The sequence below is a fragment of the Clostridium sp. SM-530-WT-3G genome (assembly GCF_012843905.1).
Taxonomy (GTDB): domain Bacteria; phylum Bacillota; class Clostridia; order Clostridiales; family Clostridiaceae; genus Clostridium.
Genome location: NZ_JABAGC010000002.1, coordinates 57,672 through 115,342, shown reverse-complemented (window position 1 = coordinate 115,342; position 57,671 = coordinate 57,672). Strand labels below are relative to the sequence as shown.

Annotated in this window: 59 protein-coding genes and 1 riboswitch (2 of these 60 cut by a window edge); of the genes, 7 read left to right on the top strand and 52 right to left on the bottom strand. The window is 29.2% G+C overall.

Going from position 1 to position 57,671, the window contains the following annotated elements:
- Positions 1-404: the 3' portion of an ATP-binding protein gene (locus tag HF850_RS01510; protein ID WP_169103720.1), read on the top strand. Its footprint begins 322 nt before the window's first position; only the last 404 of its 726 coding nucleotides appear in the window; the start codon falls outside the window, past its left edge; its stop codon occupies positions 402-404.
- 48 nt (positions 405-452) lie between these two features.
- On the opposite strand, the gene lepB is transcribed toward HF850_RS01510, so the two are convergent.
- A complete protein-coding gene (gene lepB / locus HF850_RS01505) occupies positions 453-1,016 on the bottom strand; it encodes a signal peptidase I (protein WP_169103719.1) in 564 nt (187 codons plus the stop codon).
- Between the two features lie 191 nt (positions 1,017-1,207).
- On the opposite strand from lepB, the gene HF850_RS01500 reads away from it, so the two are divergent.
- On the top strand, positions 1,208-2,275 hold the full coding sequence (locus tag HF850_RS01500) for an SGNH/GDSL hydrolase family protein (protein WP_169103718.1): 1,068 nt from the start codon (positions 1,208-1,210) through the stop codon (positions 2,273-2,275).
- Positions 2,276-2,412: 137 nt separating this feature from the next.
- Here HF850_RS01500 and HF850_RS01495 read toward each other — a convergent pair whose 3' ends face one another.
- From HF850_RS01495 to HF850_RS01480, 5 genes are all read right to left on the bottom strand, one after another.
- A complete protein-coding gene (locus HF850_RS01495) occupies positions 2,413-3,030 on the bottom strand; it encodes a phosphate-starvation-inducible PsiE family protein (protein ID WP_169103717.1) in 618 nt (205 codons plus the stop codon).
- A gap of 215 nt (positions 3,031-3,245) precedes the next feature.
- Positions 3,246-3,569: a rhodanese-like domain-containing protein gene (locus tag HF850_RS01490; protein ID WP_169103716.1), complete on the bottom strand. Its 324-nt coding sequence runs from the start codon at positions 3,567-3,569 to the stop codon at positions 3,246-3,248.
- Positions 3,570-3,814: 245 nt separating this feature from the next.
- Positions 3,815-4,468: an HAD family hydrolase gene (locus HF850_RS01485; RefSeq protein ID WP_169103715.1), complete on the bottom strand. Its 654-nt coding sequence runs from the start codon at positions 4,466-4,468 to the stop codon at positions 3,815-3,817.
- Positions 4,469-4,565: 97 nt separating this feature from the next.
- Positions 4,566-4,850, bottom strand: coding sequence for a hypothetical protein (locus HF850_RS16080; protein ID WP_347564372.1), 285 nt, complete (start codon positions 4,848-4,850; stop codon positions 4,566-4,568).
- Positions 4,851-4,870: 20 nt separating this feature from the next.
- Positions 4,871-5,140, bottom strand: a complete 270-nt coding sequence (locus HF850_RS01480) for a GNAT family N-acetyltransferase (protein WP_347564371.1) — start codon at positions 5,138-5,140, stop codon at positions 4,871-4,873.
- A gap of 206 nt (positions 5,141-5,346) precedes the next feature.
- Here HF850_RS01480 and HF850_RS01475 point away from each other — a divergent pair, with 206 nt between their 5' ends.
- A complete protein-coding gene (locus tag HF850_RS01475) occupies positions 5,347-6,222 on the top strand; it encodes a radical SAM protein (RefSeq protein ID WP_169103714.1) in 876 nt (291 codons plus the stop codon).
- A gap of 514 nt (positions 6,223-6,736) precedes the next feature.
- On the opposite strand, the gene HF850_RS01470 is transcribed toward HF850_RS01475, so the two are convergent.
- Entirely contained in the window at positions 6,737-7,357 is a 621-nt protein-coding gene (locus HF850_RS01470) for a PLP-dependent aminotransferase family protein (protein WP_243159358.1), read from the bottom strand.
- 40 nt (positions 7,358-7,397) lie between these two features.
- Entirely contained in the window at positions 7,398-8,501 is a 1,104-nt protein-coding gene (locus HF850_RS01465) for a DUF3810 domain-containing protein (protein ID WP_169103713.1), read from the bottom strand.
- Between the two features lie 198 nt (positions 8,502-8,699).
- Between HF850_RS01465 and HF850_RS01460 the strand changes: the two genes are divergently transcribed.
- Entirely contained in the window at positions 8,700-9,245 is a 546-nt protein-coding gene (locus HF850_RS01460; protein WP_169103712.1) for an NADH peroxidase, read from the top strand.
- Between the two features lie 54 nt (positions 9,246-9,299).
- Positions 9,300-9,623, top strand: a complete 324-nt coding sequence (locus HF850_RS01455; protein ID WP_169103711.1) for a DUF1540 domain-containing protein — start codon at positions 9,300-9,302, stop codon at positions 9,621-9,623.
- A 180-nt stretch (positions 9,624-9,803) separates the two neighbouring features.
- On the opposite strand, the gene ribE is transcribed toward HF850_RS01455, so the two are convergent.
- The 5 genes from ribE to HF850_RS01430 form a co-directional block, all read right to left on the bottom strand.
- Complete coding sequence (gene ribE / locus HF850_RS01450; protein WP_169103710.1) at positions 9,804-10,268, bottom strand: 6,7-dimethyl-8-ribityllumazine synthase; 465 nt, start codon at positions 10,266-10,268, stop codon at positions 9,804-9,806.
- A gap of 67 nt (positions 10,269-10,335) precedes the next feature.
- Positions 10,336-11,532, bottom strand: a complete 1,197-nt coding sequence (locus HF850_RS01445) for a bifunctional 3,4-dihydroxy-2-butanone-4-phosphate synthase/GTP cyclohydrolase II (RefSeq protein ID WP_169103709.1) — start codon at positions 11,530-11,532, stop codon at positions 10,336-10,338.
- 19 nt (positions 11,533-11,551) lie between these two features.
- Entirely contained in the window at positions 11,552-12,208 is a 657-nt protein-coding gene (locus HF850_RS01440) for a riboflavin synthase (RefSeq protein WP_169103708.1), read from the bottom strand.
- 40 nt (positions 12,209-12,248) lie between these two features.
- Positions 12,249-13,424: a bifunctional diaminohydroxyphosphoribosylaminopyrimidine deaminase/5-amino-6-(5-phosphoribosylamino)uracil reductase RibD gene (gene ribD / locus HF850_RS01435; RefSeq protein ID WP_169103707.1), complete on the bottom strand. Its 1,176-nt coding sequence runs from the start codon at positions 13,422-13,424 to the stop codon at positions 12,249-12,251.
- Between the two features lie 305 nt (positions 13,425-13,729).
- Positions 13,730-13,855, bottom strand: a riboswitch (FMN riboswitch).
- A 49-nt stretch (positions 13,856-13,904) separates the two neighbouring features.
- Positions 13,905-15,113: a DUF6398 domain-containing protein gene (locus HF850_RS01430; RefSeq protein WP_169103706.1), complete on the bottom strand. Its 1,209-nt coding sequence runs from the start codon at positions 15,111-15,113 to the stop codon at positions 13,905-13,907.
- Between the two features lie 446 nt (positions 15,114-15,559).
- Here HF850_RS01430 and HF850_RS01425 point away from each other — a divergent pair, with 446 nt between their 5' ends.
- Positions 15,560-16,456: an amidase domain-containing protein gene (locus tag HF850_RS01425; protein WP_169103705.1), complete on the top strand. Its 897-nt coding sequence runs from the start codon at positions 15,560-15,562 to the stop codon at positions 16,454-16,456.
- 80 nt (positions 16,457-16,536) lie between these two features.
- On the opposite strand, the gene purB is transcribed toward HF850_RS01425, so the two are convergent.
- The gene (gene purB, locus HF850_RS01420) at positions 16,537-17,967 is read right to left on the bottom strand and encodes an adenylosuccinate lyase (protein WP_169103704.1); all 1,431 of its coding nucleotides are present in this window, start codon (positions 17,965-17,967) and stop codon (positions 16,537-16,539) included.
- A 305-nt stretch (positions 17,968-18,272) separates the two neighbouring features.
- On the opposite strand from purB, the gene HF850_RS01415 reads away from it, so the two are divergent.
- A complete protein-coding gene (locus tag HF850_RS01415; RefSeq protein WP_169103703.1) occupies positions 18,273-18,497 on the top strand; it encodes a DUF378 domain-containing protein in 225 nt (74 codons plus the stop codon).
- 91 nt (positions 18,498-18,588) lie between these two features.
- Here HF850_RS01415 and HF850_RS01410 read toward each other — a convergent pair whose 3' ends face one another.
- The 38 genes from HF850_RS01410 to HF850_RS01225 all read right to left on the bottom strand — a co-directional run.
- On the bottom strand, positions 18,589-18,849 hold the full coding sequence (locus tag HF850_RS01410) for an HPr family phosphocarrier protein (RefSeq protein WP_169103702.1): 261 nt from the start codon (positions 18,847-18,849) through the stop codon (positions 18,589-18,591).
- A gap of 110 nt (positions 18,850-18,959) precedes the next feature.
- The gene (locus tag HF850_RS01405; protein ID WP_169103701.1) at positions 18,960-19,220 is read right to left on the bottom strand and encodes a stage V sporulation protein S; all 261 of its coding nucleotides are present in this window, start codon (positions 19,218-19,220) and stop codon (positions 18,960-18,962) included.
- Between the two features lie 184 nt (positions 19,221-19,404).
- Positions 19,405-20,946 (bottom strand): ribonuclease Y, encoded by a 1,542-nt coding sequence (rny, locus tag HF850_RS01400; RefSeq protein WP_169103700.1) that lies wholly within the window; start codon positions 20,944-20,946, stop codon positions 19,405-19,407.
- A 307-nt stretch (positions 20,947-21,253) separates the two neighbouring features.
- Positions 21,254-22,321: a recombinase RecA gene (gene recA / locus HF850_RS01395; protein ID WP_169103699.1), complete on the bottom strand. Its 1,068-nt coding sequence runs from the start codon at positions 22,319-22,321 to the stop codon at positions 21,254-21,256.
- 169 nt (positions 22,322-22,490) lie between these two features.
- Positions 22,491-23,081: a CDP-diacylglycerol--glycerol-3-phosphate 3-phosphatidyltransferase gene (gene pgsA / locus HF850_RS01390; RefSeq protein ID WP_169103698.1), complete on the bottom strand. Its 591-nt coding sequence runs from the start codon at positions 23,079-23,081 to the stop codon at positions 22,491-22,493.
- Complete coding sequence (gene rimO, locus HF850_RS01385; RefSeq protein WP_169103777.1) at positions 23,065-24,384, bottom strand: 30S ribosomal protein S12 methylthiotransferase RimO; 1,320 nt, start codon at positions 24,382-24,384, stop codon at positions 23,065-23,067. The genes pgsA and rimO overlap by 17 nt, the downstream gene beginning before the upstream one ends.
- Before the next feature lie 241 nt (positions 24,385-24,625).
- Positions 24,626-27,097: a DNA translocase FtsK gene (locus tag HF850_RS01380; RefSeq protein WP_169103697.1), complete on the bottom strand. Its 2,472-nt coding sequence runs from the start codon at positions 27,095-27,097 to the stop codon at positions 24,626-24,628.
- A gap of 116 nt (positions 27,098-27,213) precedes the next feature.
- Positions 27,214-27,945, bottom strand: coding sequence for an ATP-dependent Clp protease proteolytic subunit (locus HF850_RS01375; protein ID WP_169103696.1), 732 nt, complete (start codon positions 27,943-27,945; stop codon positions 27,214-27,216).
- Between the two features lie 201 nt (positions 27,946-28,146).
- Positions 28,147-29,046, bottom strand: coding sequence for a DMT family transporter (locus HF850_RS01370; RefSeq protein ID WP_169103695.1), 900 nt, complete (start codon positions 29,044-29,046; stop codon positions 28,147-28,149).
- 8 nt (positions 29,047-29,054) lie between these two features.
- On the bottom strand, positions 29,055-29,246 hold the full coding sequence (locus HF850_RS16075) for a hypothetical protein (protein ID WP_206151554.1): 192 nt from the start codon (positions 29,244-29,246) through the stop codon (positions 29,055-29,057).
- Positions 29,247-29,394: 148 nt separating this feature from the next.
- Entirely contained in the window at positions 29,395-30,600 is a 1,206-nt protein-coding gene (gene dapG / locus HF850_RS01360) for an aspartate kinase (protein WP_169103694.1), read from the bottom strand.
- A 16-nt stretch (positions 30,601-30,616) separates the two neighbouring features.
- Complete coding sequence (locus HF850_RS01355) at positions 30,617-30,898, bottom strand: YlmC/YmxH family sporulation protein (protein ID WP_169103693.1); 282 nt, start codon at positions 30,896-30,898, stop codon at positions 30,617-30,619.
- A gap of 67 nt (positions 30,899-30,965) precedes the next feature.
- The gene (locus HF850_RS01350) at positions 30,966-32,273 is read right to left on the bottom strand and encodes a pitrilysin family protein (RefSeq protein ID WP_169103692.1); all 1,308 of its coding nucleotides are present in this window, start codon (positions 32,271-32,273) and stop codon (positions 30,966-30,968) included.
- Positions 32,274-32,319: 46 nt separating this feature from the next.
- Entirely contained in the window at positions 32,320-34,422 is a 2,103-nt protein-coding gene (locus tag HF850_RS01345) for a polyribonucleotide nucleotidyltransferase (RefSeq protein WP_169103691.1), read from the bottom strand.
- Positions 34,423-34,521: 99 nt separating this feature from the next.
- Positions 34,522-34,785 carry a 30S ribosomal protein S15 gene (gene rpsO, locus HF850_RS01340; protein ID WP_169103690.1) on the bottom strand — a complete coding sequence of 88 codons (264 nt, stop codon included), beginning with the start codon at positions 34,783-34,785 and terminating at the stop codon, positions 34,522-34,524.
- A 120-nt stretch (positions 34,786-34,905) separates the two neighbouring features.
- Positions 34,906-35,841 (bottom strand): bifunctional riboflavin kinase/FAD synthetase, encoded by a 936-nt coding sequence (locus HF850_RS01335; protein ID WP_169103689.1) that lies wholly within the window; start codon positions 35,839-35,841, stop codon positions 34,906-34,908.
- 22 nt (positions 35,842-35,863) lie between these two features.
- Positions 35,864-36,739: a tRNA pseudouridine(55) synthase TruB gene (gene truB, locus HF850_RS01330; protein ID WP_169103688.1), complete on the bottom strand. Its 876-nt coding sequence runs from the start codon at positions 36,737-36,739 to the stop codon at positions 35,864-35,866.
- Positions 36,736-37,713 (bottom strand): bifunctional oligoribonuclease/PAP phosphatase NrnA, encoded by a 978-nt coding sequence (locus HF850_RS01325; protein ID WP_169103687.1) that lies wholly within the window; start codon positions 37,711-37,713, stop codon positions 36,736-36,738. Before HF850_RS01325 ends, truB begins: the two co-directional genes overlap by 4 nt.
- Positions 37,713-38,066 (bottom strand): 30S ribosome-binding factor RbfA, encoded by a 354-nt coding sequence (gene rbfA / locus HF850_RS01320; protein WP_169103686.1) that lies wholly within the window; start codon positions 38,064-38,066, stop codon positions 37,713-37,715. Before rbfA ends, HF850_RS01325 begins: the two co-directional genes overlap by 1 nt.
- Positions 38,067-38,079: 13 nt before the next feature.
- Entirely contained in the window at positions 38,080-40,182 is a 2,103-nt protein-coding gene (infB, locus tag HF850_RS01315; protein WP_169103685.1) for a translation initiation factor IF-2, read from the bottom strand.
- Positions 40,183-40,200: 18 nt separating this feature from the next.
- The gene (locus HF850_RS01310; RefSeq protein WP_169103684.1) at positions 40,201-40,518 is read right to left on the bottom strand and encodes a ribosomal L7Ae/L30e/S12e/Gadd45 family protein; all 318 of its coding nucleotides are present in this window, start codon (positions 40,516-40,518) and stop codon (positions 40,201-40,203) included.
- The gene (locus HF850_RS01305) at positions 40,511-40,777 is read right to left on the bottom strand and encodes a YlxR family protein (RefSeq protein WP_169103683.1); all 267 of its coding nucleotides are present in this window, start codon (positions 40,775-40,777) and stop codon (positions 40,511-40,513) included. Before HF850_RS01305 ends, HF850_RS01310 begins: the two co-directional genes overlap by 8 nt.
- Positions 40,778-40,789: 12 nt before the next feature.
- A complete protein-coding gene (nusA, locus tag HF850_RS01300; RefSeq protein WP_169103682.1) occupies positions 40,790-41,944 on the bottom strand; it encodes a transcription termination factor NusA in 1,155 nt (384 codons plus the stop codon).
- Between the two features lie 18 nt (positions 41,945-41,962).
- Complete coding sequence (rimP, locus tag HF850_RS01295) at positions 41,963-42,424, bottom strand: ribosome maturation factor RimP (RefSeq protein WP_169103681.1); 462 nt, start codon at positions 42,422-42,424, stop codon at positions 41,963-41,965.
- Between the two features lie 328 nt (positions 42,425-42,752).
- On the bottom strand, positions 42,753-43,802 hold the full coding sequence (ispG, locus tag HF850_RS01290) for a flavodoxin-dependent (E)-4-hydroxy-3-methylbut-2-enyl-diphosphate synthase (RefSeq protein ID WP_169103680.1): 1,050 nt from the start codon (positions 43,800-43,802) through the stop codon (positions 42,753-42,755).
- Positions 43,803-44,183: 381 nt separating this feature from the next.
- A complete protein-coding gene (locus tag HF850_RS01285) occupies positions 44,184-45,194 on the bottom strand; it encodes a M50 family metallopeptidase (protein WP_169103679.1) in 1,011 nt (336 codons plus the stop codon).
- A gap of 17 nt (positions 45,195-45,211) precedes the next feature.
- The gene (locus HF850_RS01280; protein WP_169103678.1) at positions 45,212-46,372 is read right to left on the bottom strand and encodes a 1-deoxy-D-xylulose-5-phosphate reductoisomerase; all 1,161 of its coding nucleotides are present in this window, start codon (positions 46,370-46,372) and stop codon (positions 45,212-45,214) included.
- 32 nt (positions 46,373-46,404) lie between these two features.
- Entirely contained in the window at positions 46,405-47,373 is a 969-nt protein-coding gene (locus HF850_RS01275; RefSeq protein ID WP_169103677.1) for an AI-2E family transporter, read from the bottom strand.
- A 136-nt stretch (positions 47,374-47,509) separates the two neighbouring features.
- Positions 47,510-48,304: a phosphatidate cytidylyltransferase gene (locus tag HF850_RS01270; protein WP_169103676.1), complete on the bottom strand. Its 795-nt coding sequence runs from the start codon at positions 48,302-48,304 to the stop codon at positions 47,510-47,512.
- Positions 48,305-48,319: 15 nt separating this feature from the next.
- A complete protein-coding gene (locus HF850_RS01265; RefSeq protein WP_169103675.1) occupies positions 48,320-49,078 on the bottom strand; it encodes an isoprenyl transferase in 759 nt (252 codons plus the stop codon).
- 80 nt (positions 49,079-49,158) lie between these two features.
- A complete protein-coding gene (frr, locus tag HF850_RS01260; protein WP_169103674.1) occupies positions 49,159-49,716 on the bottom strand; it encodes a ribosome recycling factor in 558 nt (185 codons plus the stop codon).
- A 10-nt stretch (positions 49,717-49,726) separates the two neighbouring features.
- Positions 49,727-50,440 carry a UMP kinase gene (gene pyrH / locus HF850_RS01255; protein ID WP_169103673.1) on the bottom strand — a complete coding sequence of 238 codons (714 nt, stop codon included), beginning with the start codon at positions 50,438-50,440 and terminating at the stop codon, positions 49,727-49,729.
- 96 nt (positions 50,441-50,536) lie between these two features.
- A complete protein-coding gene (gene tsf / locus HF850_RS01250) occupies positions 50,537-51,454 on the bottom strand; it encodes a translation elongation factor Ts (RefSeq protein ID WP_169103672.1) in 918 nt (305 codons plus the stop codon).
- A 92-nt stretch (positions 51,455-51,546) separates the two neighbouring features.
- Complete coding sequence (gene rpsB, locus HF850_RS01245) at positions 51,547-52,248, bottom strand: 30S ribosomal protein S2 (RefSeq protein WP_169103671.1); 702 nt, start codon at positions 52,246-52,248, stop codon at positions 51,547-51,549.
- Positions 52,249-52,599: 351 nt separating this feature from the next.
- Positions 52,600-53,376, bottom strand: coding sequence for a GTP-sensing pleiotropic transcriptional regulator CodY (codY, locus tag HF850_RS01240; RefSeq protein WP_169103670.1), 777 nt, complete (start codon positions 53,374-53,376; stop codon positions 52,600-52,602).
- Between the two features lie 191 nt (positions 53,377-53,567).
- The gene (topA, locus tag HF850_RS01235) at positions 53,568-55,661 is read right to left on the bottom strand and encodes a type I DNA topoisomerase (protein WP_169103776.1); all 2,094 of its coding nucleotides are present in this window, start codon (positions 55,659-55,661) and stop codon (positions 53,568-53,570) included.
- Between the two features lie 43 nt (positions 55,662-55,704).
- On the bottom strand, positions 55,705-56,763 hold the full coding sequence (gene dprA / locus HF850_RS01230; protein WP_169103669.1) for a DNA-processing protein DprA: 1,059 nt from the start codon (positions 56,761-56,763) through the stop codon (positions 55,705-55,707).
- A 14-nt stretch (positions 56,764-56,777) separates the two neighbouring features.
- Positions 56,778-57,671: the 3' portion of a YifB family Mg chelatase-like AAA ATPase gene (locus HF850_RS01225; RefSeq protein ID WP_169103668.1), read on the bottom strand. The gene runs 630 nt beyond the window's last position; 894 of the gene's 1,524 nt are visible here — the last part of the coding sequence; the start codon falls outside the window, past its right edge — the gene reads right to left on this strand; the stop codon is at positions 56,778-56,780.

Sequence of the window (57,671 nt, the reverse complement as noted above, 5' to 3'; positions counted from 1 at the left end):
GACGTGGAACTTTAAATTCAACTGCTCAACAGCTTGGCTGTAATAAGGTAGCACTTGGTCACCATAAAGATGATGCCATAGAAACCCTTATGCTTTCTATTTCTTATGAAGGACGTATAAATTGTTTCTCTCCTAAAAGCTATATGGATAAAGAAAATATCACTTTAATCCGACCTATGGTATATATTACAGAAAAATCAATAAAAAATGTTGTTAAAAAATACAATTTTCCTGTAATTGAAAATCCATGCCCTGCTGATAAAAAAACAAAGCGTGAAGATATGAAAAATCTTATCTATGAGCTTGATAGCAGAATACCCGGCTTTAAAGATAATCTTTTTGGTTCTCTTACTAACTCTGAACAATTCTTCATATGGGATAAAGAAAAAATACGTGAACAATAAAAATAAATGCTGTATCAACTTTTCAAAACGTTAATACAGCATTTATTTTTATTTTATAACTCCAAAATCTTTAATAGGATAACATTTAATTTTTGCTTTTCCTACAATATCTTTTTTATCTATATAAGGTTCTTTCCAATACCTAGAATCATATGATACAGGCCTGTTATCACCTAAAAAAAAGAATTTACCACTAGGAACTTGAAATGTTCCATTATAGATTTTATTTTCTTTAACATAATCTTCTTCTAATTCTTTTCCATTTACTTTTACTACACCATCAGTTATTTCAATATTATCTCCTGGAACACCAATCAACCTTTTTATAAGCCTTTCATTAAGTTCTTTTGAGTAAAATACTATAACATCTCCACGTTTTATATTGTCTGTATTAAATACTCTTGTCACAATAATTCTATCATTAACATTTAATGTTGGTACCATAGATTCACTTGGTATTTGTGTATTTATTATTATGAATCTATTTATCATTATAGAAAGAAAAATTGCAGCAAAAACTGGAATTATCCACTCCATAAAAAACTTTCTTCTTTGTATTTTAATTGATTTTCTAGACTTCTTTTTATTTTTTACTGCTAAAGACTGCCCCATTGGTTTCTCCTTATTTACAAACTTTACCACATAAAAAATTATATCACATTTTAAAAATTATATTAATAATATTGATTAAATATTTAATATTATATTTACTTTATTTTACATTTTGCATTTACTTTTCATAAATCAAATTTTAAAATTTATTTATATATTAATATTTAAATGTGAATTTAAAGGTGTTTTATATGATCAAAACTTTTAAACCAACAGAAGATAATTTTAAAATTTTAGGAAGAACAGAAACTATAGATGATATTTTATATATAGATTATTCGTGCAGTGGTATAGAATTCGAATTTACTGGCTCTAGATTAGACATTACATTATGTTCAAATTGTGATGCTTATGAAGATACTTTCAAAGCTTGTGTTGCTATATTTATAAATGATAACGAAATTCCTCACAAAAGATTTATAATCAATATTAAAGAAAATAAATATACCTTATTTGAATCCAAAGATATTCAAACTGTAAAAGTAAAGTTTATAAAAATGTCCGAAGTAGCATTTGCTAAGCTCGGTATAAAAAGCATACAAATCTATGATTTTAAAGAAATAAAAAAAGTTGCAAATAGTAAAAGAAGAATTGAATTTATAGGTGATTCTATAACATGCGGATATGGAAATGAAGGAAAATTAGATGTTGATGAATTTAATACTGCTCAAGAAAATCCTTGGATGGCCTATGCTTCAAAAACTGCAAGAAAACTTTCTGCTGACTATAATCTTGTAAGTTGGAGTGGAATTGGAGTAATTTCATCTTACACCGAAGAAAATGTCCCAAATGACGAACTACTCATACCCAAACTTTATAAATATACAGATATGGATTTAGATAAAATATTAGGAATTCCTGAAAATCAATATAACATATGGAATAATTCAAAATTCATTCCTGACTTAGTTGTAATAAATCTAGGCACTAATGATTTTAGTTATACTAAAGATATTAAAGAACGAATTAACTACTTTGAAAAAGGATATTTAAGCTTCTTAAAGCAAGTAAGACAAGCTAATCCTTCATCGACAATATTATGTATTTTAGGGGTTATGGGAGATGATTTATACCCTTCTGTAGAAAAATGTGTTTCATGCTTCTCAAAGGAATTTCATGATAATAATATTTTTTCAATGCATTTAACTCCACAAAATGAAGCTGATGGTATAGGTACAGATTCTCATCCAAGCCTTATTACTCATGATAAACTATCAATAGCTCTTGTAAATAAAATAAAAGAAATAATGAACTGGTAAGAACTATGACACTATTATCCAATCCTAATGTTCAAATATAAGCAACTTTTGTTAACCTATAAATATCAGCTAAATTAACATATAAATAAAAATTGAACTGATGTATTTAGTTATTCATCAGTTCAATTGATATAAAGCTAGTCTAGTGATTTAATAACTTCTACTCTAGTTACTTCATGATTTTTCATTTTTGCAATTTTAAGTGCAAAGTCTGAATAATAAATACACACTCCTGTTCCTAGCTTAATATTTCTCTTTTCTACTTCTTTTAATATAACTTCTTCAAGAGTTTCGTGACCTTCAAAAGGAATATCTACATGTTCAAGAAGATTAATTCTCTTAACTCTTTCACTTCCTCTATATACAGCCTTTTCAGTTACATTCTCAAAATTATGGAATAGATATTTTCTTGTAGCAAATAATATTCCTATAGATATTATACCTATTAAATTTTCTATAGTTGAAGTATGCTCTACTATAAGCTTTCTTGCTATCGCAAACAATAATACTTCAATTACAGTATCAGGACTATGCTTACAAAGCATTTTTATAAACTCTATTCCTATTACAAGATTAAATGCAGAAGCTAATAATGTATTAAATAGCTCTGTATTTGTAGGATTTAATACTAAAATCTTTAAATCTGCAAATAAAAATATAACTAATACAGCTATGCTGAAAGCAAGCAATACTCCAATAACAGTTTCTAATATATCAGCAAAACCCAATATATACCTTTTTATTCTACCACTCATCTTTTGCACCCCTTTACTTAATAGTCATTTAATTGTACACTAATATCTGCTATTTTTACAATATATAATCTCAATAATGTAATTTAAGATATAATAAATATTGCCCATTCCATAATCACAGTTTTTCCTATAATTATAGAATGGGCAATAAATTTATTAATTTATCTATGTATTTATACTAACTACTATATTAAAACACTTATGCATACAAAAAGCTATTTATTTATCATATTACTTCCAGTATACCCCATTATACCTCCAGAAACATTTACAACATCATACCCTTCTTCTCTAAGCTGCATACATGCCATTGCACTTCTAGATCCAGAACGACATAATAAGTAATACTGTTTATCCATATCCATATAATCTTCTGGATTCATTAATAATTCTCTCATAGGAATATTCTTTGCAGTTTTTATACTGCCTTCATTATATTCATTCTCCTCTCTTATATCTATTAGTTCAATATTGCCTAATAATTTATCAATATCATTTACATTTATACTCTCTTTATTTGTTTTATATAATCCGTTCATAATCTTTCCTCCTAATGTTTAAAAAGCATTAAGAAAAAATACTCACAATTCTATTCTATTAATATTTTTTCTCAATATATTCATACTAATTATATAGGAATTCTAGATTTTTTTCTACAATAAAAATGAACCTATGAATTCTCATTATCCATAAGTTCATCTTATCTTAACAACATAGCTGCATATTGCACTTATCTTAATAATTAATTTTAAATTTTCATGATATTAATTTTTCACTAATAATATTATAGTAATATATCTAAAATATCCTTTGGTTCTTTAGCAATATAATCTGCTCTAGCTTGAGTTAGTTCAACTACATCTCCAAATCCATAAAGAACTCCTATGGTTTTTAAATTATTCTCTTTTCCTCCAATTATATCGTGTTCTCTGTCACCAACCATAATTACTTTAGAAAAATCATCAATGCCAGCTTCCTTTAAAGCATATTTTATTACATCAGCTTTTTTTACTCTTGTCTCTTCTAAATCAGCTCCACCTATAAAATTAAAATATTTAGCTAATCCAAAATGTTCAAGTATTATCTTTGCATGAACTTCTGGCTTTGAAGTAGCCACTATAAGCTCCTTGCCATTCTCTTTAAGAGTTTTTAGTACTTCTTCAATTCCATCGTAAACTTTATTCTCAAACAATCCTTTATCTTCATAATATTCTCTAAACTTAATTAATCCTTCTTGGGCCTTATCGTCATCAAATCCATAAAATCTTTTATAAGAATCTTTTAATGGTGGACCTATAAACTTATTTAAATCTGTAATATTAGGAACATCTATTCCAAAATATTTTAATGCGTATTGTACTGCTTTTGTTATTCCCTCTCCTGAATCTGTAAGTGTTCCATCTAAATCAAATAAAATGTACTGAAAATCTTTATTCAATCCTAGTACCTCCATGTATAAAATTTCTGTAGTTTAATATTTTTTATTATACCATGACTTTCATATTCAATACATAAATTTAACCTTAATGTAAAGCTTACAATATCAGTTCAAATTCTAATTCATGCTTTATAGGTATATTAAAATCACCATACAAAGGTATCTCTGGTTTTATAGCTCTTGCTGACTCAACTGCATTTTTATATACTTTTACAAGCTCAAAACCTCTTTTTTGAATGAATTTATTTACCTCTTCCCTGTTGTCTTCAGATATTTCTTTAATAATAGTTATTGATTTTTCCTTTGAATTAATTAAATATTCCTGTCGAGTAATACCATAAAAGCATATATCACATATTCCACTTTTATTGATATCTGCCATATGCTGCATTCCCTCATATTTTAGTCCACTTTTTTCATTACTTTGCCTGAAGAAACATTATTACTATCATACTTTGCATATACTCTATTTACCTTCACTTTATTAAAGAAAAAGTCTAATACCGATACTTTTTTACTTGTTTCCAATTTTTTATGTGTAGGCCATATAAGATATCTTGTAACATCTTTATCGCTAGCCCAATTTTTATACATATTTTCAGCATCACTAACTTTAAACTTTCTCAATATAAGCCTCTCTGTTTCAATGGTTACAGCTCCCAAACTATTCATATCCATCCTCCACACTACCTACTTTTATCAACTAATATTCTACATTCCAGCTACTTTTATTACAATTAATCCCATATCATTCATTCCAAAAGTACATATAAGCCCACATAAAATGCTTTAATATTTCTTACAATAAACTTAACATGACACTCACATGTCATATTATTTATAGTAAAATTAAACATATATATTAAGGAGGTATTAAAATGTCAAAAGAAATTGAAGGCAAGATTCTTCTTTCAAAAAATAAATCCCCTTCAAGTTGGTTCGGATGCAAATATTTATTTAACATTTACAGAGGATGTGAACATAAATGTATCTACTGCGATTCCAGAGGTTTATGCTATAGAATAGAAAATTTTGATGATTTAAATATAAAAATTAATGCGCCTTTCTTACTTGAAAAAGAATTAAAGAGCAGACGAAAAAAAGGAACTATAGGTACAGGTTCCATGAGTGATCCTTACACTTTATCAGAAAAAAAATATATGCTTACAAGAAAATGTCTTGAGATTATTTCAAAATATAATAATCCTGTTCACATAACTACCAAAAGCAATCTAATATTAAGAGATATAGATATTTTATCAGAAATAAACAAAATATATGCCTCTGTTGCTATGACCATAACAACATATGATGATAAACTTGCAAAAATAATTGAACCAGCTGCACCATCATCTTCCTATAGATTTAAAGCTCTTGGAATATTATCTTCAGCTGGAATCTGTACCTGCATTACACTAATGCCAGTTCTTCCTTTCATTGAAGATAATGAAAAAAATATATTAGAAATAGTAGATAGAGCTAACTATTACGGCGTAAAATATATAGTTCCATTTTTAGGAATAACTATGCGTGATAGGCAAAAAGCATATTTTTATAAAAAACTTGATGAAAACTTTCCTGGAATAAGATTCAAATATGAAATGAAATTTAAAGATAAATATAAATGTTATGACAATAATATAAAAAAATTAGCGAATACTCTTTTAGAAGCAAGTAATAAATATAATATTTCTTTAAAAATACCATCCTACGATGAAAAACTCACTAATGCTCAACTGAGCTTTTTGCAATAATAAATAAGCTTTTTTATCTTTAATACAGTACTTTATGCCTGTAAAATATAAGTTATTTTTTCTATATAATACGAATAATATTAATTGACAAGTATATTATCAGGAGGATTTTTTATGGCATTACGCCTTCTTTCAGTAGGATTTAATCTTTTAGTCTTTTGCTGCTGTCTATGCTTCCTTTTATTATATTTTAAAAGAGGCCTTTTATTGCATAAGGTGTATGTGTTTATTCCCATTATTTTTTTCTCCTTGCTACTTGCTTATATTAATTATAATTATCAGCCCTATAATTTCTTTCTTCAAAAGTATCTTTCAATATGTTGGGGGTTCTGTGCTATTGCTGCACTCTTTTTAAAACCAATAAGAAAAGTGAAATTTAATACCATACGTTTTTTAATCTTCTTATCACTTTTTGGTACTCTCCTTCAGCTAATTATATAACCATATATATTAATAAAAGAGCATTTAAAATAGCTGGATTTTAAATACTCTTCTTTATTTTCACTTTTATTTATTAACTAAGGCCAATACTATGCCCTCCATTAGGGAAGAAAGGTCCTCCTGGTATAAATGCAACATTCTTTTCAATACACTTTGTCAATAACTCTCTTGCATTTATATATTCAGGTAGTTTAATCCATGTAAATAATCCTCCATCAGGTTTATTAAATTCAACATAGTCTGGAAATTCTTCTTCCATAGTCTTTATTGCAAGGCTACATCTTTTTTTATATAATCGCCTAATTTTTTCAATATGCTCATCAATATCATTTAATTCTAAATATTTAGCAATATCCATTTGTGCAATTGTATTACATTGTAGATAAGTACTCTGTTTAATTATAACAAGCTTCTCAATTATATCTTTATGTGCTGCAACCCATGCAATTCTATATCCAGGACAAAATATCTTAGAAAATGTTCCAAGACATACAACATTTCCAGTTGTATCAAATGATTTTAATGATGGAAGATTTTCACCATTAAATCTGAACTCTCCATATGGATTATCTTCAATTACAACTTTATTATATCTTCCTGTAATATCTGCTATTGCCTTTCTTCTTTCTAAAGTCCATGTTACTCCTGTTGTATTTTGAAATGTTGGAATAGTATATATTAATTGAAATTTCAAAAGATGTACCTAATGTTTAACTTTATTTCATATAACTTAATTAAAATTGATTTTTATATCCAGATATCAAAAGCTTTACCACACCATTATAACTATTTATTCCATTTTTCTGACCAACCATCTTTAAAAGCTTGTCATAAATAAAATTATATACACTAGACACAATTCCCCTATATGGTTTCCAGAACATATCATCCTGTATAAGCTCCCTTTTTACACCATCACATGTATCTTTACTTATTTCAGTAAATGCCTCCTTATCTGCATAATATAAATCATTCATGCAATACACATATGCCATTATATAACCGCTATATTGGTAATTATAATCTTCAGAGTTTATACATGATAAAAAACTTATATAATTTGCTTCATCTTCATTATTAAATCCTCTTATATGACTAAGCTCATGACATATGGTACTAGGTATATTATGTTCTGGCATATCCTTATTATAATTTGCTTCTATTGTAAAAGTACTTTCCCCTTGAAGAAGCTGATATGACATTAAACTTGAAAAAATATATCCCTTTGGATTAGGATAAAACCCTTTTAGACAATCATATTTATTAGAAAGATCATACATATTTTTTCTTCCTATTTCTTTATAATCACTCTTAAGAGCAAATAATCCATTGTTATCTTTATTGATCTTTTTATCTAGTTCATTTAAATTATCCTTTAAGTATATACATAATTCCTTTAAATTTTCTTTATCAACTTCTTTTCTTTCAAGATTTGTAATTACTGCAAAACTAGATTTAAAGCAGTTTACACCTTGTGTTACCATATTCAAAAATGTAAATATAGATATATATAAAAGAAGTGATGAAACTGCTCTAATTAATATGTCTTTTATTTTTAATTTTCTTTGAATTAACAAACAAAGATTTTTTATTATGCAGTATAATATATACAATACAAATACATATAATATAATTTCATACACTGAAAATGGTATCCAAGAAATCATTCTACATATTGTATCTACTAAAAAAGTGTATATATATTTGTTATACCAGTCTCCAAAACCATCTATAGTCTGGCACATAACAAGAAGATTTAAACTTATTCCTCCAAAAATACAAGTCCATATTAATTTTTTCTTTATATTTATTGATTTTAAATATCCTTTTTCCTCCATAACTTTTCACTATTCCCTCTAATGTGTTTATAATTTTATTTTATCATATCACTTTAACACACAAAAATTTCTAAAATCCATTTATTATTTATTTTCTAATTAAAATGCAGATTAGTACACTAATATTTTTTAATAATAAGGTAATAATAAATATAAGGTTGTTTTTACCTACTAATACTTTAAAATGGAGGAATTATAATGAAACGTTTTATTTGTACTATATGCGGATATATTCATGAAGGGGATACACCACCTGAAGTATGCCCTATTTGTAAGGCAACTGCAGATAAATTTAAAGAAGTGGAAGATGATCTTCAATTTGCTGATGAACATAGAGTTGGTATAGCTGAAGGTCTTGATGAAGAAATGCTAGAAGCATTAAGAGCTAATTTCATGGGTGAATGTACTGAAGTTGGTATGTACCTTGCAATGTCCCGTCAAGCTGATCGCGAAGGCTATCCTGAAGTCGGTGAAACATATAAAAGAATAGCATATGAAGAGGCAGATCATGCTTCAAAGTTTGCTGAAATATTAGGCGAAGTTGTTATGCCATGTACAAAATCAAATTTAAGTGCACGTGTTGAAGCTGAATTTGGTGCATGCCAAGGTAAAAAAGATTTAGCTGATCTTGCTAAGAAAAATAATTTAGATGCAATTCATGATACAGTTCACGAAATGTGTAAAGATGAAGCTAGACATGGAAAAGCTTTTAAAGGTTTGTTAGATAGATACTTCAGTAAATAATTTTAATAATATTAATTTAATTTCAAAATAAAATCATAAAAAGGAGTGTTTTTTGTGCAAAAAATTAATTGTGATGTATGCAACTGTTCACATAACAAAAATAACGTTTGTTATTCTAACACAGTAGATATTGGAGGTATGAGTGCATCTAGCGACAGTGGAACATGCTGTGGTTCTTTCTTAATACGCTCACTCTATGGTGATTTAACTTCTAATACAAATAGTTCTGGTCCATGCGATGCGTTAATCTGCAGTGTTGAAACTTGTACTCACAACTGTAATAAGTTATGTGATTTGCAATCAATAAATGTGTCAGGCAGTAATTCTCAAATATATTCCGAAACTAAATGTGCAAGTTTCGAAAAACAAGAATACTAATTATATTGTTTTAAAGCTGATTAATTTTCATATTATATACTATCATATAAATAATTTATATATATATATAACATAACAATGTCACAATTAATCAGCTTTTATATTTATTCTTTAATTAAATCTCTTAATCTAATAGATTTAATATATGTGTATATTATTTTTATCTGTTTATATTAATATCTAATTCATAACTTGTAGTAAATTCGCCATTTCTATTGCAGACACAGCACATTCATATCCTTTATTCCCAGCTTTACTTCCTGCTCTTTCAATTGCCTGCTCAATATTATTTGTAGTAAGCACACCAAATAATACAGGCTTTTCAGTTTCTAATGAAACTGATGCTATTCCTTTTGATACTTCACTACATACATAATCATAGTGAGATGTTGATCCTTTAATTACAGCTCCTAAACATATTACAGCATCATATTTATCTTTTTTAGCCATCTTTTTTGCTATAAGTGGAATCTCAAATGCTCCTGGTACCCAAACCACATCAATATCATCATCTTTTACACCATGTCTTTTTAATCCATCAAGTGCTCCTTCTAGAAGTTTTCCTCCTATAAATTCATTAAATCTTCCTACTATAATTCCTACTTTTAAGCCTTCAGCTACTAACTTGCCTTCAAATTTATTCATTACTATCTCCTCCAAAAATCTATATATATCTTATAATTGTGAATATATTAATTAAATATTTTTACTTTTATATATTAAGCAAATGATTCATTCTTTCTTTTTTAGTTTTTAAATAAAATATATCGTATTTATTGCTTTTCATTTCTATTGGAATTCTTTCCACTACCTCTATTCCATATTTTGTTATTCCTTCTATCTTGTCTGGATTATTTGTAATAAGCTTTATTTTATTTATTCCAAAACTCTTTAATATATCTGCACTAGCTCTGTAATCTCTTAAATCTTCTTCAAGTCCCAATGCAAGATTAGCATCTACTGTATCAAGTCCTGTATCCTGAAGTGCATATGCCTTAAGTTTATTTAAAATTCCTATGCCTCTTCCTTCCTGTCTCATATATAAGAGTATCCCACATCTCTCTTCAGCTATCATTTTCATGGCTTTGTCATACTGTTCACCACAATCACACTTTCTAGAACCTAATGCATCTCCAGTAAGACATTCTGAATGTATTCTTACTAAAATTGGTTTATTTTCTTCTTTTATATCTCCTTTAACTAAAGCTAAGTGACATTTGTCACCATTCTTTTCTTTAAATGCAAACACCCTAAATTCACCATACTTTGTAGGAAGTTTTGCTTCAGCTTCATTAGATACAATACTTTCGTTTTTGAGCCTGTAACTTACCAAATCAGCTATTGTAATAATCTTTAAATCATGTTTTTCTGCAAACTCAAATAAGTCATCTCTTCTTGCCATAGTTCCATCATCTTTTATTATTTCACATATAGCAGCTACACCTTTATATCCTGCCAATTTAGCCAAATCAACAGCAGCTTCTGTATGACCTGTTCTTTCAAGTACACCATTTTTCTTTGCTATAAGTGGAAATACATGTCCAGGTCTTCCAAAATCTAATGGATTAACACTTTTCGCAAGCATTTTTATTGTTTTTGCTCTTTCAAATGCTGATATACCTGTTGTAGTATCTTTATAATCAACAGAAACAGTAAATGCTGTTTCATGATTATCTGTATTTTTTTCTACCATAGGATTTAAACCAAGCTTTTCTGCTAGTTCCATATCTATAGGTGCACATAAAAGGCCCTTAGCATGAGTTATCATAAAATTAATGATTTCATTAGTTGCCACTTCCGCTGGAATAACAAGATCCCCTTCGTTTTCACGTCCTTCGTCATCAACAACTACAATCATCTTTCCGTTTTTCAAATCATTTATAGCTTCTTCTATACTTGAAAATTTCATATACTTTTCCTCCCTTGACCTAAAAACCATGCTTACTTAAAAATTCCATAGTTATATTACTTTTTTTATTACAGATTTTTGTATCATCCTGTCTTAATAAAAATTTTTCAACATATTTTCCAATGAGGTCACACTCTATATTTACAGAATCATTTATTTTTTTATAGTTTAATATTGTATTTTCTAATGTATGTGGTATAACAGAGACCTTAAATATATTTTCATCCACATATGCCACAGTAAGGCTTATTCCATCTATTGTAATAGAACCTTTAAAAATTATATATTTTAGTATGTCCTCTGGTACTTGTACAGAAAACCATGTTCCATCTATCTTCTTATCAATATCAATAATTTTACCTTTTCCATCTACATGACCAGTTACTACATGACCTCCAAGTCTATCAGACAAACTAAGTGCTCTTTCTAAATTCACTTTATCTCCATCAGTCAAAATTCCAAGATTGGTTCTAGCCATAGTTTCTCCCATAACATCAGCTATAAAATGATTTTCATAAAGCTTATTAGCAGTAAGGCACACCCCATTAACACAAATACTATCACCTAATTTTATTCCTTCTAATACTTTCTGGCATTGAATATCAATCTTATAAAATCCACTATCATATTGAATTTTTTCTACCTTTCCTAGTTCCTCAATAATCCCAGTAAACATATAATCACCTTCTTATTATTAAACTCAGCTAATTTACAATTTAACTAATATACCCTGTAATTACAAAATCCTTATCTATTTTTTCAAACTCCATATTTTTTAGCTCTACAGATTGATCAAGCTCTAAAAATCCACTTCCTTCAATACTGCTTTTAGATTTTTCTCCACCTATTATTTTAGGAGCTATATAAAATCTAACCTTATCTACAATTCCCTCTTCTAATACTGAAAAATTAATATTTCCTCCTCCTTCAATAAGTATAGAATCTATACCTTCTTCACCTAATTTCCTAATTAGTTCTGTCAAATTAACTTTTCCATAATTAGACTCTGTTTCAATTACCTTAATCCCCATACTTTCCAGTTTATTTTTCTTTCCTTCATTACACCCTTTTACAGTTCCTACAATTGTAATCCCACCATCATTTATTACCTCTGAATTCATGGGAATTCTTAAATTACTATCTACAATTATTCTTATAGGATTCCTAACTTCTCTTTTTCCAAATTTCAACTCAAATCCATCTGCTACTGATAAATTATATTGTTTAATATATCCTAGTAAATTACTATAATCATTAAGTTCATCTTTATCTATTCTGCAGTTAAGCCTTGGATTATCTTGAATTACAGTATTTATTCCAACTAAAATCCCCATATATTTATTTCTAAGTTTATGTGAATCTTTCCTAGATTCACTAGATGTAATCCACTTGGATTCTCCATTTGACGTTGCTATCTTTCCATCTAATGACATAGCGCTCTTCAAAACTACAAACGGAACCTTTTTTGTTATATACTTAATAAATACCTCATTAAGCTTTCTACATTCTTTTTCTTTAATTCCAACTGTAATTTCAATATTATTATCCTGTAACTTTTTTATGCTTTTTCCTGCTACCAATGGATTTGGATCGAGCATTCCAATCACTACTCTTTTAAATTTCTTTTCAATTATTAAATCTATACAAGGTGGAGTTTTTCCATAGTGAGCACATGGTTCCAGTGTTACATAAATAGTACTTCCCTCAACATCCTCAAATGAATTCTTAATTGCATTTCTTTCTGCATGATTTTCACCATACTTCTCATGATATCCCATTCCTATAATTCTATTATTTTTTACAATAACAGCCCCCACAAGAGGATTAGGACTCACACTGCCCTCACCTTTTCTAGCTAACATTAAAGCCAACTGCATATAAATTTCATCCACTAATTAATACACTTCCTTTATTGGTTATTAATTTAACAATTCCCAGTATATTTATTTTTCCATATGTAAAGAAAAACCCCTGAAGTTTTATCTTCAGGGGCTTCTGCCAAATTATTTAGTCTACTTATATTTATTAAATATGATTATTCTAAACTTAATTATTATATATTCTAATAAGCTTTTAATAAAAAAATCCTGAACAAAAGTTCAGGATAAATATTCTAATATATTAAATCATAATTAATACACTTGCCTTATTAAACTATATAAACATTTAGCCAATATATAATAAATTATAATAAATATATACTCTTCCTTTTATCCAGACTATACTGTTGACTTCGGAATTCCACCGAACCTGCTCTTAAAAACTTAAAAGCCCACGGGCTATAACCGCCAGTTGAGAATTACACTCTATCCTGAAGAATTATTAAATTTTACAAAGAATATATTATCATATATGTTTAATTTTGTAAATACTTATCTAAAATTTAATATTTCAAAATTCTTATTCATATCTTTAAGCCATGTTCTTATTTCTGAATTATTCCATACTTTTAATCCCAATTCTGAATATGCAGCTGCTTCATCTTCGCTTCCTATTCTCGAACCATTATATGCTGATTTTGCAGTCTTCTTCTTTAATAAGTAATCCATAACAAATTTATTTTGTCTATATGCTCTTCTTAATGCACTCTCAGCTTCTTTTTTCTTTCCAGTTTTAAATAATAATGCTGCTCTATTATAGCATGTAGCTGCTAAATAATCATGAATACATCTATCTAAAAGTGCATAAGCTTCATCATATTTTTCTTCTATCAATAACCAGCTTGATAGAACTCTTCTCACTAATAAATCATCTGTAGTATTATATTGAATTATTTCTGAAGCTTCTTTAATAGCCTCATCTCTCTCTCCTTCTTTCCATAAATGTTGAGCCAAAACATACTTAGCTCCAAAAAGAGGTTGAGCTATTTCTAATTTAAATATTCTTTTATCTGCATTTTCTAATTTATCGATCTTTAATGCATTTTGTGCAGCTTTTACGGCTCTTCTTAACAGCTCAGTCTTTTCACTCAAGCTTAATTTTGCATCGTTAGATAAAATTATATATGCATCTGAACAATCTTCATAAATATTTAAAGCTTCTCTTGCGTACTTAGCTTTACTATTATAATTTTTTTCTCTCCATGCTCTATTTACAATTCTTTGAGCTTCAACATACTTATTGCTTATTATTAATTTATCAGCATTATTTTTTTGATTTACAGCTGTTGTTGCCGCTTCATTTTTCATTGGTGATTCATTAGAATCCTTTTCATTAACTGATGATAATATCCACTTTTTATTATCTTCATTTATTCCTAATAATGATTTTACTTCTTTAGATTTATTTGAACCTGTACTACTGCTTACACCAAATTTTTTATATAAATCTAACGCTTTTATATAAGGTTCTTCTTTTGAGTCAAATAATCCGTTTACACTTCCTATAGCATGCACTATACCAGCTGCCCATGAATCACTTTTACCTTTTTTCACAATTGTTTCATTATTTAAAAATAATAACTTGGTAGCTTCTACACAAATATCATTATATTCTTTATTTAAATATTCATTTGAAAAGCTATTAATTTTTCCAATTACCTCTTCATATTTGTCAGCTAATATCTTCGATATTTCTTGCATTATTTCCGATATCTCCTTTATATAATCTTCAGTAAATTTGATTTTCTATTAAAGTATTATTATTTTTTACCCACTTTATCAAATTCATACTTTTATTATAGTACAATATCTCATATTGTAAAATTTTTAATCACCTTGCAATTATAACACATTATTTATATTTGTTTCTACTTATATTAACATTATTTTTGTCTACTTACCTATCTAGCCTAACTATCATAATAATTATATTATTTGTAAAATCACATAAATTATTTTTCAAATATACATTATAAATTCATTTTTTATAAGTCTTAATTCTAACAAAATGTAGTATATTTTTATTAGAATTAAGTTATTAAGGTTGATATAGTATGCTTTCAGATTATTTATATAATTTATGTAAATTTATCACCGCAAATTTTCAATATATGAATACCAAAAATATTAGTCCATTTTCATCCTTTATGGATTTTAATTTATACGAAAATATACTTACAAAAAATAATTTTAATTATATTTGGATGAAAAAGTTACACCATAAGCACACTAGTTTTAGCTTTAAATATAAGTATGAAATATTAGAACAACATTATGATTTATTGAAGATTAAATTGACTATCTTAAATTCTTTTCTTATTGACTTTAATGATAAGAGTATAAAATCCGGCTCTATAGATGAGTATCTATTAATAATTGAATACACAAAAGGTTCCCTTTTAAACGCTCTTATATTAATTTCACGTGAAGAAAATGAATTTAATTATGACAATTATCTTAATAAAAACTTATCCTCTATTTCAAATTTAGATTTAAGAATATTGACTTATGATAATACAACTTTATGGAATAGTAAAATTAAAAATATAAATGAGCTTTATAATTGTTTTATGAATAAATCCTCATATAATAGATTTTCTACTTCAAAATTCAATATAAATAATGCTTGTAAATACGCTGAAAAATATGCTTTAACGCCAAATAATAATTACACAAATTTTAATGATTCCGGTGGTGACTGTACAAACTTTATTTCACAAATAATTTATGCTGGAGGAATCCCACTTACTAACACATGGAAACCATATACCAGTTCATGGATACGAGTTAATGAATTATATAAATATATTACAAAAAATAATATTGGCAACAAACTTCCTGACGATTCCCCTTATATAAGGGGAACTATAATACAATTCTATACTCCTCAAAAAGGGTATTATTTTCATTCAGGATTTATAACTTATGTACTTCCATTCAATGAAGCATTATACTGCTGCCATAGTTATAACAAATTAAATTATCCACTAAGTGAAATATATCCTGTTATATATCCTGTAATACGTTGCATTACTTTAAATTAACAAAAAAGACATATTGAGTAGTTCATATTTATACTACCCAGTATGTCTTTTAAAAACAATATATACTTATATTTTCTATATTAAACTGTTATTTCACTTTCAATTCCTAAAGCTTCTTTGTTATCATTAAGAATTGGCTCAACATATTCTTCAATAAATTCTGTAACTTGACTAGGAGCTCTTCCTACAAATTTAACTGGATCTATTACTCCTAATATTTCTTCCTTAGTAAGTCCAAATGAATCATCATTGATTATTCTCTCGATAAGGTCATTATCTAAACCTTCACCCTTAACTCTTTGTGCAGCAGCCATTGAGTGAACTCTGATTTTTTCATGTAATTCTTGTCTATCCTTACCTCTCTTTACAGCTTCCATCATAATATTTTCTGTTGCCATAAATGGTAATTCTCTTTGTACATGAGCAGCTATAACTTTATCATATACAACCATATTTTCAGCTATGTTAATATATAAATTTAATACTCCATCTAATGCTAAGAATGCTTCTGCAACAGATAATCTCTTATTAGCAGAATCATCTAAAGTTCTTTCAAACCATTGAGTTCCTGCAGTAATAGCTGGATTTAATGAATCTACTATTACATATCTTGCAAGAGCGCTGATTCTTTCACTTCTCATAGGATTTCTCTTATATGCCATTGCTGATGATCCTATTTGATTCTTTTCAAATGGTTCTTCCATTTCCTTCATATGTTGAAGTAATCTTAAATCATTACTAAATTTATACGCACTTTGTGCTATTTCTGATAAAGTATTTAAAACTATCGAATCAAGTTTTCTTGGATAAGTCTGTCCAGTAACACCAAAACTTTTTTCAAATCCCATTTTTTCTGCTACTATCTTATCTAAAGCTTTTACTTTGCTTTCATCTCCATTAAATAACTCCATAAAACTTGCTTGAGTTCCTGTAGTACCTTTAACGCCTCTTAATTTTAATTTTGATAATAAGAAATCAATATTTTCTATATCTAAAACTAAATCCTGCATCCAAAGTGTTGCTCTCTTACCCACAGTTGTTAATTGTGCAGGTTGAAAATGTGTGAATCCAAGAGTTGGCATATCTTTATATTCTATTGCAAAATTCTTCAAATGATTTAATACAGTAACAATTTTGCTCTTAATTATTTTTAAAGCATCCCTCATTATTATAATATCTGTATTATCACCAACATAGCAAGATGTTGCTCCTAAATGAATTATACCTTTTGCAGATGGGCATTGTAACCCATATGCATATACATGACTCATTACATCATGTCTTACTTCTTTTTCTCTTTCTATTGCCTCATCATAATTAATATCATTAATATGTTCTTTTAACTCTTTTATCTGTTCATCAGTTATATTTAATCCTAATTCCTTTTCACCTTCTGCTAATGCAACCCATAGCTTTCTCCAAGTTGTGAATTTCATATCATCTGAAAAAATAAAACTCATTTCCTTTGATGCATATCTTGAATTTAATGGTGTACTATATAAATTTCTCATTCAAAAACCTCCACACGAATATATTCTCTCTTTTAAGTTTCATCATTCGTATTATAGCATATTTTTTTACCTTTTGTACGATTTTTTTTATTTTTATATTATTTTTTTCATTAAAAATATTCCCTATTTATGAATATTCGTATAAACCTTTATTTAAAATATAGATATTTGTATACGTGATACTTATTAGATATGTTTTAAAATTGATACCTCTTTTTACAAATTTTAATTTAACTTTTTGTTATTATTGTATTTTTAACTCATATACATATATTAATGATTTAGTTATTAAGGAGTGATATGATGTGTGTAAACTGAACATATTTGATAAACTATCACTAATTTTAGTATTTATAGGATCTGTAAACTGGGGATTAATAGGGTTATTAGACTTTAATCTTGTAAACTTTATTTCACTTGGAATACCAATAATAGAACGCTGTATTTATGTATTAGTATTTGTTGCAGCACTAAACTTGGCATCCCTTCCATTTAGATGTGATTTAATTGATTCAGACTCTTATAAATAAAACGAAGTCGTTATAATGACGACTTCATTTTTTAATTTATGTAGACATAAAAAGGGTTTCATATTTTAAATATGAAACCCTTTTTACAATATTAGTCTTCTAAACCTTCAACTAATTTTACAATTTCGTCAACTGCTAAAGCTTCGTCATCTCCAGATGCTATAACTTTAATAGTTGCATCTTTAGTTACTGCTAAAGATAAAACTCCAATTAAGCTCTTAACATTTGCTTTTTTTCCATTATATTCTATGCTAATGTCAGATTTAAATGATGAAGCTTTCTTAACTAATAATGTAGCTGGTCTAGCATGAAGACCTGATCCATTTTTTACAACAACTTCTTTTGCTATCATTAATATACACCTCTTTACAAAAAATTAATAAATATAGCATTTAACTCTTATAGTATAAACGTTTTTATTGAAAATTTCAACTCAAAATTTTTCATTATTATCCAAAAATATCATCTCGGTTGAACTATTAGCTTTATTGCTGTTCTCTCTTCTCCATCTATTTCTATGTCTGTAAAGGCTGGTACACATACTATATCCTTTCCACTAGGTGCAACAAATCCTCTTGCTATTGCAATTGCTTTTACTGCCTGATTTATTGCTCCAGCTCCAACAGCTTGAATCTCAGCTATATTTTTCTCTTTTATTATTGCAGCTAACGCACCTGCTACTGAATTTGGATTTGATTTAGTTGATACTTTTAATACTTCCATTTTTGTTATACCTCCTAGAAATGTTTTCTGCTAATCGTTTACATTAAATATATTCTATAATCTAATAAAAAATCCTCCTTTTTTCTATATCGTTACTATAAGTTCTTCAAATGCTTTATAAAATATAAGTTGTTATATTATAAAAGATGAAGCATATTAAAAATATACTTCATCTCTATCTTCACTATTTAGCAAAATCAACTGCTCTAGTTTCTCTTATAACGTTAATTTTAATTTGTCCTGGATATTCAAGTTGTTCTTCGACACTCTTAACTAAATTATGTGCTAATTCAATTGTTCCAATGTCATCAACTTTGTCTGGTTTAACCATAATTCTAATCTCTCTACCAGCTTGAATGGCATATGACTTTTCTACACCTTCATACGAATTCGCAATTTCTTCCAACTTTTCCAATCTCTTAATATATGCTTCTAATGTCTCTCTTCTAGCTCCTGGTCTAGCTGCTGATATAGCGTCAGCTGCTTGAACTAACACAGCTTCTAAAGATTGCATTTCAACATCTGAATGATGGGCTGCTATTGCATTAACTACTAATGGCGATTCGTGATATTTCTTAGCAAGATCTCCTCCAATTAAGGCATGAGGGCCTTCTTGTTCTTGATCAACAGCTTTACCAATATCATGTAGTAATCCTGCTCTTTTAGCTAGAGTAACATCTAAACCTAGCTCTGAAGCCATTAAACCAGCTAAATATGAAACTTCTATAGAATGTTTTAAAACATTCTGTCCATAACTAGTTCTATACTTTAATCTACCAAGAAGCTTAATAATTTCTGGATGTAATCCATGTATACTAGTTTCTAGGGCCGCTTGTTCCCCTTCTTCTTTGATACTGTTTTCAACATCCTTTGTTGCTCTTTCAACCATCTCTTCAATTCTAGCTGGATGTATTCTGCCATCCACTATTAACTTTTCTAAAGCTATTCTAGCAATTTCTCTTCTTATCGGATCAAAACTTGATAAAATAACTGCTTCTGGAGTATCATCTATAATTAAATCTACCCCTGTTAATGTTTCTAGAGTTCTAATGTTTCTACCTTCTCTACCTATAATTCTACCTTTCATTTCATCATTAGGTAGTGTAACAACGTGTACAGTTGTCTCTGATACATGATCTGCTGCACATCTTTGGATTGCAGTTGTAATTATTTCTCTTGCTCTCTTATCTGCTTCATCCTTTGCCTTGCCTTCGATATCTTTTATCATTAAGGCCACATCATGCGTTATTTCTTTTCTAATTTCATCTAAAAGAATTTCTCTAGCTTCTTCACTAGATAATGCTGATATTTTTTCTAACTCAGCTCTTCTTTCATTCTCAAGCTCCTGTACCTTTGCTTCTGCATATTCTACTTCAATCATTCTTTCATTGATTGTCTGTTCTTTTTTCTCAAGAATTTCATTCTTTTTATCAATTGCTTCTTCTCTTTGAATTACTCTTCTTTCAAGCCTTTGAACCTCATTTCTTCTTTCACGAGATTCCTTATCAAAATCATTTCTTAATTTGTGAACTTCTTCCTTAGCTTCTAGAATTGCTTCCTTTTTAGTAGCTTCCGAATCTCTTTTTGCTTTTTCAAGAACATCCTCAGCTTCTTTCTCCAACAACTCTATCTTTCTTTGCGAAGTATTTTGAATTGTTTTATAAACTACTATTCCTAATATTAAAAGAACTATAATGTCTATTAATATCATTACTGCTATTCCCACATAAACACCTCCTAATTTATCATTTTCTCATTTATATTAATAAGAAAGTGAGTAGGTGTCATATTCTTCTCACTGCATTTGGAATATGCTAAACCAGTATTCCTTTTTATTCTATATTAAAAATAAAAATATGTCAAGTTTGCCCATATATTACCTCTATCATTCAATATGCTCTAAAATTCTAAATATAGCTGTACTTATGATTACTCATGAGTACAGCTATTATTAAATAATTTTTCAATTTTACTTTAAATATATATCAGATAAAATATGTTTTTCTATAGCTAATTCTATACCTTTAATATTCTTATTTTTCTTCTTTTTCCACCACATCATTTGTTGCGCTATTTTCTTTATTAGCTGTAGCTAATTCTGCTAGTGGTAAGTTATATTTACTTCTAATTTGGTTTTCTATATCTAATGCAACTTCTGGATTTTCTTTTAGATATATTTTTGCATTTTCTCTACCTTGACCTAATCTTATATCTCCATAAGAGAACCATGCACCACTCTTTTGTACTATTTCTTCTTTAACACCAACATCTACTATATTACCAGTTCTTGAAATACCTTCATTATACATGATATCGAACTCAGCTTGCTTAAATGGTGGAGCAACCTTATTCTTTGTTATCTTAACTCTTGTTCTATTTCCTATAATAGAATCTCCTTGCTTAATAGAATCTATTCTTCTTATATCAAGTCTTATAGATGCATAGAATTTTAATGCTCTACCACCTGTAGTAGTTTCTGGTGATCCAAACATTACCCCAACTTTTTCTCTTAATTGGTTTATAAAGATTGCTACACAATTAGTCTTGTTTATTGTACCAGCAAGTTTTCTTAATGCTTGAGACATAAGTCTTGCTTGTAATCCAATATGAGAATCTCCCATTTCTCCTTCTATTTCTGCCTTTGGAACTAATGCAGCAACAGAGTCAACAACTAAAACATCAATTGCTCCAGAACGAACTAATGCTTCAGCAATTTCAAGACCTTGTTCACCAGTATCTGGTTGTGAAATTATTAAGCTATCTACATCTACTCCTATTTTTTGAGCATAACTTGGATCTAGTGCATGTTCAGCATCTATATATCCTACTGCGCCACCTTTCTTTTGAGCTTCTGCAGCTATACTTAATGCTACTGTAGTTTTACCTGAACTTTCAGGTCCGTATATTTCAATTATTCTTCCCTTTGGTACACCGCCAATTCCAAGCGCAATATCTAAGTCTAAGCATCCAGTTGAAATAGCATCCATTTTAGTAACATTATGATCGCCTAATTTCATTACTGAACCTTTACCAAATTGTTTTTCTATATGACTCATAGCACTTTCAATTGCTTTTAATTTATCTGCATCTATTTTGCCCATAATACTACCTTCCTCTCATCGAACTAATGTTCTTATTTAATTAAATTATAGAATAATTACTGAATATAGTCAATGATTATTCCAATAATAATTCCTTCTTTATTTTTATAAAGAAGGAATTATTTTAAGTATAACCAATTTAGATTATTTTAGTCATAGTATTTATTTATTATTTATCAATTGCTATAGCATCCTTATTCTTTTTAAAATATTCATATCCTGAAATAAGAGTTATTATAACTGCTACCATAAGCATTATTGATGGAACTATATTAAAGAAATCGTTCCAAAATTTACTGTTATTAACTAAATCCATTGTATACTTAAAGTCATGTATATTTACCTTAAGTAGTAATAATATTATTGCAATTATCTGAACAACTGTTTTTATTTTTCCCCACCAACTTGCTGCTATAACTATGCCTTGTGATGCTGCTATAGATCTTAATCCTGAAACAGCAAATTCACGAGCAATAATTACAACCGATGCCCATGCTGGCACTATCTGAAGTTCAACAAAAGAAATTAATGCTGCAGATACTAATAGTTTGTCAGCTAATGGATCCATAAATTTTCCAAAATTAGTTATTTGATTTCTACTTCTTGCTATATAACCATCTAATTTATCAGTCAATGAAGCCAATATAAATATTGCTGTTGCAATTGTACTACTATATGGTATATGCCTTGCAGAAATAAATATTAGAAATATTGGAACTAAAATCATTCTTAATACAGTTAACCTATTTGCAAGTTTCATCAACAACAACTCCTATTAAATCATAATCCATACTCTTAGTTATTTTAACTTTTACAATTGTACCTATTTGTATGTCTTTATCACTCTTAAAGAATATATTTCCATCTATATTTGGTGCCATTTCATAGTTTCTTCCACTGTACTCATTTCCATCATATCCTTCAACAAGAACATCATAAACTCTACCAATTTTAGATTTATTTATAGATTCAGAAACTTCTCTCTGAACTTTCATTAAAATTTCTTCTCTTTCTCTTTTAACTTCTTCAGGTATTTGACCTTCCATTCTTGCCGCAGGAGTATCCTCCTCTTGCGAATATGTAAATACTCCAACATTTTCAAGTTTATATTCTTTTAAGAAATCAATAATTTCATTAAAATCTTCTTGAGTTTCTTGTGGGAACCCAACTATAAAAGTTGTTCTTATAATCATTCCATCTATTTTATCTCTTAATTTATTGATTTTTTCTATTATAGCTTCTTTATTTGTCTTTCTTCCCATAAGTTTTAACACATGACTACTTATATGTTGTATTGGTAAATCTAAATATTTAACAACTTTATCATTATGTGCTATTTCATCAATTAATTCATCATATATTTCTTCTGGGTAACAGTAAAGAACTCTTATCCATTCTATTCCTTCTATTTTAGATAATTCTTGTAACAATACATGAAGATTTTTCTTTCCATAAATATCACTTCCATACATTGTTGTATCTTGTGCAATAAGAATTATTTCTTTAACACCATTTTTACTTAAATCTCTTGCTTCTTCAAGAATATTTTCCATCTTTCTGCTTCTAAATTTTCCTCTTATCTTAGGAATTATGCAGTATGTACAAAAATTATTACACCCTTCAGCTATTCTTATATAAGCACTTTCCTTTTGAGTTGTAATTACTCTTTTACCCTCATTTATACTTTCATCAGAATAATTAAGAAGATTTGCTGCTTCTTTATTACCATTTATAAAATCAGTTATAACTTCATTTATTACATTGTAATCATTAACTCCAAGCATCATATCTAATTCTGGAATCAATTGACCTAATTCCTCACCATATCTTTGAGTCAGGCAACCTGTTGCTATAAGAAGCTTACACTTATAATTAACTTTGTAATTTGCCATTTCTAAAATAGTATCTATAGATTCTTGCTTTGCACTTTCAATAAAACCACATGTATTAACTATGATTATATCAGCATCTTTAGGATTATTAGTTATTATATAATCACTACTCATATTTCCTAACATTATTTCAGAATCTACTCTATTTTTATCGCAGCCAAGGCTTACCATTCCAACTTTATATTTATCAGAAGCATCCTTTCTTATAGGATCTTTTACAATTTGTATATTATTTTCGATCAAGTTTTGTATCCTCCTGTGTTTTAATAGTTTCAATTATAACAAATGAAAGCGTAAATTTACAAGCCATTCTTATTATACACCTGATTATACTACAATAAAATTGTTAATTATCTCATATATAATCTAAGTCTATAACATTTATTAGTTTTTAAGTATTATTTATGTTAAATTATACACTTTCATCCTTTTCATTATTTGATTCATACAGTTGTGCTTTTGTTACAAGAACCTGTCTTGGCCTACTTCCATCTTTTTCAGATATTATCTTACGTTCTTCAAGTTGATCCATAATTCTAGCAGCTCTATTAAACCCTATTCTTAGTTTTCTCTGTAAAAAAGATGTAGAAGCCTGATTATATTCAACCACAATCTTTATCGCTTCATCTAATCGTTCATCAATATCATCATTACCTTCTGAACTATGACCGCCATTATTATCAGCTGTATTGTTAATATGTTCAATTATATCTTCTTCATAATTGATTTCACCTTGTTCACTCTTTATAAATGATATTACATTTTCTACTTCTTCTTCAGATATAAAGCACCCTTGAACTCTTAACGGCTTGCTTTCTCCAACAGGATAATAAAGCATATCACCTTTTCCTAGAAGCTTTTCTGCTCCTGAACTATCTAATATTGTTCTTGAATCTATTTGTGACGATACAGCAAAAGATATTCTAGAAGGTATATTAGCCTTTATTACTCCAGTAATAACATCTACAGAAGGTCTTTGAGTCGCAATTACAAGATGCATTCCAGCTGCTCTTGCCATTTGTGCAAGCCTTCCAATGTAATCTTCAACATCATTCGGACATACCATCATAAGATCTGCAAGCTCATCCACAATAATAACAATATAAGGAAGTTTTTCTGTTATCATTCCTTTATTAAATAGATCATTGTAGGATTCCATATTTCTTACTCCCATGTCTGCAAACAGCTTATATCTATTTGTCATTTCATTTACAGCCCAATTAAGTGCAGCTGCTGCTTTTTTAGGGTCAGTAACAACTGGAATTAAAAGATGTGGTATTCCATTATAAACATTAAGTTCTACTACCTTTGGATCAACCATAAGAAGTTTTACCTCATCTGGATCATATTTATATAGTAAACTTATAATTAATGAATTTATACATACACTCTTTCCTGAACCTGTAGCCCCTGCTATAAGTGTATGAGGCATTTTACTTAAATCCCCCACCACACATTTACCTGATATATCTTTACCAAGGGCAAATGCAAGTTTTTTCTTTGATTCTATAAATTCATCACTTTCTAATACTTCTCTTAAGAACACAGCTGTTTGTTTACTATTAGGAACTTCTATTCCAACAGCTGCTTTTCCTGGAATAGGAGCTTCAATTCTTATACCAGATGCAGCAAGCCCCAACGCTATATCATCACTTAAATTTACAATCTTACTTACTTTTACACCTGGGCTTGGTTGAAGTTCAAATCTAGTAACTGATGGCCCCTTTGTAACCTGCGTCACCTTTGCATCCACTCCAAAATTAGCCAGTATTTCCGTAAGCTTATCAGCATTTTCTAGTAACTCTTTCTTATCTGAGCTATTTAATCTTGTACTAGAATTACTTTTCAATAAATCAATATTTGGATGTACATACTTCTTTTCCTTTTTATTTTCTAAAATCTGCTCTTCTATCTCCTTATTTACAACTTCTTTAACATCATTATCAAGTTTACCTTTTTTTCTTGAATTTGTTTGCTGTTCTATTTGCCTTTCGAAAGTTGTTCTACTTTGAACAGGTTCTTGTATTATAGGTTCTTGTATCATATCTTCTGAATAATTATTTTCTACCACATCGTTTGCCACTTCTGTTTCAATATCATCGTCATCCGAAGCATTTTTTATAAAATCTAATACTTTTATTTTCTTATCTAGATTACCAAATAACTGTCGACTTGATTTTTCTTCTTTTCTCTCAACCTCTTCATTATCATCTTCAACAATATTTATAAAACTATTCTGTCTCTTCTTTTTAACATGAAGCTCTTTTCTTTCTTTTTCAACAATTCTTTGTTTTCTATTATTTTTCATTTTTTCAGTTGTATTATATGCTTTTAATCCTAAATCATATAATGTAATGTCAAAAATAAAAATAATAGATATTACTGAAAAAGCAAATAAAACTATATATGTTCCTAAAAAGCCAATAAGCCTACATAAAGGATAACATATTAGATATGATAGTATTCCACCATGAATAAATTCACTCTTATTGTATATAATCGCCTTAAAATTATATATAAAATCATCAGGCTTATTAGAGCTTTGTATATTTAATGTCCCGCAAACCATCATTATAACTAATATAAGTAGAGTTATCCCAAAGAAATTCTTACTTAACTCAATATTCCCTCTAGTTTTTATATATTGAAATCCAAAATATATAAGATAAATAGGTAATGCATATTCACCAACACCTATAGCTGCACATGATATTTTTTGTGCTAAAGATGATAGTACCCCTGCAAGTTCAGTATAAATTGCTATTCCCATAATTAGCCCTGTTGCTATATAAATAATTCCAATAATATCTGCATTTAAGGCATTATCCTGACGCTTTTTTCTTGCTGCACTTTTATTGCTTTTGCTTTTGGTTCTAGCCAACATAAATCACCTCTTTCTTTAAATATTTCTACACCTACACATATTCTCCTTTAATAAGATACCACTAAAAATAAAAATCGGCTATAGATTTTTTCTATAACCGAATAAATAACTTACAATCATTTATTTTTTATCATCTCGTTTAATTTATTTAAAGCTTCACTTATACCTCCAATTTCATCTATAAGTCCACATTCTACTGCCTGTTTTCCTATAAGAAGAGTACCTACATCATTCAAAAGGTCATTTGTTTTAAGCATAAATTCTTCAAGTGTTGATTTTTTTATATTAGAAGTTCTTACAATAAAATCATTAATTCTTTCTTGCATCTTTTTAAAATACTCAAATGTCTGTGCAACTCCTATTACAAATCCATTCATTCTAACAGGATGTACTATCATTGTTGCACTTGGTGTTATAAATGAATAATCAGAAGATGTTGCAAGTGGAACTCCTATTGAATGTCCTCCCCCTATTACAATAGACACTGTAGGTTTAGACATACTTCTTATCATTTCTGCTATTGCAAGGCCAGCTTCTACATCTCCACCAACAGTATTAAGAACTATAAGAACACCTTTTATCTTATCATTCTGTTCAATATCTATGAGCTGAGGTATTATGTGCTCATATTTAGTAGCTTTAGTTTGTGGTGGAAGTACAGAATGACCTTCAATTTGACCAATTATTGATAAGACAACTATATCTCTATCTGAATTTACTGATGAAGTATTTCCAAATTCTTTTATATTTTTCATTTTATCTTGAGCTTCAGAAGTTTTATTATTTTCATCTTTATTATCTTCATCACTCTCGCTAATTATACTTTTATTTTTTTCATTATCATCCATAAAATTATCCTCCTGTACTATTTTTATTTTGCACAGAAGAATAATTTTTTATTCACAACCTTATAATTTCTCAGGAAATTCTATAAATTTAACAACTATATTATCTTTTTAATAAACCTATTTATATTTAATTATATAACCACATTATATACAATCATGCTCTTATCAAATAGTATTATAGATTTTCAATATCTAAAAACATTAATTATTACTTATTGATTTATTAGGCAATTGTGCCGATATTATTGCTATAAACACCAATACACACCCGCAAAATTCTTTTATTGAAAGTACTTCCCCCAAAAGAATCCATCCAGATAATGCTGCAAATACAGATTCTAGACTCATTATTAAAGCTGCTATAACCGGGCTTGTATATTTCTGTCCAATGATTTGTAATGTATATGCTATCCCTGACGACATCACACCTGCATATAAGATAGGACCATATGCATTTAATAAACTTGTCATACTAGGATTCTCAAAAAGAATCATAGGAATCATTCCTAATATACCTGCTACAAAAAATTGAATACATGACATTCTTACTCCATCAACAAATGGTGAAAATTTATCTATAAGAATAATATGCATAGAAAAGCAGAATGCACAAGCAAGTATAAGAAAGTCTCCTTTTCGTATATTAAAATTTTCATTTATACATAGTAAATATAATCCAACAAGTGAAACAGCTGCACATATCCATACTCTTCCTTGTACTTTCTTCTTAAACACTATTCCCAATATAGGAACTATAATAATATATAAAGCAGTTATAAAGCCAGATTTCCCTACTGTTGTATATTGAATTCCTATCTGTTGAAAACTGCTTGCTACAAATAAAACTATTCCACACAATATTCCTCCTATAATGAGTTCTTTCCTCTGGGACTGATTTTTTTCACAATTTTCTTTTTTATTTAATCTATCCAACAAATAAATACATGGAATCAAAAAGACACCACCAATAATATATCGCACTGCTATAAACGTAAATGGTCCTACATACTCCATTCCTACACTCTGTGCCACAAATGCCGTCCCCCATATAAATGCAGTAAGCATAAGAATAGCGTTTCCTTTTATTCTGCTCTTATTCATATTGCCTCCTATATTACTTTTTCATATATTTTGAACCAATCTAATCCATACATACCTAACTCTAAATCTATACTATCTAAATATTTATACCCCGTTTTTTCATATAATTTTATTACTGGCATATTATTATTAAGATCATCATATAATTTTTCTAGTTCATCTAAATTTTTAATAACTCCCTTTTTAATTTCTAATTTCAATTATCTTTTCCCCATTTCTTATTGTGTAAACACACACCACTTAATTATACCCTAATATGTAATTTTATTCAAAATGTATACAAAAATAAACAGCATATATACATTGATCAATGCATATATGCTGTTTATTTAATATACTAGATTTATATTAATTTTCTCCTACAGAAAAAGCTTTATGAAGAATATTTATTGCATTTATAGCATCTTTTGAATAAACCAAACACCATATAGTCATATGTGAGTCTGCTGTTTGAAGAACTTCTATATTATTTTCACTCAAAGACTTAATTATTCTTGCCATAACTCCTGGAATACCCTTCATTCCAGAACCTATAACAGAGATTTTACTACATTCTTCAATTAGGTTATATTTAAATTTTTCTTTATTTAATAATGTTTTCACTAAATCTTTATCACTTTTATTGATTGTAAATACCTGATTATCTGGGAATATATTAATTAAATCAAGACTTACATTATTAGCTGCAAGGAGGTCTAATATATCATTATATTTTTCATTTTCTTTATTATCAGCCTTACTAATAGATACTTGAATCCTATCTCCCTGACTTGTTATTCCAGACATTATTCTTCTATGGCTTCTGTCTCCAAAATTATTAATAAGAGTTCCCTTGCAATCATTCATTGTATTCTTAATAAGCAATGGTACATTTCCTTCCATAGCTATTTCTACAGCTCTAGGATGTATTACCTTTGCTCCTTGATCTGCAAGCTGGAATACTTCATTGTAACTTATTACATCTATTAAATCTGCATCTTTTACTATTCTTGGGTCAGCAGTCATTATTCCGTCAACATCTGTATATATTTCTATCATAGAAGCATTTAAAGCTACTCCAAGAAGTGATGCTGATGTATCGCTTCCCCCTCTTCCAAGTGTAGTTAAAAATCCTTCCTTAGTTACACCTTGAAATCCTGTTACTACTGGCACTATTCCTTGAGATATCATTTCTAGTATTCTTTTAGGTTCTACATTTAAGCATCGTGCATCAGTAAAATTATTATCTGTTATAATACCTGCCTGACCGCCTGTAAGTGGAACTGCATTTATTCCTGCATTATATAAATCATGGCACATAACAACTGAACTTATTGTTTCTCCACAACACATAAGTAAGTCTTGTGCAAGCTTATTTGAATCTTTAAATTCTTCCTTAATAAGTGATAATAATGTATCTGTTGCATAAGGAGCCCCTTTTCTTCCCATTGCAGATACAACTACTACTGGACTATAACCATTTTTAATAGCCGTTTTAACTTTTTCAATTACTTTCTTTCTATTTTCTTCTGTTGAAACTGAAGTTCCCCCAAACTTTTGTACAATTATCTTCATTATTGTTCCTCCTAATTTATAGCTTAACTTTCTTTACATTCTCCTCATCCGCATCTATTATTATAGTCCTTGCACCAATCTTTTTCACGCAACTCCAAGGAATTTCAAGAAAATCTTTGCTATTAAAAAAACTAAACTTCCCACTGCTTAAGTTTACTATAAGATATTTAAAATTACCATCATCATCTATAATTAAATCATTATTTAATAAATAATCATATTTTTCGCCATCATTTATATTAATAAGCTCATATTTCTCTATGTCACTTAAATATTTAATATTACTTTCTTCACTCATAAAAAATACCTCCTTATAATGCTCATAACATAATATGAAGCAAGGAGGCGTATTATTACAATATTTATTAAATTTCTATTTTTCCATTAATATTAGAATTATCATATGCTTTAGCATTTTTTAATATTATAGAATCAAGTTTGTCACATTCTACATCTTGCCCTACATATGCTGCATTTAATATACCTGTTTTAAAACAGCTATCCAAAACATATTGTATATCATCTTTATCTATATTATCTATCATGTCTATAACTTCTTCTTGAGTTCTTATAGAATTCTTGAACAGATAACGTTTTGCATTTGCAAACATTCTAGAACTTGTGCTTTCAAGCCCTAAAATATAATTAGCTTTAATCTTTTCTTTATTTATTTCAAGCTGTCTGTCAGTTATACCATTCTTAACAAATAAATTAAGTTCTTTATTTATAACTTCCAGTGCCTTTTCTCCATAATTTTTATTTAAACCTGCATAAATATTTAAAGTTCCAACTCCTTGAAATGGTTGTAGATATGAACCTATTGAATAACACAATCCTAATTCTTCACGAACCTTTTGAAATAGTATAGATGATGCTCCATTCCCAAAAATATTATTCAAAAGAACTAATGAATAATTATTTTTGTCAGCATAAGGCAATCCTTTTAATCCTAATGAAATATGAAGCTGCTCTATTTCCTTTTTACCATATGCAGATCCTACTTGTATTATTGAATTTCCATAGTCAACAATATTTTTATTTTTACATTCCCATGAACCAAAATACTTTTCTATTAAATCTCTTAATTCATCATCTTTAAAATTACCGCATATTGAAATCACAGAATTATAAGGTGTATATTTTTCTTCTATAAACTTCACTATCTTTTCTCTTGTAAATGACTTAACCAAGTCTATTGTACCAAGAATAGGATTTCCTAAAGGGTCATTTCCATAACATGCTTTTGAATAAACATCATCCAAAACATCCTCTGGAGAATCCTGACTCATATTTATTTCTTCTATTACAACACCTTTTTCCTTTTCAATTTCTTCTGGATCAAACTTCGCATTTAATAATATATCAGAAAGTATATCAAGCGATAAATCAATATGAGTATTTAAGGCTTTAATGTAATAACATGTGGCTTCTTTACTTGTAAAGGCATTAATCTGTCCACCCACATTTTCGATTTCTTCCATAATACCTTTTGAAGTTCTCTTATCTGTCCCTTTAAAGAACATATGCTCTATAAAATGAGAGATTCCGTTTACATCTTGGCTCTCATTTCTAGAACCGTTCTGAACCATAACACCAATACTTATTGAATTTAAGTGCTCAATTTTTTCTGTTACAACTCTTAGTCCATTTTTAAGTGTATATGTGTTATACATGATATTTAGCCTCCTCATTCTAAAAAAAGGCAATTAAAATTGCCCTTTACTTATCTTCTTTATTTTCTTGTTGTTCTAATACATCTTTTCTTGAAAGATTTATTCTACCTTGGTTGTCAATATCAGTTACTTTAACTAAAATTTCATCTCCAACAGAAACAACATCTTCAACTTTTTCTACTCTTTCTTTTGCAAGCTTAGAAATGTGTACTAATCCTTCTTTTCCAGGTAATACTTCAACGAATGCTCCAAATGCAGCAATCTTTGTTACCTTTCCTAAATAAACTTCTCCAGCTTGAACTTCTTTAGTTAATCCTTCAATTATCTTAATAGCAGCATTTACGCCATCATGATCTGAAGAACTTACGTATACTGTTCCATCTTCTTTTATATCTATCTTAACACCAGTATCTGCAATTATCTTATTGATAACTTTACCACCAGCTCCGATTACATCTCTAATCTTATCTGGATTAATATGCATCATTTCAGTCTTAGGAGCATAAATTGATACATCTTTTCTTGGTGCACTTATACATTCATTTATCTTATCTAAGATAAATAATCTTGCTTTTCTAGCATCTCTTATAGCATTTTCAACTACATTGAAGCTGAAACCTTGAAGCTTTGTATCAACTTGGATTGATGTAATACCTTCAGTTGTCCCTGCTACCTTAAAGTCCATATCTCCAAAGAAATCTTCGATTCCTTGAATATCTGTGATTACTTGTTCTTGAGTTAAATCTTCCGATGTTATTAATCCCATAGCAATACCTGCTGCTGGTCTCTTTATTGGAACACCTGCATCTAATAATGCTAATGTTGATCCACATACTGATGCTTGTGAAGTAGATCCATTTGAACTTAACACTTCAGAAACTAATCTTATAGTATATGGGAATTCTTCTTCAGATGGAATTAATGGTTCAAGAGCTCTTTCAGCTAATGCTCCATGACCAATTTCTCTTCTTCCTGGTCCTCTAAGTGGTTTAACTTCACCAACACTATATCCTGGGAAATTATAATGATGCATGTATCTCTTTGATTCTTCATCAATACCATCTAATATTTGAACTTCACTTACAGATCCAAGTGTTGCAACTGTCATTACTTGAGTTAACCCTCTTGTAAATAATCCTGTTCCATGAGTTCTTGGAAGTATTCCTACTTCACATGATATTGGTCTTACTTCATCAAATGCTCTTCCATCAGGTCTACGCTTTTCATTTAAAAGCATATTTCTAACAATCTTCTTCTGCATTGTATAAAGAACTTCTTTAATATCAGCCATATTATCAGCATACTTTTCAGCAAATTCTTCGTTTACCTTTTCATTTACTGCATCTATAGCCGCATTTCTTTCATCCTTATCCATTATGTACATTGCTTCTTTGACCATATCAAATGCAAAGTCCTTAACATCTTTTTCAAGTTCTTCATTCACAGAATATAATACTGGAACATCTTTCTTTTTACCGAATTTAGCCATAGCTTCTTCTTGGAAAGCAATTATCTTTTGACATTCATCAAATCCATACTTAATAGCTTCGATCATAGTATCTTCTGGTATTTCGTTTCCACCAGCTTCTATCATCATTACCTTTTCCTTAGTAGCACATACTGTTAAATGAAGTATACTTTCTTTTCTTCCTTCTTCATTAGGATTTGTAACAAAGTTACCATCTATTAATCCTACTTGTACTGCAGCAGCTGGAATTGTATATGGAATACTTGATAAGCATAATGCAAGAGATGCTGCATTTATTGCTAATATTTCTGGTAAATTGTCTTTTTCAACTGACACTACAGTGCTAACAACTTGAACATCATTTCTATATCCCTTTGGAAATAAAGGTCTGATTGTTCTGTCAACAGCTCTACCATTTAATATAGCTTTCTCAGATGGTCTACCTTCTCTTTTGATAAATCCACCTGGGATTTTACCTACTGCATATAATCTTTCTTCATATTCAACACTTAATGGGAAGAAATCAATTCCTTCTCTTGGTTCTTCACTTGCATTAACATTTGTCATAATTACAGTATCACCATAACTAGTAAACGTTGCTGCATTAGATAACATACCTGTTTTCCCAAATTCAACCTTCAATTCTCTTCCAGCGATTTCAGTACTTAGAACGTTATTCATAAACTGTGACCTCCCTTCAGGTTCATCTTATTATTTTATACTTTTTTTTACAATTTGTATTTTTTTAAAATAATAGAGCGGAAAACTCCGCTCTAAAAATTATCTTCTTAAACCTAATTCTTTGATTAAAGTTCTGTATCTTTCGATATCTTGATCAGCTAAATAGTTTAAAAGACCTCTTCTTTGACCAACCATCTTTAATAAACCTCTTCTTGAGTGGTGGTCTTTTTTGTGAACTTTAAAGTGTTCTTGTAAAGAGTTTATTCTTTCAGTTAATAAAGCTACTTGAACTTCTGGAGAACCAGTATCTCCTTCACTTCTACCGTACTTTTTGATTATTTCTAATTTTGTTGCCTTATCCATTATAAGTGCACCTCCGTGTAATTATATTCATTATCCCCTAGTTCCAAGTAAAAAGATGGCACCTTCAAACATAGCACTAGGTTCACGAGTAATTATATCAAAAGTAATGATTATTGTAAACTATATTCTTAAACTCGACATATAATTCTGTCTCTCTGCAAAACTTTTATCTTTTTCAAGCTGATCCTTTAATTCATCTATTCCATTAAATTTTATATTTTCGCGGATTTTCTTTATAAAATTTACTTCTATATACTTTTCATATATATCTTCACTAAAATTCAATATATAAGTTTCAATAGTCAGGACTTTACCGCCTACAGTTGGATTATATCCAATTGACGTAATTCCCTTATATAGTTTATTATTTACCTTAATATTAGTATAATATACGCCATCTGCAGGTAAAATAAATTTTTCATCATAAGACAAATTTGCTGTCGGAAATCCTATAGTTCTTCCTATTTGTTTTCCATGGGTAACAGTTCCTTTTAAAGAATAAGGTCTATCAAGCATTTTGTATGCACCTTCTACATTACCTTCTTCGATAGCTTTTCTTATTCTAGTACTACTTATAACTTCATTTTTATATGCACAAGGTTCCATAACATATAATTCATAGTTATACTTCTTCTGTAATCTTCTTAATAACTCTATGTCTCCTGAATTTTTATATCCAAATTTATAATTGAATCCAACTATAATTCCTTTAGCATTGAATTTTTCTACTAACATTTTTATAAATTCCTCTGGATTAATTTTCATAAATTCATCATTAAATTCTTGAAAATATACAATGTCAACTCCATAAGCATTTAAAATCTGGACTTTTTCTTCATTATTCATTAATAATTTAGGACTACTTTCTTTATTTATCAAAAAACGAGGATGATTTTTAAAAGTATAAATCATACTCTTTCCATTATTTTTATCAGCTTCATCCTTTGTCTTCTGTATTAAAGACAAATGTCCTAAATGTAATCCATCAAAACTACCTAAAGCTATATAATTATCAAAAGATTGTATACTATCTGTATTTCCATCTATAACAATCATTCTATGACTCCTAATTCTTAATTTACATTAACAATTTTTCTATCTTAAAACCTTTATCATCCTGTTTTCCAAGACCAATAAATAAGCCTTTATCATCATAAACTCGATACAGCAAATCTTTTTCCCTATGCTCATTTGTAAGTCTTTTATCAAAAACCTTTACTCCATTTATTAGTAGTTTAGTAAATGAACTATTAATCACAAGTTTAGGATAAAATTTCAAAGCATCTTCTATAGATATTAGATATTCCTGTATATTTTCTTCTGTTAAATCTTCAACATTTACACTATCTTCCTGATTAAATACAGATGTTTCACTTCTGTTAAGTTCAGTCATAGTTGCTCCAACATTAAGTTTTTCTCCTATATCAAAACATAAACTCCTTATATATGTACCTTTAGAACAGCTTACTTTCATATATACATACGGTAATTCTATTTTTATATCTTCTATGTTAAGGATATGAATTCTTCTTCCTTGTCTCTCAACTTCAATACCTTGTCTTGCAAGGTCATAAAGTCTTACACCATTTTGTTTTAATGCACTATACATAGGAGGAACTTGATCATATTCTCCAATAAAAGATAAAACTGCATCTTTTACTTCCTGCTCTGTAAGAAATGAAGTATCCTTCTTTTCTATTACTTCTCCTTCAAGATCATATGTAGTAGTCTTTACTCCAAGAAGAAATTTAACTTCATACGTCTTGTTGCAATTCATTATATAATCTATTGTTTTCGTTGCTTTTCCTAATGCAACAGGAAGTACTCCTGTTGCTTCTGGATCCAATGTTCCTGTGTGTCCAACTTTTTTTTCATGAGCTAAAAATTTAATTTTCCTAACTACATCAAAAGAAGACATTCCTTTGTTTTTATATACATTTAATATTCCATTCATATCTGCATTTCATCCTTTAATGCCTTTAAAAGATTTTCTTTAGCCTCTTCAAGACCTACACCTTTCTGCATAGCACCTGATGCTTTAACATGTCCGCCACCGCCGAATTTTTCGGCTACATTTCTAACATCCACATTATTTTTAGATCTAAGACTTATTTTTACTCCTTCATCTACTTCCTTAAGAAGTATAGATACTTCTACACCTTTTATTCCAAGGCCAATTGAAATAATGTCTGAAGTATCAGCATTAGGTAAATTGAATTCTTCAAGCATACCTTTAGGAATTTCCAAAACAGCTACTTTATTATCAAGTTCAAGCTTTATATTAGATAAGACACTTCCCATTAATTTAACTTTTTCAAAAGGCTTATTATCAAAAAGACTGCTGTGTATACTACTATTATCTATTCCATTTTCTATAAGCTCAGCTGCAATATTATGAGACCTTTTTGTAACATTAGAATGTCTAAATGATCCAGTATCTGTTACTATTCCTGTATATATTGCTGTGCTTATCTCTATAGTTTCCTTAGTTTTAAGACTGAAATCAATCCCTAGTTCTTTCATTAATAAATATGAAAGTTCACATGTTGCTGCTGCCTTTGGGTCTACATAGTTAATTGTTCCATAATTATCATTAGAAATATGGTGGTCTAAATTAATTATCGTTCCACTATAATTTTCTAGGTCTGCTGAAATTCTTTCAACATTACCACAATCTAAAACTATAACTAAATCTGTTCCTTCTTTAGGCTCACATACAGTTCCATCTACTTCTTCGCTAAAAGTAATATAAGAGAAGTTATCACTGATAACATCTCTTGATATTACATAAGCGTCTTTTCCTAGATATCTAAGTCCAATAAGAAGCCCTAATGTGCTTCCTATAGCATCTCCATCAGGAGATGTATGAAATGATAATCCAATCTTTTCTGCCTTTAAAATTTCTTCCTTTATTTCTCTAAATTGCATTATTTCTTGCTGCTTATTTTTTGAATTAGCTCATCCATATGCATTCCATAGTTTATAGAATCATCTAATTCAAATAATATTTCTGGAGTGTGTCTTAAGTTAATTGATTGGCCTACACTTTTTCTTATAAATCCACTTGCACTCTTTAAAGCTGCAAGATTAGTTTTCTTTTCTTCTTCATCATTACAGAATATGCTTACATAAACTTTAGCATATCTTAAATCCTTAGTAACTTTTACATCAGTAACTGATATCATAGCTGTTATTCTAGGATCTTTTATTTCATTTTGAATTAAACTACTAATTTCTCTTTTGAACTCTTCATTAATTCTTCCGCCTCTATAGTTTGCCATAGCACATCACCTCTTAAAGTTCTTTTCTTTGAATTGCCTCCATCATGAAGCATTCAATGATGTCGCCTTCCTTAATATCATTAAACTTATCTACGCTTAATCCACATTCATATCCTGCTGCAACTTCTTTAGCATCATCTTTGAATCTCTTTAATGAAGATAAAGTTGATTCGAATATAACAATCCCTTGTCTTATAACTCTAACTTCAGCATTTCTTCTAAGTTTTCCACTTTGTACATAACATCCTGCTATAGTACCAACATTAGAAATCTTATAAGTTGTTCTTACTTCTGCAGTTCCAAGAATTACTTCCTTATATTCAGGTTCAAGCATTCCTATCATAGCTTTCTTAATATCTTCTATTGCATCATATATAATTCTGTAAGTCTTAATATCTACGCCTTCTTTTTCAGCTAGAGCTGATGCATTATTATCAGGTCTTACATTAAATCCTATTACAAGTGCATTTGATGCTGCTGCAAATGTTATATCTGTTTCTGTTATAGCTCCAACAGCTCCAAGTATAACTCTTACTTTTACATCATCAGTAGAAAGTTTTTCTAATGATTGTTTTATAGCTTCAACTGAACCTTGAACATCTGCTTTTACAATTATAGATAATTCTTTTACTTTTCCTTCTTGAATTTGGCTATATAAGTCTTCTAATGAAACTCTGTGGTTAGCCATTTGAGTTTCTGATTTTAATTTTTCTTTTCTTGCTTCAGCCATGTTTCTTGCAGTCTTTTCATCTTTAACTTGGTTAAATCTGTCTCCTGCTTCTGGTACTTCTGAAAGACCTAAAACTTCAACTGGAATTGAAGGTCCTGCTGATTTAATCTTCTTTCCTGTATCATCAAACATTGCTCTTATTCTACCATATGTTGAACCAACTAAAATTGAATCACCAACATGTAATGTACCATTTTGAACTAATAAACTTGCTACAGCACCTCTACCTTTATCAAGTTTAGCTTCAATTACAGTACCAACAGCTCTTCTATTTTTGTTTGCTTTAAGCTCAAGCATTTCAGCACTTAAAAGAACCATTTCTAATAATTTATCAATGTTTAAGTTTTGTTTTGCAGAAACTTCTTCAGATATTACATCTCCACCCCAAGATTCTACAAGTAATCCTTCTTCAGCTAATTCTTGTTTAACTCTGTCTGGATTTGCACCTGGCTTATCAATCTTATTTATAGCAACAACCATTGGAACTCCTGCTGCTTTACAGTGAGCAATAGCTTCTTTTGTTTGAGGCATTATACCATCATCGGCTGCAACAACTAATATAACTATATCTGTAACTTGAGCTCCTCTTGCTCTCATAGCTGTAAATGCTTCGTGTCCTGGAGTATCTAAGAATGTAATTTTTTCTCCATCTATAGTTATAGTATAAGCACCAATATGCTGAGTGATTCCACCAGCTTCTGAAGCTGTAACTCTTGATTTTCTTATACAGTCAAGTAATGAAGTCTTACCATGGTCAACGTGTCCCATAACAGTTACTATTGGTGGTCTCTTTTGAAGATTTTCTTCATCATCTTCTTCAATTTCAAGCTCTTCTAATTCTTGACTTTCTTCTTTCTTTTCTACTAATACATTATATTCTGCACATACTTTTTCTGCTGTAGCAAAATCAATTTCTTGGTTAATTGCAGCCATAACACCAGTGAAAATTAGTGTTCTGATAACTTCATTTGAAGGTTTATTTAACTTTTCAGCTAATTCCTTTACTGTTATGCTGTCACCTATTTCTATTATTTGAGTTTCTTCCATATTTCTGCTTACCTCATCCTTCAAAGATTCTTCTTTATGTTGTTTATTCTTTTTCTTTTTCTTTTTCTTTTTGCCTTTATTTAATTCATCGGCTAATTGATCTTCGTATTCATCTACGATATTTTTCTTTTTATTATCTTTATCGGCACTTGCTTCTGCTTTTGAGTCATTATTAGAATTCCCATTTAGAAGTTCTTTTATTAATGCAGCATCTTCATCTTCAATCGTGCTCATATGATTTTTAACTTCTACATTAAATTCTTCTTTTAATAAATTAATTAGTTCCTTAGAACCTATATTTAATTCTTTTGCTAATTCATGTACTCTTATTTTTGACATGCAGTCACCCCCGTTTTATTATCTATCCATATATTTTTCCTCCTCGTATAAGCTTAATAATTTTTTTGCTATCCCTTCGTCCAATACGCCTAGTAGCATAACTTCCTTACGACCAAGTGCATTTCCCAAATCTTCTTTTAAGAAATCTTCAATATATGGTATATTATTGGCTTCACAGTGTTTTTTAAACTTACTTTTTGATTTATCTGATAAATTTTTAGACATAATAAACAAATAAATTTTAGTACTATTTCTATAGTCATCACACTTACTATAGCCTTCTAGCAGATTATTTGATTTTTTTGCTATACTTAAAAAGTTAAAAAATTTATTCATTTTCTATTTCTTCCTTTAGTTTATCATAAATTTCATCACTTATCTGTGTTTCAAGATTTCTACTAAGTCTTTTTGCTTTGTATGCTTTTTCAAAACATTCAATATTTCTGCATACATATGCTCCTCTTCCTGATTTTTTACCAGTTAAGTCTACACAAATTTCTCCTTCTGGAGTCTTTACAATTCTTATTAGTTCTTTCTTTGGTTTCATTTCCATGCAGCCTGTGCACATTCTTAAAGGAATTTTTTTAACCTTCATTAGAAAGCACCTCTATTCTTCGTTTTCATCTATTGAAGCTTCTAAATCTAATAAATCATTAGAATCTTCATTTTCGATTTCAACGTCAGTATTTAATAACTTCTCTTCTTCTGCATCTAATTTCTCTTTTTGTGATTTACTCTTTATATCTATCTTCCAGTTTGTAAGTTTAGCTGCAAGTCTAACATTTTGACCTTCTTTACCTATTGCTAAAGAAAGTTGATTGTCATCAACTACAACTTTTGCACATTTGTTTTCTTCATCTACTTCAACTGAAAGTACTTTTGCTGGGCTTAATGAATTTGCTATAAATTCAGCTGGATCTTTGCTCCATTTAATTATATCTATTTTTTCATTTTTAAGTTCATTTACTATATTTTGAACTCTTACTCCCTTAGGACCAACACATGCTCCCATTGCATCAACTTCTGGGTCATTTGAGAATACTGCAATTTTACTTCTTGATCCTGCTTCTCTTGAAATACTCTTAATTTCAACTACTCCGTTGAATATTTCTGGAACTTCAAGTTCAAATAATCTCTTAACTAAACCTGGATGAGTTCTTGAAACATGTATTTGAGGACCCTTGCTTCCATTTTTTACTTCAACTATATATAGTTTTAACTTTTCATTAAAGTTATATTCTTCATGTGGAATTTGTTCATTTGGTCCTATAACACCTTCTAATTTTCCTAAATTAACAAAAACCATTCCTTTGTCTTTTCTTAAAATAGTTCCTGTAATTATATCAAATTCTTGTTCTTTGTATTCATCATATATTATATTTCTTTCAGCTTCTTTGATTCTTTGTGTTACAACTTGTTTTGCAAGCTGAGCTGCAACTCTTCCAAAATTCTTTGGTGTAACTTCTAAGTCAACAACATCATCAACTTCATATTTTGGACTTATAGCTTTTGCTTCTTCTATTGAGATTTCTGTAACATCATCATATACTTCATCTACAACAACTTTTTGAGCATATACTCCAATTTCTCCTGTTTCTCTATCTATAGTCACTTTAACATTTTGCGCATTTGTATTAACATTAGCATAATTTTTCTTATAAGCTGCAACTAATGCATCTTGTATTGTTGTGAAAAGTAAATCTTCACATATACCTTTTTCCTTTACTAGTTCTCTAAGAGCACCTACAAACTCTTCATTCATTTTAAAAACCCTCCTTAATTATACTTCCCCTTCAAGATTTGCACTTTTAATCTTGTCATTTGTTATTTTGAATTCTTTATCGCTTTCAACCACAATAAAATCATCATTTACTTCTTTTAGAATACCTTTTACACTTTTTTGGCCATCAATTGATCCATTAAATTTTACTAATATTTCTTTTCCAAGTACTTTTTCAAAGTGCTTCTTAGTATATAACATTCTAAAAAGACCTGGTGAAGAAACTTCTAAGTAATAAGCACTTTCAATTGGATCTTCAGCATCTAATACTTCACTTACTCTTCTTGATACAGCTTCACAATCGTTTAACGATACTCTACCTTCTTCTTTATCTATATATATTCTTAAATAAAAATCACCATTTTCCTTTACATACTCAACGTAATATAATTCATATGATAATTCTGAAGTAATAGGCTCAACTATCTTTTCGATTTTTTCAACTAATGCATTTTTATCCATGTTTTTTCTTCCCCTCGCTTTCATCATAATAAAATTACATAACAAATATATTTTTAGTTTACGCAATTTTAAAATTTGTAATCAAAAACGCAACTATCTTTGTAGAAGTTGCGTTACAAACAGAAAGAGCGGGTAAACTTTTTCCCACTCCTTTTTACTCTATTAGAATTAAATTCTATTTATATGTTAGCACATTTTTTAAATTAATACAATACCAATATTAAATTCCTAATACACAGCTCGATTATAAACTCACTTATGGCCTTGACTTCATAAAGAAAAAATCAAAAATTTTTATATTAATTAACACAAATAAAAGGAACTAAAATTATAGTTTATCAACCTCTTCCATAAGAGCATCAATAAGATCTTCTTCCTTGACCTTTCTTATAATCTCACCTTTTTTAAAGATTATACCTTCGCCTATTCCACCAGCAATACCGATATCTGATTCTCTTGCTTCTCCTGGTCCATTTACAACACACCCCATTACAGCAACCTTTATATCTTTATTACATTCAGCTAGTCTTTTTTCAACTTCTTCTGCAATCTTTATTAAATTAATCTGTGTTCTTCCACATGTAGGACATGATACAAATTCTACTCCACCTTTTCTTAATCCTAATGATCTTAGAATCTCTTTAGCTACCTTTATTTCTTCTATTGGATTACTTGTTAATGATACTCTTATAGTATCACCAATACCTTCAGCTAAAAGAGTTCCAATTCCTACGCTTGATTTAATAGTTCCCATCTGAACTGTTCCAGCTTCAGTTACACCTAAATGAAGAGGATAATCACATTTTTGTGCAACTAATCTATAACATTCAATCATCATAGGAACATTAGATGATTTTATAGAAATTACAATATCATGAAAATCTAAATCTTCTAATATTTTCACATGTCTTAATGCACTTTCAACTAATCCTTCTGCATTAACTGTTCCATGCTTTTCTAAAATATCTTTTTCTAAAGACCCTGAATTTACACCTATTCTTATTGGGATATTTTTTTCAGTACATTTTTCTGCAACAGCTTTTATCCTATCTACACTTCCAATATTTCCCGGATTGATTCTAAGTGCAGATACTCCATTTTCTATTGCTTTTAATGCTAATCTATAATCAAAGTGTATATCTGCAACTACTGGAATAGGAGATTTCTCTGTAATTTCTTTTAATTTCTCAGCATCTTCCATATCTAAAACTGCGCATCTTATTATTTGGCATCCAGCATTATAAAGTTCTTTGATTTGTTTTAATGTTGCCTCAACATCTTTAGTTTTTGAGTTTGTCATAGATTGTATTGATACTGGAGCATCTCCACCTACATATACATTTCCCACTTTAACTTTTCTGCTAGTTCTTCTTTCCATGTATCTTCACCTCTTATTTATTCAGCATATATATTGAATCTATAATTATTTCTAATCTGATGTTGTAATTATATATCTTTATAGTATTGTTGTAAACTTTATAGTTTTATCACCATTTTTTAGTTATTACTTAATCCATATACCATCATCTTTAAAAGTTCGATCTGAACATCTGATATCCCAGTAAAGCTGCTGTTCATACCTAAAATATATTAAAGATATAATATAACTTTTTATATCACTTTTATTGCAAATAAATTTCAATATATATATCAATAAAATTACTTCTGATACAAATACTTAACCTAAGATTTCAATTACAAACAAAAAAATCCCGTTTATCAATTTTCAGTTGATAAACAGGATTTTTTTATTTATACATTAGAAATTTACTGGGAATAATATATCCTTTGCTGTTACAAGAATCATAAGACCTATTAATATTGCAAAACCAATATAATTAAGTGCCCCTACAATCTTATCTGGAACTTTTCTTCTTGTTATTAGCTCAATTAATAATATTACAGTCCAGCCTCCATCTAATGCTGGGAATGGTAATAAATTAAATACAGCAAGGTTAACACTTAAAAAAGCAGTGAAGTATAATAAAGGCCATATACCTGCTTTAGCTGTTGCTGCAGACATTTTTACAATAGTAACTGGTCCACCCACATCAGTCTTTAAGTTTGCCTTTCCTGTAAATATCATTCCAAGTCCTTTAAATGTTTGAGATACAAGCGATGCAGTCTGTTTAAAACTTTGCTCAAAACTAGTTAAAAGTCCTGGATTTTGAACTCTTTCAAAAGACACACCTATTTTATATTGATTATTTTCATCTAATCCAGGTGTAACTGTTAATTCTTTCTTCTCACCATTACTTTCAATAATCATTTCTACTGGCTTCCCATATGATAATAATACACCTGCCGAAATATCATCTTGAGTAAAAACTTTAAGCCCATTTACCTTCAAGAACTTATCTCCATCTCGAATACCACTTTCATAAGCTGGAGATCCTTGAACAACATTCATAGCCTCAGTTTTTGTATACCCAAAATTACTTATAAAAGCTGTAAATATGCATATTGCAAGAATATAATTCATTATTACCCCTGCAACTATTATTGTAATTCTTCTAAGTGGTGATTTAGCTGAAAAGCTATCTGGATCTTCACTTTCATCTTCTTCACCAAGCATTTTTACATATCCACCTATAGGAAGTATTCCTAATGAATATTTAGTATCCTTGTATTGTTTAGAAATTATCTTAGGTCCCATACCAATTGAAAATTCCTCAACCTTTACACCATTTATCTTAGCTAATGTAAAATGACCTAGTTCATGAACAAATATCAGAACTCCAAAAGCTAATATAGCTAAAATTATATACATATATCTTCTCTTCCTCCTTAATTGGCATTTTCTATTACATATGCCTTAACCCTTTTGTCTAAATCAATAATATTTTCTAATGTCAATTCTTTTCTTCCATCCTCCTCAAAATTTCTCATAGCCATTTCTATAAGCTGTGGAATTCTAAGAAAACTTATTTTTTCATCTAAAAACAATTCTACTGCAGCTTCATTTGCACCATTTAATATAGTAGGCATAAGTCCACCCTTTTTGCCAGCTTCAAATGCAAGCTTCAAGCATTTAAATGTATCTATATCAGGTTTTTCAAAAGTAAGCTGAGCTATTTCATAAAAATCTATAGTATCTGCTACAAGTTCTTTTCTTTCCTCATAATTCAGTGCATATTGTATAGGAAGCCTCATATCTTGAGCTCCGAGCTGTGCTATTATACTTCCATCAATATACTCCACCATTGAATGAATAATACTTTGTGGATGTACTAATACTTGAATATTATCATAATCACAATCAAAAAGCCAATGAGCCTCTATTACTTCAAGTCCTTTATTCATGAGAGTTGCTGAATCTATAGATATCTTTCTTCCCATATTCCATTTTGGATGCTTTAATGCATCTTCCACTCTAATATTAGTTAATTCTTCTGTAGTTTTACCTCTAAAAGGCCCTCCTGATGCAGTTAAAATTATTTTTCTTAATGTATCAAGGCTATTTTCTTTCAACGACTGCTCAATAGCACTATGTTCAGAATCTACTGGAAGAATTTTAACATTATGTTCTTTTGCTGCCTTCATTACAATTTCGCCAGCAACTACTAGTGTTTCCTTATTTGCAAGAGCAATATCCTTTCCAGCTTCTATGGCTTTTATAGTTGGTTCTAATCCTATCATACCAACTACAGATGTCACTACTATGTCAATTTCATCTAAAGTTGCTATTTTATTTAATCCTTCAATTCCATCAAGGACTATAATATTTTTATTATTTTTATTACAATATAATCTTACTTCTTCAGCTGAATTTTTATCCATCATACCAACATACTTTGGATTAAATTCTTCTATTATTTCAGTTATTTTTCTTACTGATGTGTTTGCAGTAATCCCTATTAATTCTAATTTTTCACTTGAATTTCTTAGTACATCAAGAGTTTGAGTTCCTATAGAACCTGTGACCCCTAGTATCGAAAGTTTTCTCATTTTTTAATTCCCTCCTAAAATATACAAATACATCACTCAGTACTGTATATTATTTCTTTTGCAATAATACTATACATGGGCCCAGCTATCATTCCAAGTATACCAAATATATTCATTCCTACATAAATAGATATTAAAATTACAAGAGGATGAATATCTAATTTAGCTCCTAAAAATTTAGCTTCTAGCACTTCTCTAACTACCTGTATTAATATATATAAGCATACAAGCCCAATTGCAGTAATATACTTTTTCATTATAATATTGTATATTATAATTGGAATAAATACAATTATAGTTCCAACATAGGGAAGTATATCTAATACACCACATACTATTCCAAGCATAAAACCATTAGGTATACCAAGTATTGTAAACCCAACAATTATCTCAAATATAGAAATCAAAACTAGAATACCTTCAATAACAATCATATGTTTAAAATTATTTTTGTGGTTCATAAACTTATTTGTAAGATTCTTTGGAAAAAGAAGTTCAAATATTTCAATTATATATTTTCTATCCACAAGTATAAAATATGTGCATATATTAGCCATAAAATAAGCTAATATCATTTCCCCAGTACTTATAGCACCTTGTCTTAACCCCTTATCACTTATTATTGAAAATACACTTTTGCCTATCTTCAAATTACTTATATCAACATTTAAAGCCATTGATATATCTTTAATTAATGTATTTATAAACTCCAAGTTCTTACTATATATATTCTTTCCTAAATTAAAGATTTCATTTCCCAAATATATTATAAAAAGTATCAGTAATATATTTATAATCGCTATACATAAAGCTCCTGATATCTTTTCTGGTATGTTCAAATTATTCATAAGTCCATATATTGGGGCACAGATTATAGCCATAATTAAAACTAAAATAAATGGTTTAAAATAATATTTTATAAATAAAGTTATGCATGCAAATACGAGAAAACAAATTAATAAAGAAATTAGTTTTTTATATGATGTTAAAATTTTATTCACCCCCAAATATAAATTTATTTTCTATAAATTATATGCATTTTATTTCTTCTTAAAACTTAGGTAAAATTAATACAAAATAAAAAATCATAAATTTCTAATGGACAATAAAATTTCCATTAGAAATTTATGATTTAAATTATATTTTCACAATAAATGTTAAGTAATAAAATATTACTGTTGCTGAAAATATTATACTGTCAAATCTATCAAGAATACCACCATGACCTGGAATAAGATTACTATAATCTTTTATTCCCACATATCTTTTTATAGAAGACGCAACCAAATCTCCAAATTGACCAAAGATTCCACATAAAGCTCCTATAAGAAAGTAATGAATTACAGGCATTACGTTTGTATATCTTGAAATTATAATCCCATATATTCCACTGAATATTGTTGCTCCAATAAGCCCTCCTATAGAACCTTCTACTGTTTTCTTAGGTGATACCTTTGGACATAATTTATGTTTTCCAAAAAATCTTCCACTATAATATGCTGCAGTATCAGAAAGCCATGAACCAATAAATATAAGCCATACTAAAAATGCTCCTGATGGTTTAGCATTTACTAAATATACAGTGCTAAATAATATACCGCCATACATAAACCCAAGCAATGTCAAAGATATATCTATAAATGTATACTTAAGATTTATTACAGGAATTATAAGTAATATAAATGTAGCAGCAACTAATATATACATCATCTTCTCAAAGTTATTATTTATAAGATAATATAAAATTAAAAGAGCATAACCAGCTATTGCTACAGGTTTAAATTCTTTTGCCTTAAGTGCATTATAAAATTCCCACATAGCCATTAGAGATAATGCAAAAATAAAGCATTTGAGATATATTCCTCCAAGAAAAATAAAAATTATAAATGGAGCAATCATTGCTGCACCTAAATATCTATTATTAGATTTCAAAGTACACACTCCCTTCTACTTAACTTTTCCAAAACGTCTATCTCTATTTTGAAAATCGTATATCGCACGTCTTAAATCTTCTTCTTTAAAATCTGGCCAATTTATATTAGAATACCAGAATTCCGAATATGCACACTGCCATAATAAGAAATTACTTAATCTTTGCTCACCAGATGGTCTTATAATTATATCTGGATCTGGAATTCCACTAGTATATAAATAACTACTTATAAGCTCTTCATTAATATCTTCTTCAGAAATCTTATTTTTATTAATATCTTCTGTAATAAGCTTAAATGCTCTAACTATCTCAGCTCTTCCACCATAGTTTAATGCAAAGTTAAGATTAATTGTAGTATTATTTTTAGTAGTTTCTAAAGCCTCATGAAGAGCAACTTGACATTCTTCTGGAAGTCTTGTAATGTCTCCTAAGACGTTCATCTTCACACCATTTTCATTACATTCTTTTAATTCTTTTTTTAAATATGTAACCAAAAGCTTCATTATACCTCTAACTTCTTCCTTAGGCCTTGCCCAGTTTTCAGTTGAAAATGCATATAATGTTAAGTTTTTAACACCTAATCTAACAGCTTCCTTAAGTACTATTCTAATTGTTTCAACTCCTGCTTTATGTCCCATACCTCTTGGAAGACCTCTTTCTTTAGCCCATCTTCCATTACCATCCATAATTATTGCAATATGATTAGGTATTCTATCCATATCTAATACAATATCTTGATTTTCACTTTCTTTTGATTTAAATAACTTTAACATCATTTCCCCCCTATACATAAGGTAAAGATAATTTATCAATATTAATTAAAAAACCTGCTAAAAGCAGGTTTTTTTGAGAATTATACAGACATAACCTCTTTTTCTTTTGCTGTTATTATAACATCTATTTCTTTAACTACTGCATCAGTTTTCTTTTGAACTTGATCTTCGCCTTTTTTAATTTCATCTTCTGATATATCAGAATCTTTCTTTAATGCTTTAATCTTATCATTAGCATTCTTTCTTATAGATCTTATAGCTACTTTAGCATCTTCTCCTGTTTTCTTAACCTTCTTAACAAGAGCTTTTCTTGTTTCTTCTGTTAATTCAGGAACAACTAGTCTTATTACTGAACCATCATTTGATGGGTTCATGCCTAAATCTGATTTTAATATTGCTCTTTCAATATCTTTTAATAATGGTTTTTCCCATGGAGTTATCATAAGCACTCTTGGTTCTGGAGCTGAAACATTTGCCACTTGGCTTAGTGGACACATGCTTCCATAATACTCAACTTGAATCTTATCAAGCATTGTAGGATTTGCTCTTCCAGCTTTCATTGTCGCTAAGTCTTCTTCTAGTACAGAAATTGTCTTATGCATTTTTTCTTCTGCAGTTTTAATAATGTCTTTAATCATGATATACCTCCTATTTTTTTGATACTAATGTACCTATTGGTTCACCGTAAATAGCTTTTTTAATATTACCAGGCTCATCTAAAGCAAATACAAGTATTGGCATTTCGTTATCCATACATAATGAAGTTGCTGTTGAATCCATAACTTGTAATCCTTGTTCTAATACTTCTATATATGATAGTTTATCATATTTTTTAGCATCTGAATACTTATGAGGATCTTTATCATATACTCCATCAACTTTTTTAGCTAATAAAATAACATCAGCTTCTATTTCCGCCGCTCTAAGTGCTGCAGTAGTATCAGTTGAGAAATAAGGATTACCTGTACCAGCTGCAAATATAACTACTCTTCCTTTTTCTAAGTGTCTCATTGCTCTTCTTCTTATAAATGGTTCTGCTATTTCTTTCATTTCTATAGCAGTTTGCACTCTTGTCTTAACACCAACTTGTTCTAATGAATCTTGAAGTGCTAAAGCATTAATGCAAGTAGCCATCATTCCCATATAATCAGCAGTAGTTCTATCCATACCTTCACCACTTCTGCCTCTCCATATGTTTCCTCCGCCGACAACAGCACCTACTTCAACTCCCATGTCAACAAGTTCTTTTATTTCTAATGCAATTCTCTTACAAACATTAAAATCAAACCCGAATCCATTTGTTCCAGCTAAAGCTTCTCCTGAAAGTTTTAATATTACTCTCTTGTATTTACATTCTGACATTTCAAATTACCTCCTGATATATTAAAAAGCTCATATTAATTTTTATGTATATTTTCAAAAAAAGAGAACACAAAGTGTTCTCTCTTTAGTTGAAAACTATTTACCCATTTGCGCAGCAACTTCAGCAGCAAAGTCTACTTTTTCAACTTCGATTCCTTCTCCTCTTTCATATCTAACGAATCTTGTTATAGAGATTGGAGAACCTACTTCTTTAGATTTTTCTGCTAAGAACTTAGCAATTGTCTTGTCGTTATCTTTAACCCAAAGTTGGTCTAAAAGACAAACTTCTTTGTAGTACTTCTTAATTCTACCTTCTACCATTTTTTCAACGATATTTTCTGGTTTTCCTTCATTTAAAGCTTGAACTCTGTAGATTTCTTTTTCTTTTTCAATTGAAGCAGCATCTACTTGATCTTCACTTAAGAATAATGGGTTTGCAGCAGCTATTTGCATACATACTTCTTTAGCAACTTCATCTAAAACGTCGCTATTAGTATCGCATCCTAATTCTACTAAAACTCCGATTCTTCCACCACCGTGGATGTAGCTCTTAACTATTCCGTTTTCAATAGAGAATCTAGTGAATCTTCTGATAGTCATGTTTTCACCTAATTTAGCGATTAATGCTTTTAAAGCATCAGCAACAGTTGTGTTTTCATCGAACATTTCGTTTGATAAAGCTTCAACATTTGCAGGATTCTTTTCAACTACCATTTGAGCTAATCTGTCAGCAAATGCTATAAATTCGTCATTTGCAGCAACGAAGTCAGTTTCACAGTTGAATTCTAAAACTGCTCCAGCTTTCTTATCTTCTGAAATATATGTCTTAACTATACCTTCAGCAGCAACTCTTCCTGATTTTTTAGCTGCATCTGCAAGTCCTTTTTCTCTTAAAAATTCGATAGCCTTATCGATGTTTCCTTCAGTAGCAACTAGAGCTTTTTTACAATCCATCATTTTAGCTCCAGTCATTTCTCTTAGTTCTTTAACTAATTGTGCACTTATATTTGCCATTATAAATTCCTCCTCAATATTAAAAAGTAATCCGTATAATTTAGCAAAAGGGCAACTGAAGTGGCCTTCACTCACCCTTTTGTATATCTAAATTATTCAGCTAATTGTTCGCCTTGTCTTCCTTCGATAATAGCATCAGCCATTTTAGCAGTTATTAATTTAACAGCTCTGATAGCATCATCGTTACCTGGGATTACGTAATCAACTTCTTCAGGATCGCAGTTAGTATCTACGATAGCAACTACTGGTATTCCTAAAATTTTAGCTTCTGATATAGCATTCTTTTCTTTTCTTGGGTCAACTACGAACATAGCTCCAACGTTTGAAGCATCTAAGTTTCTGATACCGCCAAGATTCTTTTCTAACTTTTCTAATTCTCCCTTTAATTTGATAACTTCTTTCTTTGGAAGAACTTCAAAAGTACCATCTTCTTGCATTTTTTCGATTTCTTCTAACTTTCTGATTCTGCTCTTGATAGTAGTGAAGTTTGTTAACATTCCACCTAACCATCTGTTGTTTACGAAGTGCATGTTACTTCTTACAGCTTCTTCTTGGATAGCTTCTTGAGCTTGTTTCTTAGTTCCTACGAATAATATATCTTTACCTTCTGCAGCTACTTCTTTTATGAAGTTGTAAGCTTCTTCAGCTTTCTTAACTGTTTTTTGTAAATCTATTATATAGATTCCGTTTCTTTCTGTGAAGATATATGGAGCCATTTTAGGATTCCATCTTCTAGTTTGGTGTCCGAAATGTACACCTGCTTCTAATAATTGTTTCATTGATATTACTGACATTTTGTTACCTCCTTGGTTTTTACCTCCACTATCTTTAGCTCATAAATTCCCTCTAAATAGAGTCACCATATTTATGAATTGGATAGTGTGTGTATTTATTACCTTAGATAGTATATCACAAGGTATCTATCCTATCAACAAAAATTTTTCTTTTTTTAATGCTTTATGTCAAAAGACATCATACTGTACTTTTATGACAATATAATTGTTATTTATCGTAGTAAATACATAACAAAATACTTTTAAAGCATTACAATTTATATATTTAACATTTATAATATTTCTATACAAAAAAATAGCAGCTTTAATAATATTCTTTATTATTAAAACTGCTATATAGTGTAAGAAGAATTATTTTATTCTTTTTAATTCTTCTACTAACTTTTCATTTAGAATTCTAATATATGTACCCTTCATTCCAAGAGAGCGCGATTCAATAACTCCCGCACTTTCAAACTTTCTTAAGGCATTTACTATAACACTACGAGTTATTCCAACTTTATCTGCTATTTTAGATGCAACAAGCAATCCTTCATTACCGTTAAGTTCATTAAATATATGTTCAACTGCTTCTAATTCCGAATACGAAAGAGTTCCAATTGCAAGTTGTACTACTGCTTTCTTTCTCGCTTCCTCTTCTAATTCGTCCTGCATTGCTCTAAGCATTTCCATTCCTACAATTGTAGCACTATACTCAACTAATACTAAATCATCATCAGTAAATGCATTGCCAAATCTGGCAAGTATCAGAGTTCCTAACCTTTCTCTGTTTCCAATAATAGGAATTACCGTAGATAATTTATCTACTTTTTTACATTTTCCTATTTCTTCAAAAACGCATCTACCTTCATTAGGAACATTGGCTATCGCTTCATTTACATTCATAAGAGTCTTATTATAGTCTTCAGGGAATCTTTTATCTTCGATTACCTTCTTCTTCATAGCCTCACATTCAAAATCTTTTCCAAATGTATATCCAAGCACTTTACCTTTTCTGCTTATTATGTAAACATTACACTCTAAAACTTCACTTAAAAGCTTACATATATCTTGAAACACTACCGGTTCTGTACCAGATTTTTGTAAAATATTATTCAGCATCCTTGTCTTATTTAATAGTGATGACATAATTTATCCTCCTAGGCAACTTCTAAAACATAAAAAGTAACATAATTGTTTGAAAATTCATATTTTATTGAATTATTTTACAAATATCCATTAACCTAAGTTTAACATAGAAATTTTGGGTTTTCAACAGTATTTTAAGCAGTTTCGACAAAATTGTATATACCTATAAAATTATGTCATCTAATTTATATTTAATTTTCTTCCTTATTTTCCTCTTTTATTTCCTCTTTGTAGCCACATTCACTGTTCGAACATTGAATATATTTACCCTTTGATTTTGAATATTTTAAAACCATATATGAATTACATTTAGGGCATTTTTCCTTTACTGGTTCATACCAGCTTACGAAAGTACATTCTGGGTAACCTGAACATCCAAAAAACTTCTTTCCTTTTTTACTTTTCTTTGCTACTATAGGCTTTCCACATTCAGGACATGGAACATCTAATTCCTCAACTATTGGTTTTGCATTCTTACATTCTGGGTATCCAGGGCATGCCAAGAATTCACCATAACGTCCTCGCTTTATAACCATCATTCGTCCGCATTTTTCACACTTTACATCGCTAACTTTATCTTCAATAACTACTTTTGATATTTCCTTTTCAGCTTTATCTATAGCTACCTTTAATGGTTCAAAGAATTCTCCAACTACTTTAGTCCACTCTTCTTTACCTTCCTCAACATTATCAAGCTTTCTTTCCATATCAGCTGTAAAATCAACATCTACTATCTGTTTGAAATATTCTCCTAAGATATCATTTACAATTTCCCCTAGTTCTGTTGGTATTAAATTTTTCTTTTCACGTACAACATAATTTCTTCCTAACAAAGTAGATATTGTAGGTACATAAGTACTAGGTCTTCCTATGCCTTTTTCCTCCAAAAGCTTTACAAATGATGCTTCTGTATATCTTGGAGCTGGCTGTGTAAAATGCTGGCTTCCTTCAAGCTTTGCAGTTTTTAATTCTTCATTTTCTTCTAATACTGGAAGTGTAACAGAATTTTCATCTTCTTCATTAGAATATTCATACACTTTCATAAAACCATCAAAATTTATAACTGATCCAGATGCTTTAAATTTATAATCTCCATTCATTATGTCTATTGAATTTGTATCTAATTCACATGAAGACATCTGACTAGCAACAAATCTTTTCCATATAAGTGAATATAATTTATATTGTTCAGGTGTAAGATTTTCCTTAGCTATTTCTGGAGTTATCTCAACATAAGTTGGTCTTATAGCTTCATGAGCATCCTGAATATTCTTCTTTCCTTTATACACTCTTTTACTAGCAGGTAAATATTCTTTTCCATAAGTATTTTCAATAAAGTCCATAGCTTTTGCTTGTGCTTCATCTGCTATTCTAACAGAATCTGTTCTCATATAGGTTATTAAGCCTACAGTTCCAAAGCCTTTTACTTCTACACCTTCATAAAGAACCTGTGCAACAGACATTGTTTTCTTAGTGTTATAATTTAACTTTTTATTTGCATCCTGTTGAAGTGTACTTGTTGTAAATGGAGGTAATGGATTTCTATTCTTTTTCCCCTTCTTTATAGCTTTAACTACAAAGCTTCCTCCTTCAAGTTCTTTTATTATGTTATTTGTAGTTTGTTCATCTGCAATTTCTATTTTACTACCCTTATATGTTGATAATCTTATAGGGAATTTTTTTCTTTCCTTTTTAAGGATACAATCTATTGACCAATATTCTTTAGGAATAAATTCTTTAATTTCCCTTTCTCTATCACATATAAGTTTTAAAGCTGCAGACTGTACTCTTCCTGCACTTAAACCCCATTTTACATTTTTCCAAAGAATAGGACTTATTTCATATCCCACTAATCTATCTAGCACTCTCCTAGCTTGTTGTGCATCCACTAAATCAAGATTTATTTTACGCGCTTCTTTTATAGACGCTTTTACTGCTGTTTTAGTAACCTCATTGAATACAATTCTACAAGTTTCATCTTCAGCTATTTTTAAAATATTTGCTAAATGCCAAGAAATTGCTTCTCCTTCTCTATCAGGGTCAGTTGCAAGGTAAACTTTATCTGCTTTTTTAGCAGCTTTTCTTAGTTTATCAATTAATTCACCTTTTCCTCTTATAGTAATATACTTTGGAGTATAATTATTTTCTATATCAACCCCCAACCTACTTTTAGGAAGATCTCTAACATGACCCATAGAAGCCTCTACAACATAGTTCTTTCCTAAATATTTTCCAATTGTTTTTGCTTTTGCTGGCGATTCTACAATTACAAGTTTTTGACCCATAGCTAACTTCATAAAATTATGAAGTATTCACCCCCTATATACTTTATATTATTTTTACATAATAATTTCCAGGCAAACAAATTATTTGATTTTTAATCTGCATTTCAAATAACAATGCATAGAGAGCACCTTTATCCACAGATGTGTTCTTAAAAATATCATCTATATGTATAGGTGTATCAGATAATATATCTAATATATCACTTTTTTCTGGTGTAAAATCCATAGGCGTTATATTAACATGGTCAAAATTTAATAACTGTCTAAAGTTTTCTATAGTTGAAAATGCCTCTACACCTTCTCTATTAATCAAATTATTAGAGCCTTCTGCTCCACTATAAAATATTGAGCCTGGAACCGCGATAACTCTTTTATCTTGTTTCAATGCTAAGTCTGCTGTTATAAGAGAGCCACTTTTTTCTGAAGCTTCTATCACTATTACAGTATCAGCCAAACCACTTATTATTCTATTTCTTTGTGGGAAATTATAAGAATTTGGTTTAGTACCAGGTAAATATTCAGATAACAGCACACCTTTTTCTTGTATTTTTGAAAAGAGCATTTTATTTTCATATGGATAGGTTCTATCGAGTCCACATCCCATTACAGAAATATTTACACCCCCGTTTTCCAAGGCTGTTTTATGTGCAATGGAATCTATTCCTCGTGCACCTCCGCTTATAAGCGATATATTATTAGTAATAAGCTCCTTTGTCAAGAGTTTTGTTGATGCAAATCCATATTTTGAACATTTTCTTGCCCCGACAATTGCTACTGATTTTTTATTTATAACCTCGATATTTCCCTTAAAAAATAAATGAAAAGGCTTTTGTAAAATCCCATCTAATTTGTCTTTATACAAAGGATTAGCACCAGTTATATATTTTATATTATTTTTATATAATTGTTCTTCTAACTTCTGTACTTTTTCATAGAAATCGCTTTTCTTATATTTTTTTAATTTTTTTGAAATTACATCATCACTATTAACTATATCCTCATAATTATTGTAAATATTTTCACTTTTTTCATATGTATCTATCAATTTATATTTCATTCGATTACTTATGTCAAGCATTATAAACCACAAATCATAATTCATAGCTAAAATCCTTCCTATATAATTTCTCCATTAATATTTTTTCTATAACTAATAGCTTCTAAAACATGCTCTTCTGAAATATCATGTTTATTATCAATATCAGCTATAGTTCTCGCTAATTTGACTATTTTCCCATATCCTCTAAGAGACATTTTTGTGTTATTATAATAATACTTTAAAATCTCAGAACACTTTGTGTTTATTTTACATATTTCAAAAATGTCTTTTCCTTTTATTTCAGAATTATATCTATACTTTGTATATTTAAATCTTTTTTCCTGAACAAATCTTGCTTTCATTACGTTTTCTTTCATAACTTTTGATGAATAATAATCTTTCTTATAATTAATTTCATCATAAGCCAGTCTTGGCACAAAATTTAAAATATCAATTCTATCAAGTAATGCATTTGAAAATTTTTTAGAGTATTTTTTTATAATATCATTGCTATAGAATGAATCTTCTAAACATATACTTTCTCTATTTGATTCAGTTGGATTAAAAGCTCCTATAAGCAAAAAGTCACATGGCATTGTATATGATCCACTTACTCGATTTATATTAATAAATTTTTCTTCTAGTGGTTCCCTCAAAGCTTCAAGTGCTTCTTTTTTAAATTGTAATATTTCATCCAAGAATAAAACTCCATTATGTGCTAATGTTATTTCTCCTGGTACTATCTCTTTTCCTCCTCCAATAAGTGCTGACCTTGTAGTTGTATGATGAGGAGATCTAAATGGTCTTTTAGTTATATTTTTATCACCATTTATAATTCCTGCCACACTATGTATTTTAGCAATTTCAATTAATTCTTCTTTACTCAAATCTGGCATTATTGATATAAGCGCTTTTGCCAGCATGGTCTTTCCACAACCAGGATCACCATATAAAATTATATTATGCTTTCC

Bases quoted from the DNA above. Each gene is read 5' to 3' on its own strand.
- lepB (WP_169103719.1), bottom strand. From the start codon at position 1,016: ATGGGGCAGTCTTTAGCAGTAAAAAATAAAAAGAAGTCTAGAAAATCA.
- HF850_RS01500 (WP_169103718.1), top strand. From the start codon at position 1,208: ATGATCAAAACTTTTAAACCAACAGAAGATAATTTTAAAATTTTAGGA.
- HF850_RS01495 (WP_169103717.1), bottom strand. From the start codon at position 3,030: ATGAGTGGTAGAATAAAAAGGTATATATTGGGTTTTGCTGATATATTA.
- HF850_RS01490 (WP_169103716.1), bottom strand. From the start codon at position 3,569: ATGAACGGATTATATAAAACAAATAAAGAGAGTATAAATGTAAATGAT.
- HF850_RS16080 (WP_347564372.1), bottom strand. From the start codon at position 4,850: ATGGCAGATATCAATAAAAGTGGAATATGTGATATATGCTTTTATGGT.
- HF850_RS01480 (WP_347564371.1), bottom strand. From the start codon at position 5,140: ATGAATAGTTTGGGAGCTGTAACCATTGAAACAGAGAGGCTTATATTG.
- HF850_RS01475 (WP_169103714.1), top strand. From the start codon at position 5,347: ATGTCAAAAGAAATTGAAGGCAAGATTCTTCTTTCAAAAAATAAATCC.
- HF850_RS01465 (WP_169103713.1), bottom strand. From the start codon at position 8,501: ATGGAGGAAAAAGGATATTTAAAATCAATAAATATAAAGAAAAAATTA.
- HF850_RS01460 (WP_169103712.1), top strand. From the start codon at position 8,700: ATGAAACGTTTTATTTGTACTATATGCGGATATATTCATGAAGGGGAT.
- ribE (WP_169103710.1), bottom strand. From the start codon at position 10,268: ATGAATAAATTTGAAGGCAAGTTAGTAGCTGAAGGCTTAAAAGTAGGA.
- HF850_RS01445 (WP_169103709.1), bottom strand. From the start codon at position 11,532: ATGAAATTTTCAAGTATAGAAGAAGCTATAAATGATTTGAAAAACGGA.
- HF850_RS01440 (WP_169103708.1), bottom strand. From the start codon at position 12,208: ATGTTTACTGGGATTATTGAGGAACTAGGAAAGGTAGAAAAAATTCAA.
- HF850_RS01430 (WP_169103706.1), bottom strand. From the start codon at position 15,113: ATGCAAGAAATATCGAAGATATTAGCTGACAAATATGAAGAGGTAATT.
- HF850_RS01425 (WP_169103705.1), top strand. From the start codon at position 15,560: ATGGATTTTAATTTATACGAAAATATACTTACAAAAAATAATTTTAAT.
- purB (WP_169103704.1), bottom strand. From the start codon at position 17,967: ATGAGAAATTTATATAGTACACCATTAAATTCAAGATATGCATCAAAG.
- HF850_RS01410 (WP_169103702.1), bottom strand. From the start codon at position 18,849: ATGATAGCAAAAGAAGTTGTTGTAAAAAATGGATCAGGTCTTCATGCT.
- HF850_RS01405 (WP_169103701.1), bottom strand. From the start codon at position 19,220: ATGGAAGTATTAAAAGTATCAACTAAATCAAATCCAAATTCAGTAGCA.
- recA (WP_169103699.1), bottom strand. From the start codon at position 22,321: ATGGGCAAAATAGATGCAGATAAATTAAAAGCAATTGAAAGTGCTATG.
- pgsA (WP_169103698.1), bottom strand. From the start codon at position 23,081: ATGAAACTTGCAAATAGGTTAACTGTATTAAGAATGATTTTAGTTCCA.
- rimO (WP_169103777.1), bottom strand. From the start codon at position 24,384: ATGGTAAGCCTTGGCTGCGATAAAAATAGAGTAGATTCTGAAATAATG.
- HF850_RS01380 (WP_169103697.1), bottom strand. From the start codon at position 27,097: ATGTTGGCTAGAACCAAAAGCAAAAGCAATAAAAGTGCAGCAAGAAAA.
- HF850_RS01375 (WP_169103696.1), bottom strand. From the start codon at position 27,945: ATGGATGATAATGAAAAAAATAAAAGTATAATTAGCGAGAGTGATGAA.
- HF850_RS01370 (WP_169103695.1), bottom strand. From the start codon at position 29,046: ATGAATAAGAGCAGAATAAAAGGAAACGCTATTCTTATGCTTACTGCA.
- dapG (WP_169103694.1), bottom strand. From the start codon at position 30,600: ATGAAGATAATTGTACAAAAGTTTGGGGGAACTTCAGTTTCAACAGAA.
- HF850_RS01355 (WP_169103693.1), bottom strand. From the start codon at position 30,898: ATGAGTGAAGAAAGTAATATTAAATATTTAAGTGACATAGAGAAATAT.
- HF850_RS01350 (WP_169103692.1), bottom strand. From the start codon at position 32,273: ATGTATAACACATATACACTTAAAAATGGACTAAGAGTTGTAACAGAA.
- HF850_RS01345 (WP_169103691.1), bottom strand. From the start codon at position 34,422: ATGAATAACGTTCTAAGTACTGAAATCGCTGGAAGAGAATTGAAGGTT.
- rpsO (WP_169103690.1), bottom strand. From the start codon at position 34,785: ATGGATAAGGCAACAAAATTAGAAATAATCAAAAAGTACGGTAGAAGT.
- HF850_RS01335 (WP_169103689.1), bottom strand. From the start codon at position 35,841: ATGATTGTTATAGATGGAAATACAGATAGTATACAATCTTTTGATAAT.
- truB (WP_169103688.1), bottom strand. From the start codon at position 36,739: ATGAATGGAATATTAAATGTATATAAAAACAAAGGAATGTCTTCTTTT.
- HF850_RS01325 (WP_169103687.1), bottom strand. From the start codon at position 37,713: ATGCAATTTAGAGAAATAAAGGAAGAAATTTTAAAGGCAGAAAAGATT.
- rbfA (WP_169103686.1), bottom strand. From the start codon at position 38,066: ATGGCAAACTATAGAGGCGGAAGAATTAATGAAGAGTTCAAAAGAGAA.
- infB (WP_169103685.1), bottom strand. From the start codon at position 40,182: ATGTCAAAAATAAGAGTACATGAATTAGCAAAAGAATTAAATATAGGT.
- HF850_RS01310 (WP_169103684.1), bottom strand. From the start codon at position 40,518: ATGAATAAATTTTTTAACTTTTTAAGTATAGCAAAAAAATCAAATAAT.
- HF850_RS01305 (WP_169103683.1), bottom strand. From the start codon at position 40,777: ATGAAGGTTAAAAAAATTCCTTTAAGAATGTGCACAGGCTGCATGGAA.
- nusA (WP_169103682.1), bottom strand. From the start codon at position 41,944: ATGAATGAAGAGTTTGTAGGTGCTCTTAGAGAACTAGTAAAGGAAAAA.
- rimP (WP_169103681.1), bottom strand. From the start codon at position 42,424: ATGGATAAAAATGCATTAGTTGAAAAAATCGAAAAGATAGTTGAGCCT.
- ispG (WP_169103680.1), bottom strand. From the start codon at position 43,802: ATGGAAAGAAGAACTAGCAGAAAAGTTAAAGTGGGAAATGTATATGTA.
- HF850_RS01285 (WP_169103679.1), bottom strand. From the start codon at position 45,194: ATGTATATAATTTTAGCTATATTAGCTTTTGGAGTTCTGATATTTGTT.
- HF850_RS01280 (WP_169103678.1), bottom strand. From the start codon at position 46,372: ATGAGAAAACTTTCGATACTAGGGGTCACAGGTTCTATAGGAACTCAA.
- HF850_RS01265 (WP_169103675.1), bottom strand. From the start codon at position 49,078: ATGTTAAAGTTATTTAAATCAAAAGAAAGTGAAAATCAAGATATTGTA.
- frr (WP_169103674.1), bottom strand. From the start codon at position 49,716: ATGATTAAAGACATTATTAAAACTGCAGAAGAAAAAATGCATAAGACA.
- pyrH (WP_169103673.1), bottom strand. From the start codon at position 50,440: ATGTCAGAATGTAAATACAAGAGAGTAATATTAAAACTTTCAGGAGAA.
- tsf (WP_169103672.1), bottom strand. From the start codon at position 51,454: ATGGCAAATATAAGTGCACAATTAGTTAAAGAACTAAGAGAAATGACT.
- rpsB (WP_169103671.1), bottom strand. From the start codon at position 52,248: ATGTCAGTAATATCAATGAAACAATTATTAGAAGCAGGTGTACATTTC.
- codY (WP_169103670.1), bottom strand. From the start codon at position 53,376: ATGTCATCACTATTAAATAAGACAAGGATGCTGAATAATATTTTACAA.
- topA (WP_169103776.1), bottom strand. From the start codon at position 55,661: ATGGGTCAAAAACTTGTAATTGTAGAATCGCCAGCAAAAGCAAAAACA.
- dprA (WP_169103669.1), bottom strand. From the start codon at position 56,763: ATGAATTATGATTTGTGGTTTATAATGCTTGACATAAGTAATCGAATG.